The sequence below is a fragment of the Kitasatospora sp. NPDC051170 genome, from assembly GCF_044455705.1.
Lineage (GTDB): Bacteria > Actinomycetota > Actinomycetes > Streptomycetales > Streptomycetaceae > Kitasatospora.
Map to the genome: position 1 here is coordinate 56,667 of NZ_JBITFA010000002.1, position 57,671 is coordinate 114,337.

36 protein-coding genes (2 of these 36 cut by a window edge) are annotated in these 57,671 nt (G+C 71.2%); 18 read left to right on the forward strand and 18 right to left on the reverse strand.

All coding sequences use genetic code 11. From position 1 onward, the window contains the following. A protein-coding gene (locus ACIBCA_RS04255; RefSeq protein ID WP_396281283.1) for a hypothetical protein crosses the window boundary here: on the forward strand, nt 1-981 show its 3' portion. Its footprint begins 471 nt before the window's first position; 981 of the gene's 1,452 nt are visible here — the last part of the coding sequence; its start codon lies beyond the left edge, outside the window; the stop codon is at nt 979-981. A 127-nt stretch (nt 982-1,108) separates the two neighbouring features. On the opposite strand, the gene ACIBCA_RS04260 is transcribed toward ACIBCA_RS04255, so the two are convergent. Further along, nucleotides 1,109-2,344 carry a helix-turn-helix domain-containing protein gene (locus tag ACIBCA_RS04260; protein ID WP_396281284.1) on the reverse strand — a complete coding sequence of 412 codons (1,236 nt, stop codon included), beginning with the start codon at nt 2,342-2,344 and terminating at the stop codon, nt 1,109-1,111. Nucleotides 2,345-2,615: 271 nt separating this feature from the next. Here ACIBCA_RS04260 and ACIBCA_RS04265 point away from each other — a divergent pair, with 271 nt between their 5' ends. After that, nucleotides 2,616-3,146, forward strand: coding sequence for a helix-turn-helix domain-containing protein (locus ACIBCA_RS04265; protein WP_396281792.1), 531 nt, complete (start codon nt 2,616-2,618; stop codon nt 3,144-3,146). On the opposite strand, the gene ACIBCA_RS04270 is transcribed toward ACIBCA_RS04265, so the two are convergent. Beyond that, complete coding sequence (locus ACIBCA_RS04270; RefSeq protein WP_396281285.1) at nt 3,143-3,817, reverse strand: class I adenylate-forming enzyme family protein; 675 nt, start codon at nt 3,815-3,817, stop codon at nt 3,143-3,145. The two genes, ACIBCA_RS04265 and ACIBCA_RS04270, sit on opposite strands and share 4 nt — an antisense overlap. Before the next feature lie 765 nt (nt 3,818-4,582). On the opposite strand from ACIBCA_RS04270, the gene ACIBCA_RS04275 reads away from it, so the two are divergent. The 7 genes from ACIBCA_RS04275 to ACIBCA_RS04305 are packed head-to-tail and all read left to right on the forward strand — an operon-like array spanning nt 4,583 to nt 12,929. Beyond that, nucleotides 4,583-6,118, forward strand: a complete 1,536-nt coding sequence (locus ACIBCA_RS04275; protein WP_396281286.1) for a flavin-containing monooxygenase — start codon at nt 4,583-4,585, stop codon at nt 6,116-6,118. Next, nucleotides 6,111-7,046, forward strand: coding sequence for an alpha/beta fold hydrolase (locus ACIBCA_RS04280; protein WP_396281287.1), 936 nt, complete (start codon nt 6,111-6,113; stop codon nt 7,044-7,046). The genes ACIBCA_RS04275 and ACIBCA_RS04280 overlap by 8 nt, the downstream gene beginning before the upstream one ends. After that, entirely contained in the window at nt 7,030-8,424 is a 1,395-nt protein-coding gene (locus ACIBCA_RS04285) for a flavin monoamine oxidase family protein (RefSeq protein WP_396281288.1), read from the forward strand. The genes ACIBCA_RS04280 and ACIBCA_RS04285 overlap by 17 nt, the downstream gene beginning before the upstream one ends. Then, nucleotides 8,421-9,125: a transporter gene (locus tag ACIBCA_RS04290; RefSeq protein ID WP_396281289.1), complete on the forward strand. Its 705-nt coding sequence runs from the start codon at nt 8,421-8,423 to the stop codon at nt 9,123-9,125. Before ACIBCA_RS04285 ends, ACIBCA_RS04290 begins: the two co-directional genes overlap by 4 nt. Nucleotides 9,126-9,151: 26 nt before the next feature. Then, entirely contained in the window at nt 9,152-10,543 is a 1,392-nt protein-coding gene (locus ACIBCA_RS04295; RefSeq protein ID WP_396281290.1) for an NAD-dependent succinate-semialdehyde dehydrogenase, read from the forward strand. Next, the gene (locus ACIBCA_RS04300; protein WP_396281291.1) at nt 10,540-11,655 is read left to right on the forward strand and encodes a Zn-dependent alcohol dehydrogenase; all 1,116 of its coding nucleotides are present in this window, start codon (nt 10,540-10,542) and stop codon (nt 11,653-11,655) included. Before ACIBCA_RS04295 ends, ACIBCA_RS04300 begins: the two co-directional genes overlap by 4 nt. Before the next feature lie 17 nt (nt 11,656-11,672). Beyond that, nucleotides 11,673-12,929 carry an aspartate aminotransferase family protein gene (locus tag ACIBCA_RS04305; protein ID WP_396281292.1) on the forward strand — a complete coding sequence of 419 codons (1,257 nt, stop codon included), beginning with the start codon at nt 11,673-11,675 and terminating at the stop codon, nt 12,927-12,929. Nucleotides 12,930-13,103: 174 nt separating this feature from the next. Here ACIBCA_RS04305 and ACIBCA_RS04310 read toward each other — a convergent pair whose 3' ends face one another. The 9 genes from ACIBCA_RS04310 to ACIBCA_RS04350 all read right to left on the reverse strand — a co-directional run bounded on the left by ACIBCA_RS04310 (nt 13,104) and on the right by ACIBCA_RS04350 (nt 27,398). Then, entirely contained in the window at nt 13,104-14,873 is a 1,770-nt protein-coding gene (locus ACIBCA_RS04310) for a cellulase family glycosylhydrolase (RefSeq protein WP_396281293.1), read from the reverse strand. A 47-nt stretch (nt 14,874-14,920) separates the two neighbouring features. Further along, entirely contained in the window at nt 14,921-16,432 is a 1,512-nt protein-coding gene (locus ACIBCA_RS04315; RefSeq protein WP_396281294.1) for a glycoside hydrolase family 43 protein, read from the reverse strand. Between the two features lie 75 nt (nt 16,433-16,507). Continuing rightward, nucleotides 16,508-18,298, reverse strand: a complete 1,791-nt coding sequence (locus ACIBCA_RS04320) for a cellulose binding domain-containing protein (protein ID WP_396281295.1) — start codon at nt 18,296-18,298, stop codon at nt 16,508-16,510. 171 nt (nt 18,299-18,469) lie between these two features. Next, the gene (locus ACIBCA_RS04325) at nt 18,470-20,611 is read right to left on the reverse strand and encodes a glycoside hydrolase family 36 protein (protein WP_396281296.1); all 2,142 of its coding nucleotides are present in this window, start codon (nt 20,609-20,611) and stop codon (nt 18,470-18,472) included. Nucleotides 20,612-20,643: 32 nt separating this feature from the next. Then, nucleotides 20,644-22,629: a beta-galactosidase gene (locus ACIBCA_RS04330; RefSeq protein ID WP_396281297.1), complete on the reverse strand. Its 1,986-nt coding sequence runs from the start codon at nt 22,627-22,629 to the stop codon at nt 20,644-20,646. 27 nt (nt 22,630-22,656) lie between these two features. Then, nucleotides 22,657-23,685 (reverse strand): LacI family DNA-binding transcriptional regulator, encoded by a 1,029-nt coding sequence (locus ACIBCA_RS04335; RefSeq protein ID WP_396281298.1) that lies wholly within the window; start codon nt 23,683-23,685, stop codon nt 22,657-22,659. Nucleotides 23,686-23,800: 115 nt separating this feature from the next. Next, on the reverse strand, nt 23,801-24,775 hold the full coding sequence (locus ACIBCA_RS04340) for a carbohydrate ABC transporter permease (RefSeq protein WP_396281299.1): 975 nt from the start codon (nt 24,773-24,775) through the stop codon (nt 23,801-23,803). Beyond that, entirely contained in the window at nt 24,772-25,719 is a 948-nt protein-coding gene (locus tag ACIBCA_RS04345) for an ABC transporter permease (RefSeq protein WP_396281300.1), read from the reverse strand. The genes ACIBCA_RS04340 and ACIBCA_RS04345 overlap by 4 nt, the downstream gene beginning before the upstream one ends. Continuing rightward, the gene (locus ACIBCA_RS04350) at nt 25,716-27,398 is read right to left on the reverse strand and encodes an ABC transporter substrate-binding protein (protein WP_396281301.1); all 1,683 of its coding nucleotides are present in this window, start codon (nt 27,396-27,398) and stop codon (nt 25,716-25,718) included. The genes ACIBCA_RS04345 and ACIBCA_RS04350 overlap by 4 nt, the downstream gene beginning before the upstream one ends. Before the next feature lie 223 nt (nt 27,399-27,621). On the opposite strand from ACIBCA_RS04350, the gene ACIBCA_RS04355 reads away from it, so the two are divergent. From ACIBCA_RS04355 to yicI, 4 genes are all read left to right on the forward strand, one after another. Beyond that, nucleotides 27,622-30,477 (forward strand): glycoside hydrolase family 3 C-terminal domain-containing protein, encoded by a 2,856-nt coding sequence (locus ACIBCA_RS04355; protein WP_396281302.1) that lies wholly within the window; start codon nt 27,622-27,624, stop codon nt 30,475-30,477. 78 nt (nt 30,478-30,555) lie between these two features. Continuing rightward, complete coding sequence (locus ACIBCA_RS04360) at nt 30,556-31,545, forward strand: acetylxylan esterase (protein WP_396281303.1); 990 nt, start codon at nt 30,556-30,558, stop codon at nt 31,543-31,545. After that, on the forward strand, nt 31,542-32,957 hold the full coding sequence (locus ACIBCA_RS04365; protein WP_396281304.1) for a GH1 family beta-glucosidase: 1,416 nt from the start codon (nt 31,542-31,544) through the stop codon (nt 32,955-32,957). The genes ACIBCA_RS04360 and ACIBCA_RS04365 overlap by 4 nt, the downstream gene beginning before the upstream one ends. Next, entirely contained in the window at nt 32,954-35,236 is a 2,283-nt protein-coding gene (yicI, locus tag ACIBCA_RS04370; protein WP_396281305.1) for an alpha-xylosidase, read from the forward strand. The genes ACIBCA_RS04365 and yicI overlap by 4 nt, the downstream gene beginning before the upstream one ends. 104 nt (nt 35,237-35,340) lie before the next feature. Here the strand turns inward: yicI and ACIBCA_RS04375 are convergent, their stop codons facing one another. Further along, on the reverse strand, nt 35,341-36,750 hold the full coding sequence (locus ACIBCA_RS04375) for a non-reducing end alpha-L-arabinofuranosidase family hydrolase (protein WP_396281306.1): 1,410 nt from the start codon (nt 36,748-36,750) through the stop codon (nt 35,341-35,343). Between the two features lie 248 nt (nt 36,751-36,998). On the opposite strand from ACIBCA_RS04375, the gene ACIBCA_RS04380 reads away from it, so the two are divergent. Next, nucleotides 36,999-38,984, forward strand: a complete 1,986-nt coding sequence (locus tag ACIBCA_RS04380) for a TIM-barrel domain-containing protein (RefSeq protein ID WP_396281307.1) — start codon at nt 36,999-37,001, stop codon at nt 38,982-38,984. A gap of 16 nt (nt 38,985-39,000) precedes the next feature. Here ACIBCA_RS04380 and ACIBCA_RS04385 read toward each other — a convergent pair whose 3' ends face one another. The 3 genes from ACIBCA_RS04385 to ACIBCA_RS04395 form a co-directional block, all read right to left on the reverse strand. Beyond that, nucleotides 39,001-39,654 (reverse strand): GPP34 family phosphoprotein, encoded by a 654-nt coding sequence (locus tag ACIBCA_RS04385; RefSeq protein ID WP_396281308.1) that lies wholly within the window; start codon nt 39,652-39,654, stop codon nt 39,001-39,003. Between the two features lie 94 nt (nt 39,655-39,748). Then, nucleotides 39,749-41,893 (reverse strand): alpha-galactosidase, encoded by a 2,145-nt coding sequence (locus tag ACIBCA_RS04390; RefSeq protein WP_396281309.1) that lies wholly within the window; start codon nt 41,891-41,893, stop codon nt 39,749-39,751. 56 nt (nt 41,894-41,949) lie between these two features. After that, complete coding sequence (locus ACIBCA_RS04395; protein ID WP_396281310.1) at nt 41,950-44,979, reverse strand: glycoside hydrolase family 2 TIM barrel-domain containing protein; 3,030 nt, start codon at nt 44,977-44,979, stop codon at nt 41,950-41,952. Between the two features lie 282 nt (nt 44,980-45,261). Between ACIBCA_RS04395 and ACIBCA_RS04400 the strand changes: the two genes are divergently transcribed. From ACIBCA_RS04400 to ACIBCA_RS04415, 4 genes are all read left to right on the forward strand, one after another. After that, a complete protein-coding gene (locus tag ACIBCA_RS04400) occupies nt 45,262-47,901 on the forward strand; it encodes an RICIN domain-containing protein (protein WP_396281311.1) in 2,640 nt (879 codons plus the stop codon). A gap of 437 nt (nt 47,902-48,338) precedes the next feature. Continuing rightward, nucleotides 48,339-50,084, forward strand: a complete 1,746-nt coding sequence (locus tag ACIBCA_RS04405; protein WP_396281312.1) for an N-6 DNA methylase — start codon at nt 48,339-48,341, stop codon at nt 50,082-50,084. Beyond that, nucleotides 50,081-51,370, forward strand: coding sequence for a restriction endonuclease subunit S (locus ACIBCA_RS04410; protein ID WP_396281313.1), 1,290 nt, complete (start codon nt 50,081-50,083; stop codon nt 51,368-51,370). The genes ACIBCA_RS04405 and ACIBCA_RS04410 overlap by 4 nt, the downstream gene beginning before the upstream one ends. Continuing rightward, complete coding sequence (locus ACIBCA_RS04415) at nt 51,370-54,513, forward strand: type I restriction endonuclease subunit R (protein WP_396281314.1); 3,144 nt, start codon at nt 51,370-51,372, stop codon at nt 54,511-54,513. Before ACIBCA_RS04410 ends, ACIBCA_RS04415 begins: the two co-directional genes overlap by 1 nt. Before the next feature lie 311 nt (nt 54,514-54,824). Here the strand turns inward: ACIBCA_RS04415 and ACIBCA_RS04420 are convergent, their stop codons facing one another. The 3 genes in view from ACIBCA_RS04420 to ACIBCA_RS04430 are tightly spaced (at most 4 nt apart) and all read right to left on the reverse strand, a layout consistent with a single transcriptional unit that may run on beyond the window. Further along, nucleotides 54,825-55,511, reverse strand: a complete 687-nt coding sequence (locus tag ACIBCA_RS04420) for an O-methyltransferase (protein WP_396281315.1) — start codon at nt 55,509-55,511, stop codon at nt 54,825-54,827. 4 nt (nt 55,512-55,515) lie between these two features. After that, nucleotides 55,516-56,313, reverse strand: a complete 798-nt coding sequence (locus tag ACIBCA_RS04425; protein ID WP_396281316.1) for a thioesterase II family protein — start codon at nt 56,311-56,313, stop codon at nt 55,516-55,518. Next, nucleotides 56,313-57,671 carry the 3' end of a type I polyketide synthase gene (locus ACIBCA_RS04430; RefSeq protein WP_396281793.1) on the reverse strand. It continues 2,016 nt past the right edge of the window, so only the last 1,359 of its 3,375 coding nucleotides appear in the window; its start codon lies off the right edge, out of view — the gene reads right to left on this strand; its stop codon occupies nt 56,313-56,315. Before ACIBCA_RS04430 ends, ACIBCA_RS04425 begins: the two co-directional genes overlap by 1 nt.

A 57,671-nucleotide genomic window follows, 5' to 3' on the forward strand; every position in this document is an offset into this window, starting at 1 on the left:
GAGGCCAAGTTGGCGCGGCTCATCCACGAGCAGCGCCGCCACGAGGTCACCGTCACCGGCAAGGGGGCGTTCGCCCATACGCTGCCGTACGAATTGTTCGCCGCCGACCAGGACACCGCGGCCTTCGTCGCGTACGTCACGGCACGGGGCTACATGCGCAGCGTCTTCACCAACGGCAGGCAGCGGCGGGTGTACGACGAGGTCGCCGACGCCCTGTACGGGCGACTGCGGGCCCAACCGGAGCAGACCCGTTGGTACGTGGTCGCGCAGGTGCATCCGACGGCGGATGTGCTGGCGAGGCTGTCCGACGATGAGCTCGACCAGCTGCTGACCCGATGGACGCGCTTCCTGCGGGAGGTGGCCGGGCTGCTGGAGGACGCCTGGGATCGCTGTCCGCTGGAGCGCGACACCATGATCGTGCGCCGGGGCAACGACTCGTCGACCTGGAACCAGGCCGCGCAGGCGTGGAACACGGCGCGGGCGCACTGGTTGGCGCTGCTGACCGAGTTGGAGCGGACGGATGTCCTGGACCGGATCTGTCCGGGCAAGGTGCCGCGCCTGATGGCGGCCGACGTGGCGTACTGGCACCGCAGGAGCAAGGGCGGGCTGCATCCGGACACCTATGTGTGGGCGGAGCTGCCGCTGCCCTGGGAAGTGCTGCGTGGGGAAAAGGAGTGCCCGCGCCGCGGCATCCGCACCGGCGGTAGACCCGGCCCGGCCGTCCTGACTTGCGCACTTCTTCTGCCCCTGCGGTGGTTGGTCCTCGATCGGCTCGCGGAGGCTACCGAGGCAACCGCCCATTGGGTCGTCTGCGACCACCATGCGATCACCACCGTGGAATCAGGGCGCTTACCTGCGAATCGCGGTGAGGACCCGCACCGGGCGGGGATTGGACGCGCACCTGCCGCCTGGTGGTGCATCTTCAGTCGACGGCCCAGGGGAGCAGCCCGGCGCGGACGATGGACCATCCTGACGGTCTGACCAACGCGCCAGCGGTGTCGGCCGAAGCGGAGACCGCTTCGGCCGTTGACAGCGGTGGCGGTGCGGGGCGCTCCAATGCCCGTGCGACCGACCGTCGTTGCTCAGTGGTGCACGTCCCACGGCGAGGTCAGGTCGAGGCGGTCGCGAGGATGCCGGGCGCGATGTCCAGCACGAGGAGCGCTGCCGCGAGATGGGCAGGGTTGTCCTCGACCTTGACCGCTGAGAGCTCGTTCGCGCGCGAGACCCGCCGCTCGACGGTGTTGCGGTGCACATAGAGGGCGGCGGCGGCGCGTGTGGTGTTGAAGCCGCACTGTACGTAGGTGAGGAGCGCCTGCCGCAGCGCCGGGTCGGCTTCGGCCAGCCGACCGAGGGTGTTGATGACGAACCGTCGGGCGCCGGCCCGGTCCTTGGTGAGCGCGTCGATCAGCTCGACGTCGGCGTAGGCGGTGAACTGCCGGTCGGATGCGAGCCGGATGACCAGTGCCTGCGCCGCGAGGGCGTCCTGGTGGCTGGACCGGAACCCTTCGAGTCCGTGGCCGGGCCTGCCCACCGCGCCGCGGACCCCGGGTGCCGTCGCCATGGCCTGCTCCACCTGGTACAGGTCCGGGACGTTCGCACCGGAGAGCCAGATCCAACGTGAGGTGGTGCTGGCACGTGCCACCAGGGTGCTGCGGTTCGAGGCCGGGGTGCTCACCGCCGCGACGGCCAGGTCCAGGGCGTCGACGTGCCGGGGGTCGTCGATCCACAGCACGAGACCGGTGTGCCAGCGCCCCATCCGGTAGTGCAGGCGCCCCTCGGCGAGGTCCTGCGCCATCGGTGCTCCGCTGGCGATCAGCTGGATCAACGCGATCGCCTCGGCATCCGCGTTGCCCATCGCCGCGGCGAGACCGGCTTCCCGCAGCGCCAGGACGGAGTCGAGGGCGTACTGAACCAGCGACTTCGCCGACACGTCCAGGACGTCCACCAGGAGGTCGCGATCGGTGAACTTCGCCGTGCACTCCTCCAGCCACCGCCGCCAGCCCATGCCCAAGGCCACGCGCCAGGCACCGACGAAGTCCGGCGCGATGCCGCGGGAGACGAGGACGTTGATGTAGGCCGTGGCACGCGGGCCGACGTACGGCTCCACCCGCCGCCCCGGCTGCTGGACGTTCGCCGTCAACCACTGCACGAGATCGGAGCGGTTGAGCTCGCGGTCCTCCTCCGCCAGGGACGCGTCCGCGAGCAGGGCGGGGTCGTTCTGGGCCACGAGAGTGGGCGGGGTGAGGGCGTCGATCATGGCGTCCGTCTCGCTCATCAGGCGCTGGCACAGGGACCTGATCGCGTCGGCGACTTCGGGGGAAGGCGGGGGCCACAGCTCGTCCATGTCTGAAGTCTGCTCCTGATCTCGAGAAGCCAGTGCACCCGGCGTGCGCCGCGGCACCGGCGGTGGGGGAGGGAGGAGGGGGAGGGAGGAGGGGCGGCGCCCAACGTGACCTAGCCTCGTCCTACGGAGGGGCTCGTCGGAGTCGGCCGGCCACCCGCCGGCCGGGCGGCCTCGGCTCTGGGACAGGCGGTGAACGGACATCGACGGCAGCAGGACGACCGACGGGGCGCCGGAGGGCTCGCCCGCCCCCGAAGGCTCCGCAGGTCCGCGGCTGAGGGAGATCAGGGCCGGTCGAGGGTTGTCGTTGACAGAGGTCGCGCACCGGGCGGGCGTCACCAAGGGCTTTCTGAGTCAGTTGGAGCATGGCCTCACCAGCGTGTCCGTCCCGACGCTGCTGCGAATCTGCGAGGTGCTGCGGATCGGGGTGGGCGAGCTGTTCGACTACCCGGACGAGCCGGTCGTGCAGGGCGGGAGCCGGATCGATATGGGCGGCGAGGGCGTCGTCGAGTACCTGCTGACTCCTGCCGGCACCACGGAGTTCCAGGTCTTCCGCTCGGTGATCGAACCGGGTGGGGGCACCGGTGGCCCCTATCGGCTCGGCCCGGGGACCGTCTTCGCGCTGGGGCTGAGCGGCTCCACCCGCCTGGTCGTCGGTGGCGAGACCCGGATGCTGTCGGCCGGCGCGTCCACCTCGTTCTCCGGCGAGGTGCTGCACCAGTTCGACAACCCGGGGCCGATGGCGAGCGAGGTCCTGTGGGTGGTGTCGCCCCCGCTCCTGCGCGCCGCCCGAGGGCTGTCTTAGCTCCGTTTGCGCAGCTCCTCGCGGCGGATCTTGCCGGTGGCGGTTTTGGGGAGTTCGTCGATGAGGTGGAAGCGGCGCGGTCTCTTGTACGCGGCCAGGCGGCCGCGCACGAAGGCGTGGAGCTCGTCCGCGGTCGTGGTGGCCCCCGGCGTGAGGGACACGTGGGCGACGACGGCTTCGCCGCGGTAGGCGTCCGGTTCCCCGACGACGGCGGCCTCGAAGACCGCGGGGTGTTGGTAGAGGGCGTCCTCGACCTCCCGGGGCCACACCTTGTAGCCGGAGGTGTTGATCTGGTCCTTGAGCCGGCCGACCAGGTAGACCCAGCCGTCCGGGTCGAGGACGGCGACGTCGCCGGTGCGCAGGCGCCCCCGGGGGAGGGCGGCGGCGGAGCTGTCGGGCTTCTCCCAGTAGCCGGAGATCACCTGGGGCGCGGAGATCTCGAGCTCGCCGGCGGTCCCGCAGGGCAGGCTGGTGCCTTCGGCGTCGACGACGCGCACGGCGACACCGGGGGTGGGCACGCCCACCGAGAGGGTGCCGTCGGCCGCGTGGAGGCGCGCGTGCCGTCCCGGGGGCACGGCGATGCCGCCCGCGGTGGTCTCGGTCATCCCCCAGACGTTGTGGAGGTAGTGGCCGAACCGTTCCTGGAACGCCTCCACGGTGGCCGACGGCACCGGCGTAACTCGCGGCGATGACGCCGATCTTGAAGTAGGCCAGGGCGAGGTGGAACTCCCAGTCGCGGAGCGGGACGCCGCTGGGCGCGCCGACGATGAGGTCGAAGACCCGGTCACGGTAGGCGCACATCAGGGCGACGTCGGCCACCGGGTCGCCGATGGTGGACAGCTCCCAGTCGACGACCGCGGCGATCTCGGCCCCGCCGGTCGCGCGGCCGAGGCGGACCAAGGTGTCGACCGCGCTCCCGTGCCAGGCCCTGCAGCCGGGTCCGCAGCGACTCTCCTCCGGCGGCCTGGACGTCGCCGTCGAACGCGTCGTCGACGGGGAGGACCTCCTCGGCGACGAAGTTCCGCACCCGCTCGGCCAGTTCGGCCGTCGTGCCGTGCTCACTCATGGGGGACCTTCGCATCGAGTCGTTGGTAGGCGGTCGGGAGGCACGTCCGCTTCCGCAGGACGAGCGCTTGCGCCGGGCCGGCTGTGGCCGAGAGAGCGACGGAGTCGGCGACCACCGAACGGACCGGCCCCGCCGGGCCGGGGACCGCGAGGCTGTCGTTCACGGCGAACTCGCCGGGAGGGTTTAGTAGCGGTAAACGACGCAAAGCTCTATCACGCCGACGGGGGCGCCACAAGGGTGGCGGCATCGCGCGGCCGGCTTGTGCGTGGTGCACCAGGTCTGGCGCAAGGACGGTGCGCGCTGTCGTTCCCGCTCGTGGCCACGGTTGGCGACAGTGAGGTCACGACCCCGGGAACAGCGAGGAAACGCCATGACAACCAAGGTGCTCGACACCGTCGAGGAGTTCGACGTGGTCATCATCGGAGCGGGCATCTCCGGAATCGGTGCGGCCAGCTACTTCAGCCGGGAACTCCCCGGCAAGTCCCTGCTCGTACTCGAGGGCCGCGACAACATCGGCGGCACCTGGGACCTCTTCCGCTATCCGGGCATCCGCTCGGACTCGGACCTCCACACCTTCGGCTACGAGTTCAAGCCGTGGCGCCACGAAGCAGCGATCGCCGACGCGCCGCTGATCCGCGACTACCTCCGGGAGACGGCCGAGGAGAACCGGCTGGAGCCCCTCATCAGGTTGCGCCACCGGGTCGTCCGGGCCGAATGGTCCTCGCCCGACCGCCGGTGGACCCTCACGGTGGAGGTGGCGGACCCCGCCGGCGGGCCGAGCGCGACGAAGACCGTCCGCGCCGGATGGGTGTTCGCGGCCACCGGCTACTACCGGTACGACGAGGGCTTCTCTCCCCGTTTCCCCGGGCAGGAGGACTTCGAGGGCGCGGTCGTCCATCCCCAGCACTGGCCCGAGGACCTGGACTACAGCGGCAAGAAGGTCGTCGTCATCGGCAGCGGCGCGACCGCGATCACCCTGGTGCCGTCGATGGCCACCGGGCCGGGCGCCGCCCGGCACGTGACGATGCTGCAGCGGACCCCGACGTACGTGCTGGCCCTGCCGCGCGTCGACAAGCTCGCCCTGACGCTCACCAAGGTGCTCGGCGAGGAACGCGGGTACGCCGCGACGCGGTTCAAGAACATCTGGCTCGACCGCGCGGTCGTCAAGGGACTGCGCACGTTCCCGAAGGCCGGGCGACGGCTGATCCGGCACGAGAACCGCAAGCGGCTGCCCAAGGGGTTCGACGTCGACAAGCACTTCAACCCGCCGTACGACCCGTGGGACCAGCGGCTGTGCCTGGCCCCGGACGGCGACTTCTTCGACGCGATCAAGGACGGTCACGCGAGCGTCGTCACCGACACGATCACGCGGTTCAGCAGGCGCGGCATCGTGCTCGGCTCGGGCGAGGAGCTGGAGGCCGACGTCGTCGTCACCGCGACGGGGCTGAACCTGCAGCTCTTCGGCGGCATGCCGATCGTGGTCGACGGCCAGGACGTCGACCTCGCGGACGCGGTCTGTTACCGCGGGATGCTGCTGAGCGGGATCCCCAACTGGGCGATGGCGATCGGCTACACCACGTCGTCGTGGACGCTCAAGGTGAGCCTGATGTGCCGTTACTTCATCGACCTCGTCCGGCACATGGACGCCCACGGGTACGACCGGGTGGTCCCGGTCGCCCAGCCCGGGACGGAACGCAGGCCGGTGATGGACCTGAAGGCCGGCTACGCCAAGCGCGCCGAGAGCGTGCTCCCCAAGCAGGGCCTCGAGAAGCCCTGGCGGATGGCGTTGTCCTACCCCGAGGACGCCAAGGCGCTGCGCGGACCGGTCGCCGACGACAACCTCGTGTTCGGCAGCGCCCGCCGGGTCGCGCAGCCGTCCGACGGGGGGCGAGCGACCCGTGCCTGACTCCAGCGGCGTGGCCGGCGCGGACCAGTACGCGGCCCTGCCCTCCGGGCTGACGATCTGCTTCCGCGACCACGGCGACCGGACCGACCCCGCCATCCTGCTCATCGCCGGCATGGGCGAGGACCTCACCTTCTGGACCGAGCCGTTCTTCGACGCGCTCGTCGCCCGCGGCTTCCGGGTCGTCGCGATCGACAACCGCGACGTCGGCCGGTCGACGTTCGTCGACGCACCCCCTCCCGCGCTCTGGCGGCAGATCGCCGCGTGCCCGCGCGGCGACGCCTATGCGCTGGCCGACATGGCCCAGGACGCCGTCGGCGTCCTCGACCACCTCGGGATCGCCCGGGCCCACGTGGTCGGGCGGTCGATGGGCGGGATGATCGCGCAGACCCTCGCGGCCACGGCGCCCGAGCGCGTGCTGTCGCTGACGTCCCTCTACTCGACGACCGGGGCGAAGAAGGCCGGCCGGCCGGCGCTGTCGACGATCCGGCTGCTCGCCGCCCCGCCGGCCCGGACCAGGACCGAGGCGGTCCGGGCCCACCTGCGGCTCACCGGCCACGTCGCGGGAAGGGGGTACCCCATCGACGACGCGGCCGAGGCGGCCATCGCGGCGCGCGGCTGGGACCGCAGCGCCGGCGACCCGGCGGCCGGCGTGGCGCGCCAGATCCAGGCCATCCAGCGCTCCGGGGACCGGACGGCCCAGCTGAGCACGATCACCGCACCGACGCTGGTCATCAACGGTGACCGGGATCCGCTGGTCGACCCGAGCGGCGGCACCGCGACCGCACGGGCGATCCGCTCGGCGCAGCACGTGGTCGTCCCCGGCATGGGACACCACATCCCCGAGGCCCTCGTCGGCCCCGTCACCCAGTACATCGCGCAGCACGCGGCCCGCGTGGGCGAAGGAGGTAACCATGTCCGGATCTCGTGAAACCCGTTCCGGGGACGCCGCGGTCGACGTCGTGATCGTCGGCGCCGGCTTCGCCGGCCTGAGCGCCGCCGAACGGCTGACGAGCGAGGGCCGCTCGGTCCTGGTCGTGGAGGGCCGTGACCGGGTCGGCGGCCGATCGCTCTCCGGCGAGGTGGCAGGCGTGAAGGTCGACCTCGGAGCGACGTGGGTGTCACGACAGCACACCGCCATCCGGGACCTCGCGAACCGGATGGGGTGTACCACCACCGGCCAGTTCGACCAGGGGCGCAACGTGCTGTGGTTGGCGGGCCGGCGCCGCACCTACAGCGGCACCATTCCCAAGGTCTCCCCCGCGACCCTGGTGGACATGGCCCGCATGCAGACGGCGGTGAGCAAGCTGGTCGCGACCGTCGACGTGAGCGCCCCGTGGGAGACGCCCGGGGCGGGCCGGCTCGACGCCGTCTCGTTCGGCGAGTGGCTCGACCGGAAGAACGCACTGCCCAGCACCCGGGCGCTGATGACCATCGTCAGCAAGGTGCAGTGGGGCTGCACCCCGGGAGACGTCTCCCTGCTGCACGTACTGCGCTACATCCGTGCAGCGGGCGGGCTCAACCACATGCTGGACGTCGAGGGCGGAGCGAACGAGGACCGGTTCGTCGAAACCACCCAGGAGATCGCCAAGCGGGTGGCGGAGCGGCTCGGCGACCGCGTGCGGCTGGAGACGCCGGTGCGCCGCATCACGCAGGACGGCGACGGCGTCACCGTCCACACCGACTCCGGCGAGATCCACGCGGGATACGCGATCGTCACGGCCGCCCCGGCGCACCGCGCCACCATCGCGTACGAACCCGCCCTGCCCGAGCGGGCCGAGGGGCTCACGCGGACCTGGCGCATGGGCGTCCTCAGCAAGGCCTTCGTGGCCTACGACAAGCCCTTCTGGCGGGCCGACGGCTGCTCCGGCGAGGCGGTGACCGACACCGGGACCGTGTTCATCACCTTCGACGTGTCCCCCACCCCTGCCGGACCGGGCGTCCTGATGGCCTTCTGCGATCCCCGCGTCTTCGACGGCTTCAGCCCCGAGACCCGACGCGACCTGGTCGTCCAGCAACTCGTCGACCTCTACGGTCCGCAGGCCCGCACCCCGATCGACTACCTGGACCACCGCTGGGGAGCGGAGCCGTTCGCCCCGGGCGGCCCCCACCCGGTCGCCGGCCCCCACGCGACCGTGAGCTACGGCCGGGCGCTCACCGAGCCCCACGGGCGCATCCACTGGGCGGGCACCGAAACCGCCGGTGAGTGGGCCGGCACCATGAACGGCGCGGTCCTGACGGGCCGGCGCACCGCCGAGAACGTCGCCACCCTCCTGTCCCGCGACGTCCAAGAGGGGGCGTCGAGATGAAGGAGACGCTGTTCCTGCTGGCCGACCTGTGGATGATCTTCTCCGGCTACTTCTACGGTTGGACGTTCATCCGCCGCTACGGCAACTACCTCCTCGGCCTCGAGACGATGGTGGTCGCGACGTCGGGCAGCAACTTCCTGGTCTGGTCGCTGCTGGGCGCCGATCCCGGCAGCGTCCTGTACGACGTGGCCTACTTCTTCGACGCCTTCTCCAGGTCCGTCGGCATCACGGTCATCCTGATCATGGGTCTGATGATGGTCACCCATCGCTACAGACCGAGCCGAGGCGTCGACATCGCCGTGTTCGGAGCCGCGGTCGTGGCCGGCCTGTTCCTCCGGCCGTTCCACGGCGCGGACCTCCACACCGACCGCGCCGCGTTCTACGTCGCCGTGTTCTACGTCGTCGTCAATCTCCTCACGGCGGTCTTCCTCGGGTACTTCGTCAAGCGGCTCTGGCAGGCGGGCGCGAGGTGGCCGGCGGTCGCGACGGCACTGGTCACGGCCGCCGGGACCACCATCGCGATCACCTACGACTTCTTCCCCCTGCCGTTCGACGACGCGAACCGCGCGATCTTCTACACCGCCGCGCTGGCCACGTGGGGCACCCAGATATTCGTCTACTTCCGCGCCTACCGCGTGCTGCACGACCGCAACGTGGCCCCCGACGCGAAGCCGGCCCGCGCGACCGGCGCCCTCGCATGAACCCCGCACACGAAGAAGGAGTCAGGATGGCGAACAGGCACGTGTACGCGGTGGTGGACCCCGCCGACGGCACGGTGGTCAAGGAGTACCCCACCGCGACGGACGAGGCCGTCGACGGGGCGCTCGACGCGGCGGCGAAGGCCTACCCGCACTGGTCGAGGCAGACCTCCCTCACCCAGCGCGCCTGGCTGTTGAGCGCCGTCGCCGACCTGCACGAGGAGCGCAGCGCGCAGCTCGCCGCGATCATCCGGCGGGAGATGGGCAAGCCGCTGGAACAGGCCCTCGCGGAGGTCGAGTTCAGCGCCTCCATCTACCGGTACTACGCCGAGAACGCGCAGGCGTTCCTCGCCGACGAGCCGATCGAGCTCCTGGGAGGAGAGGGCACCGCTCTCATCCGCCGCCAGCCGATCGGCGTGTTGCTGGGGATCATGCCCTGGAACTACCCGTACTACCAGGTGGCCCGGTTCGCCGCGCCCAACCTCGCGCTGGGCAACACCATCGTGCTCAAGCACGCGTCGCAGTGTCCGGAGTCGTCCGCTGCACTCCAGCAGGTGTTCGCGGACGCCGGCGCTCCCGAGGGCTGCTACGTCAACGTCTACGCCACCCGCGAGCAGATCGCCGTCGCCATCGCGGACCCCCGGGTGCAGGGGGTCTCCTTCACCGGTTCGGAGCGGGCCGGCGCGGAGGTCGCCGCGCAGGCCGGGCGCAGCCTCAAGAAGGTGGTGCTCGAACTGGGCGGCTCGGACCCCTTCATCGTGCTGTCGACCGACGACCTCGACGCCACCGTCCGGGCGGCGGTCGAGGCCCGGTTCGAGAACACCGGGCAGGCGTGCAACGGCGCGAAGCGGTTCATCGTCGCCGACGACCTCTACGACGCCTTCCTCGACGCGTTCACCCACAGGGTGCTCGCCATGACCGACGGCTTGGCACCGCTGTCCTCGGTCGCCGCCGCCGAGTACCTCGAGGAACAGGTCGAGCGAGCCATCGACCACGGAGCGACCTTCATCTCCGCACGGCAGCGCGAAGGGGCGCACTTCCCGCCCGGCGTCCTGACGGACGTGTCGCCGACCTCGCCCACGGCCGCCGAGGAGCTCTTCGGCCCCGTCGCGATCCTCCACCGGGCCCGGTCCGAGGACGAGGCGGTCGAACTGGCGAACGCCACACCGTACGGACTGGGCTCCTACCTGTTCACGACCGACGCCGACCAGGCGGCACGCGTCGCCGACCGGATCGACGCGGGCATGGTCTTCGTCAACGGCGTCGGCCTCGAAGGCGCCGAACTGCCCTTCGGCGGGGTCAAGCGGTCCGGCTTCGGCCGGGAACTGGGCCGGGCCGGAATCGACGAGTTCGCCAACCGCAAGCTCATCCGCACCGCCGCGACCCGCCCGGCGCAGCCCACGGGAGGAAACCCGTCATGACCATCGAGTTCGACGCCGCCGTCCTCCGGGCCCCGGGCGCGCCGCTGACCGTCGAGCGGGTCTCCCTCCCCTCGACGCCCCCGCCCGGCGAGGTGCTCGTGCGGCTCGGAGCGAGCGGGCTGTGCCACAGCGACCTCCACGCGCTGGTCGGCGAGTGGGAGGTGCCGTCGCCGATGATCCTCGGCCACGAAGGGGCCGGGACGGTCGAGCGCGTCGGCGAAGGCGTCACGACCCTCGAGCAGGGCGACCACGTGGTGCTGTCGTGGACGCCGTCGTGTCGCCGCTGCCGCCACTGCGTCGGCGGCAGGCCGGTCCTGTGCGACCTGGTCAGCCGGCACTCGGCGAACCACCTGTCGTTCGACGGCCGATCCCGCGTCACGTCCGCGGACGGGGGCGACGTCTACAGTTTCGCCGGCCTGGGAACGTTCGGGCAGTACACCCTGGTGCCCGAGTCGGCGGCGATCGCCGTCCGCCAGGACGCCCCGTTCCCCCAGGCCGCCCTGGTCGGATGCGCCGTCACCACCGGCGTCGGCGCGGCCGTCAACACCGCCAAGGTGCGTCCGAGCGACACCGTGCTGGTCCTCGGCTGCGGCGGCGTCGGCCTGAACGCGATCCAGGGCGCCCGGCTCGTCGGCGCCCGGAGGATCATCGCCGCGGACGTCTCCGACGAGAAGCTCGAGCAGGCCCGCCGCTTCGGCGCCACCCACGTGATCAACAACCGCAGCGAGGACCTCGCCGAGCGGATCTCCCAACTCACCGACGGACGCGGCGTGGAGGTGGCCATCGAGGCCATCGGGCTGCCGCGCACCATCGAGGCCGCCTACGCGGTCCTCGCCCGAGGCGGCACGGCTGTGGTCGCCGGGCAGGTGGCGGACGGTGTGCGGATCTCCATCGACCCGTTCGTCATGTCCGACCAGGAGCTCTCCCTCATCGGGTCGAACTACGGCTCCAGCAAGCCGGATTCGGACTTCCCCCTGCTGATCGACCACTACCTGGACGGCCGGATCGACCTCGACTCCCTCGTGACGCGCGTGATCGACCTGAAGGACATCAACGAAGGCTTCGACCAACTGAAGCGCGGCATCGGCATCCGCTCGGTGATCACGTACTGAAAGGCAGTGGCAATCGCATGGCCCTGGAATCGTCCCGCCTGGCCTTCGAGCGGGCTCGCCGCAGCATCGGCGGCGGTGTGGGGTCCGGCCTGCGCGCCGCGATGCCTCCCCACCCGCTCTTCGTGCGGGAGGCACGCGGCGCCCACGTGTGGGACCTCGACGGCGACCGGTACACCGACTACGTGATGGCCTGGGGCCCGCTCGTCCTCGGGCACGGCGACCCGCGCGTGGTGTCTGCGGTGTCCGACGTCGCGACGAAGATGCAGGTCGTCGGCACCGGCCACCCCTTGGAATACCTCGCGGCGGAGGCGGTCCTGGAGGCCGTCCCGCACGGCGAGCGACTGCTGTGGAGCAACACGGGGACCGAGGCGGTCCAGGTCGCGCTCCGCCTCGCGCGCGCCGCCACCGGGCGGCGCCGCGTCCTCAAGTTCGCCAAGAGCTACCACGGCTGGCACGACACCGTGTACGCCGGGATGTCCGAGGACGACTGCGATCGCCCCGCGACCCCCGGCGGGCCGGGGCAGTCGGCCAGCGTGCTGGACGACCTGGTCGTGGCGCGCTTCAACGACGTACCTCTGGCCGAGCGCCTGCTGAGCGAGGCGGCCGAGCGGGACATCGCGGCCGTGCTCGTCGACCCGGTGATGAGCAACGCCGGCGTCGAAGCACCCGCACCGCAATTCCTGTCGACGCTGCGCACCCTCTGCGACCGGCACGGCGTCGCCCTCGTCTTCGACGAGGTGATCGCCGGATTCCGGATCGCACGGGGCGGGGCGGCCGAGAAGTACGGCGTGCTGCCCGACCTGTCCGTCTTCGGAAAGGCGATGGCCGGAGGCTTCACCCAGAGCGCCGTCGTCGGCCGAGCGGAGCTGATCGACCAGGTGACGGCCGGCGTGGTGCACGCCGGAACCTTCAACGCCAACCCGATCGCCCTGGCAGCCGTCGAGGCGACGATGCGCGTCCTGGCCGATCCGGCGGTCTACGAGCAGCTCGAAAGGGTCTCTTCCGAGTTCGAGGCCCTCGTCGGCGGCGCTCTCGGCGCGTCCCACGACTTCGGCCGCTTCAACCGGGTCGGCTCGCTCCTCCAGTACGTCCCCGCCGGCGGGGCCACCGGGCTCCACGGGACCGGTGGGCTCTGGACCGTGATCCTCGAAGGGATGCTGCGCCGGGGCTTCCTCTTCATGCCGTCCGGCAAGGTCTTCCTCAGCACGGCGCACACGACCGCCGACATCGAGGCGACGGCCGAGGCCCTCGACCGGCTCCTCAGAAGGTTCTGACGACGACTACGAGCCCAACGCCTGGGCGGGGCACTGGACCCCGGCAGGCTCGTCACCGTCGTGATCGCCTTTGCCGCATCGGTGCAGGTCTCCACGGACCGGTCGTGGTGGACGGTGGAGTACACGCCGGTGGCCCCGCCCCGGCCGCAGGAGGGGCCGGGGCGGGGACTGGGGTCAGGAGGCGGTGCCGGTGATCGTGTTGCCGGTCCTGGTCACGGTGTAGGTGACGGTGTCGCCGGTCCAGAAGCGGAAGGTGAACGTCGCCGGGACGCCGTCCTTGAGGGACTTGACGTAGTCGGGCTTGAGGGTGGTGGTGCCGGCGCCGTAGTCGGCGCGGAGGTTGTCGAACGACTGGTAGGTGGTCCAGGACGCGGGACCGGCGGCGGTGCCGTCGGCGTAGGTGGACTGGACGTTGGCCATCAGGGAGCCGTTGAACCGGGTGGGGATGGTGAGCCCGTCGAGCGTTCCGGTGGCGTTGGCCATGGTCGGCTTGTCGTACGAGCGCACGAAGAGCTTCCACGGGACGCCGTCGGAGTAGCGGACCTCGAGGGTGGCGTTGGTCCCGGCGGCGCGGTCGCCGGCGAGGCGGGTGAGGGCGTCGGCGGTCAGGGTGAGCTGGTCGCCGTCGAGGGTGTAGTCGAGGAAGGGGATGAGCGGGCGGTCGCCCTGCCAGAGGCCGGCGAACCACTGGCCGTTGCGGTTGAGGGTGATGGTCTGGGCCGCGATGGGGCCGGACTTCGGCAGGAAGAGGTTGTCGGTGGAGGCGGTGCCCGAGCGGGTCCGCCAGGAGGTCTGGATCAGGTCCTTCATCTCGGGGACCATCCACTGCATGGTGCCGCGGTTCAGGAAGTCGTTGGCGGCGTCCCAGACGGCGGAGGTCATGCCGTTGCGCCGCGCCTCGTAGTTGACGTGCTCGAAGTACTTGAGCATCTCGCCGCGCTCGACCACACCGGAGTAGGGCGAGGTGAGCAGGCCGTACTCGCCGAGGTAGACGGGGACGCCCTTGGCGACGAAGGTGTCGTGCACCCGGGCGAAGCCCTCGGTCAGGTCCGACTGGGCCTTCGCGTCGTAGGTCGGGCCGTTCGCGATGTTCACGCTGAACGGGTACCAGCTGTAGTAGTGCACGGTGGCGACCAGGTTGCGGTCGTTCAGCGAACTCATCGTGGTGGACAGGTCGTCCAGCCAGTGCTGGGTGTTGTTGGTCTCCTCCGAGGGCAGGACGAGCAGGCGGTCCTTGTTCCTGCCGCCGGAGTTGCGGACGATGCTGTGGAACGAGGTGTTGAGCTCGCGCAGGTACTGGGTCTTCTGGGCGTCGGTCGCGTTGGAGAACTGCGGTTCGTTGATGCTCTCCATGAGCAGCGTGCGCGGCTCGTCCTTGAAGGTGGTGGCGATCTGCTGCCAGGTGGAGTTGAACCGCGCCATGACGGTGTCGTGGTCGGTGGACATGGCGGCGATCCACTTCCACGAGTCGTGGTGGACGTTGATCTCCACGTACAGGCCGTCCGCCAGGGCGAGGTCGACCACCTGCTTCACCCGGTTCATCCACACCTGGTCGATGGTGAACGGGGCCGTGTCGGACTGGTGGGGGTACCAGGTGACGGGGATGCGGACGCTGCGGAAGCCCTGGGCCTTGAGGCCGTCGAAGGTGGCCTTGGTGGTGAGGGGGTTGCCCCAGGAGGTCTCGTCGGGGATGGCGTCGAGGGTGTTGCCGAGGTTCCAGCTGGGCTGCATCCGGGCGACGGCGGCCATCGGGTCGTTCGGGACCCTGGCCCCGGCGGCCTCGGCCGCGGACGGGGCCTTGTCGGCGGACGGGGCCCTGTCGGCGGGGGCGGCGATCGCCGTGCCGCCGCAGAGGGCGCCGGTGGTGACCAGGGCCACCACGAGGCCGGCCGTGCGGTGGAGGCGGCGGGCGAGCGGGCGGGAGGTGTGTCGTGCGGTGTTCACGGGTCGTCCCTTCGGGTGAACGGGGTGGGGGAGCCCCTGACGGGTGGTCAGGGGAGCGGGAGGGGCTCGTAGTCGAACCGGTCGAAGTGGACGGTGCCTTCGGCGGCGTACATGCCGATGACCCGGCCGGTGAAGCCGCCGGCCACTTCGGTGGAGAGGTAGCGGCCGTCGAGGGCGGCGAGCACGGTGAAGGTGCCGTCGGGCTCCTCGACGCCGAGGACGACGTCGTCGGGGCCGGTGCGCGGGCCTCGCGTCTCGCGCGGGACGACGTCCACGCCGAGCACCACGGCTCCGGCGGGCACCGGACGGGAGGCGACCTCGGTGCGCAGCGAGCCGATCCGGGCGAGGACCTTCACCTCGCCGTCGGCCGCCTCGATCTCGTAGTGGTGGTCCTCGTCCATGCGGACGGCGAGGCCGCCGCGCCCCTCGGTGGGATCGACCAGGGTGCGGGCGCGGCAGCCGAGGTGCTGCTGGCGGCGGCCGACCAACACCACGTCGGGCTCGTCGAGGGAGGCACCGGCGGCGCGCAGGGTGAGCCAGCCGGAACGTTCCTTCGTGGTGCACAGCTGCTCGGTGCGCCGACGTACCGAGATCCACTGGGGGTGCAGCTCGGCCTGGTCGAAGTCGTCCCGGGCCGGTACGGCGGGCACGGGGTGCAACGGCCAGGCCGGGAGCGGCAGTTCGGTGGTGACCCGGCCGACCACCGGCCAGCCGTCCACCCACTCGACCGGGGCGAGGAAGGTCTCCCGGCCGAGCACGTACCAGGCGGGGGTGCCGCCGCGCGGCCGGACGGCGAGCAGCACCATCCACCAGGAGCCGTCGGGAGCCTGGACGAGGTCGGCGTGCCCGGTGTTCTGGACGGGGCTGTCGATGCCGCGGTGGGTCAGCACCGGGTTGGCCGGGCAGGGCTCGAACGGGCCGGAGGGCGAGGTGCCGCGGGCGATGGAGACGGCGTGGCCGCGCTCGGTGCCGCCCTCGGCGATCAGCAGGTACCAGTACTCGCCGATCCGGTACAGGTGCGGTGCTTCGGGGGCCATGGCGCCGGGCGCGCCGGACCAGATCCGCTGCGGCTCGCCGATGGTCTCGCCGGTGGCCGGGTCGAGGCGGACCTGGGAGACGCCCGCGACGGTGCAGTAGCACGTGCCGTCCTCGTCCCAGGCGAGGTCCGGGTCGATGCCGTGGACGCCGGGCAGCCGGACCGGGTCGGACCAGGGGCCGGCCGGGTCGGTGGCGGTGAAGAGCAGGTTGCCGTCACCGCTGACGTTGGTGACGATAAGCCAGAACCGGCCGTCGTGGTGGCGCAGCGTCGGGGCGTAGATCCCGCCGGAGGACGGCGACTCCAGCGGCAGGCGCAGCTGGCTCGGCCGGTCGAGGGCGTTGCCGAGCTGCGCCCAGTTCACCAGGTCGCGGCTGTGGAAGACCGGGATGCCGGGGAAGTACTCGAAGCTGGAGCAGGCGAGGTAGTAGTCGTCGCCCACGCGGCAGACGCTGGGGTCGGGGTGGAAACCGGGGATCACCGGGTTGGGGACGGTGCCGGTGGGCTCGGGCTGGACGGACACGCGGTCGGTTCCTTTCGGTGGTTCATGGGGCGGGTGGTGCCCCGGGACCGCCCGGGGCACCACCGGCTCGGTGGTTCAGCCGATCGCGCAGGAGGCGCCGTTGAACCGGAAGGCGGTCGGGTTGGCGTTGCTGCTGGACCAGGTGGCCCGGAAGCCCCACTGGACGTTGCCGCCCTGTGGGACGGAGGGGTTGTAGGAGACGTTCTGGGCGGTGACGTTGCGGCCGCTCTGCGACACCGTGGCGTTCCAGGCGCTGGTGATGGTGTCGTCACCGGGGAAGGTGAAGCCGAGGGACCAGCCGTTTACCTGGCCGAGGCCGTTGTTGACGACGGTCAGGTTGGCGACCGCGACGCCCGGGGAGCCCGGCCACTCGCTCTTGGAATAGACGACCCGGCAGGGCGCGTCGGTCGGGTGCATCTGTACGACCGTGATGCCGTAGGCGGGCACGGTCTGGGTGCCTGGGCTGCCGCTCTGGGCGGTGCCGATCCCGTGGGCGTTCTTGAGGTAGGAGTGGACGGTCGGGGTGGCGGAGGAGGGGGTGAACCCGCTGTACGAGAGGTTCACCGCGGCGTCGTTGTTCGGGTCCTTGTTGATCAGCATGACGTCCACGTCGCCGTCGGCGCGGCGGACGGCGTGCGCGGTGAGCAGCGTGGACGAGCTGGCTGTCTTGACCAGGGTGTCCCCGGGCGTGCCCAGCCTGCTGATCATCTGGATGCCGTAGTAGGCGGGGAAGGGCGTGTTGGCGGCCAGCTCGCAGGGGGAGCCGCTGGAGACCATGCCGCCGTCGGCGTAGTCGGTGGCGCCTTCGACGGTGGTGACCTTGGTGCAGTCGGTGCCGTTGCGCAGGTCCCACCAGTCGACGTTGAACGCGCCGTTCTCCAGCCAGGTCAGGTAGTTGTCCGGCGCGAACAGTCCGTTGGGGGAGGTGTCCAGGTACGCCTGGGCGTTCGCCTCGGTGACGGCGATGCCGACGTTGGGGGCGTTGGAGCCGGCGTACTGGTTGATCAGCGAGCGTACGGTGCCGGTGATGTCGGCGTTCTGGGCCTGCGGCTTGGTGAGCAGGTCGGCGGGGCTGGTGCTGGTGGGGTAGGCGTGCACGATGGCGAAATCGATCTTCGAGCCGGCGATCGACAGGACGGTGTGGTTCCAGTCCTGGGTGTCGCCCGGGCCGACGATGCCGTCCGGCCAGTAGCCGGGGGTGGCCAGCACGGCGCCGATCCTCACGCTCGGGTCGGCCGCCTTCATCGCCGAGACGTACTGGAGCACGTTGTTGGCGTAGGTCGTGGCGCTCTTGCTGCTGTGGGTGTCGTACTCCCAGGTGGCGCCGTACTCGCCGTTGCCGTAGACCTCGTTGCCGATCTCCCAGTACTTGATGCCGTAGCCCTTGGTGACGTTGGCGTACCGGACCCAGTCGGCGGCCTCCTGGGGGGTGCCGGAGCCGTAGTTGGCGGTGATGATCGGCTGCGCTCCGGCGGCGCGCACGGTGCCCATGAAGGCGTCGAAGCCGGTGTTCGGGGCGACGTAGGCGCCGCCCTCGGCGGTGCCGGTCTTCCAGTGGTAGACGTCGGAGTGGCTGCCGCCGGGGTAGCGGACGGTGTTGATGCCGGCCGTGCTGAGGAGGCCGGGGGTGGCGCCGGAGTTCATGGCGGCGTCGTAGACCGGGATGTTGACGCCGACGCCGGTGGCGGGGATGTCGGCGAGGTTCAGGGCGGCGTCGACCGACACCGACACGGAGTTCGCGCTGACGGGGGTCGGTGCGGCGGTGGCGTGCGGCGCCACGGCGGCGATCGCGCCGGTGAACGCCAGCGCCAGGGCTGCCGCGGCAGCTATGGCGCGATCATGACACGTACGGGCTGACCATTTCACGTGCGTCCCTCCAGGGGGTGGGGGTGCGAGGGGTTCGAGTGGGGGTACGAACTCCCGCGGACTGGACGGCAGGGGGCCCGTGCGACTCCAGCGGACCGGGCCCGGACGCGAAACTGCTTCCTCGGAACGCGGGTCGGCGCGGAGGGCCGCGCGCGAGCTGCTGACGCATCGTCAACTCCTTTCGTTCGGAGGCACGGTGAGGCGCAGCAGGACGGCGGACGGGGCCGCCGGCAGGGTCAGGGCCAGGGCGGCGGTGTCCGGGTGCCAGGTGGCCGACGCCTTGCTGTCGAACGGGTAGAGCACCTCGGCGCGGACGTCGGCGCCGAGCAGGTGGGGCAGGGCGAGGTCCCTGACGGGCTCCTCGCCCCAGCGCCGCCAGGCGGTGACATAGGTGGTGGCTCGGGTGTGCAGCGCCAGGGCGAGCCACGGGTCTTCCCAGCCCGGGAGCCCGAGCGGCCAGGCGGGCACCGCCTGTGGCAGGTCGGCGCGGATCGCCTTGTGGACGGCCACCGCCTCGTGGACCAGCTCCCGGGAGCGCGGGGGAAGTTCGGTGAGCCGGCCGGAGAGGTGGATGCGGCCCAGCAGCGCGCCGGCCATGGTGAGGGCGACCTCGTCGGGGGTGTCCTCGGGCAGTGGGTAGGCCCAGACGGCGCCCTGCTCCGGGGTGACGGCGGTGGGGGCCGCCGCCGCGATCGGCGGGTAGCGCAGCAGGTCCTGCTGGTCGCTGGTGGACTGGAGCTGGAGGCGGGACAGCAGGGCGTGGTCCATCCGCATGCCGCCGGAGGCGCAGTTCTCGATCACCAGGTCCGGGTGGCGGTCCAGGATGCCGTCGAGCCAGGCGAGTTGGGCGCGGTTGTGGCCGAGCAGACCGGCCGCCGGGGCCTCCCCGGGGCCACTGCTGGTGCCGGAGCCCGGGTCGGTGTTGTGGTCGAGCTTGAGGTAGCCGACACCCCAGTCGCCGACCAGGCGGTCCACCACGGCGTCCAGATGGGCGCGGGCGGCCGGGTGGCGCAGGTCCAGGTGGTAGCGGCCGCCGCCCTCCTCCACCCGCAGGCCGTCGCGGCGGAAGAACGCCTCCTCCGGCAGCGACTCGGCCAGCGGGCTGGACACCCCGACCGCCTCCGGCTCCAGCCACAGGCCGGGGACCATGCCGCGCTCCCGGATGCGGTCCAGGACCTCGTGGATGCCCTTCGGCCCGGGGAAGCGGGAGGCCGACGGCTCCCAGGCCCCGACGGAGCTCCACCAGTTGCCGCCGTCGTCGTACCAGCCGGCGTCGATGACGAAGTACTCCGCCCCCGCCTCGGCGGCGGCGTCCACCAGTGGCAGCAGCTTCGCCGTGGTGGGGTCGCCCATCAGGCAGTTCATATAGTCGTTGAAGATCACCGGCAGTCGCTCGTGGTCGGGGTGCGGGCGCCGGGTGGCCCGGCGGTAGCGGGTGAGGGCGGCGAAGGCCGCGTCCGGGCCGCCGTCGGCGCAGAACGCCAGCGCCACCGGTACGGTACGGAACTCGGCACCGGGCTCCAGCGGGTGCCGCCAGCCGTGGTCGGCGTCCTCGGGCCCGTACAGCGCCGCGTACGCGGTGTCGTCGCGCACGCCGCACTCCCAGCGCCAGCCCCCGCCGTTGTGCTCGATCTGCCACAGCCAGGTGCGGCCGCACGCGCGGTCCGTCAGGCCGCCCATCGGCAGGTGCCCGCAGCTGGACCACACGCCCCGCCCGGCCAGGACCTCGGTGCTGCGCCCGGAGGTTGTGTGGAAGCGGCCGCTGCGCTCGGGCGAGGAGGCCCGCAGCGGCCGGCGCTGCCAGCGGCACTCGGCGAACCACTCGTTCTCCGCCCACAGCAGGTCGGCGGCGTCCAGGGCCTCGGCGCCGCCCCCGGTGAGGCAGCCCGCCACGAGCGAGGAGACCGACTCCAGGTGCAGCGTGCGCGGCCCGTCGTTGCGAAGCAGCACCTCGCTGCGCAGCACCGGCAGGCCGTCCGGGGACCGGTAGCGCGCCACGGCGGTCAGGCCGGTCTCGGGCTCGTGGAGTTCGACGGTGAGCAGGTGCCAGTCGCCGTCCCGGGTCGCGTGGTGGGAGCGGTGGCGCAGCCGCCCGCCGAGGACGGTGTTGACGAGGTGCCGGCCGGACCAGTAACGGCCGAGGTCGGCCGTCGTCACCTCCACCAGTGGAAGGGGTGCGCCGGGGCGCGGGGCCGCCCCCTTCTCACCCAGCGCGCCGAGGTGCACCAGGCGGGCGGCGCCCTGCTCGTCCAGGGCGATCTCCAGCTCCAGGGCGTCGTGGCCCCAGCGGATCGTCTCGTGCGGGTCGGTCATGCTGCTTCCTCGAAGGGGAGACACGGCGGGGGTCAGCGTGCGCGCAGGACCGCGCAGCCGTCGGGCGGCAGTTCGCCGAGGGTCGTACCGGTGAGCAGGTCGTGGCCCGGCTGCGGAAGCGGTACGGCCACGGGCCGGTGGTTGATCAGCAGGTGCCAGGCGCGGCCGTCCGGGGCGTGCCGGGTGACGGCCTCGACGCCGCGCGGCAGGCCGGGCAGGTCGGGGGCGACCCCGGCTTCCGCGAGGAGCCGCTCGACCAGGGCGGCGTAGCCGGGGTCGTCGAGGCGGGTGGAGAGGTACCAGCCGTGGCCGGAGCCGAAGGCGTGGCGGGTCAGGGCCGGGCTGCCGGCGAGCGGGCCGTGGGTGTAGGCGGCGAGCGCCTCGGCGCCTTCGGTGCGCAGGGACTCGCTCCAGGAGGAGGCCGTCGAGCCGTCGGAGAGCGTGATCGCCTCGTCACGGCGCAACGGGCGGTACTCCTCGGACCGGATGCCGAGGGTCTCGCGCAGGGGCGCGGCCGGGTAGCCGCCGAGCCGGGACCGGAGGTTCTCGTCGACCACGCCGCTGAAGTGCTGGACCAGCAGGGTTCCGCCGCCGGCGACGTAGCGGCGAAGGTTGTGAGCGTTCACATCGGAGAGCAGGAAAAGCGCCGGGGCGATGACCAGCCGATAGCGGCTCAGGTCGTGCCCGGGGTGGGCGAAGTCGACCGTCCGGCCGGCGTCCCACAGGGCCCGGTGGGCGCGGCGCAGGGCGGCGTAGTAGTCGAGTTCGGGCGAGGGGAGGCCGTCGGCCCGCAGGGCCCACCAGGCGTCGGAGTCGTGCAGGACGGCGACCTCGGCGCGGACGGTGGAGCCGGCGAGTTCGCCGAGCCGGGCGACGGCCTCCCCGGTGGCCGTGACCTCGCGGAAGATGCGGCTGTCCGGTCCGGCGTGCGGGACCATCGCCGAGTGCCACTGCTCGGCGCCGGCGCGGGACTGGCGCCACTGGAAGAACAGCGCGCCCTCGGAGCCCCGGGCGATGTGGGCGAGGGAGTGGCGCAGGATGTCCCCGGGCTCCTTGGGGAGGACGCGCCCTTCGGCGTAGACGGTGTTGGTGCCCGATTCCATCAGCAGCCAGGGCGCGCCGCCGGCGATCGAGCGGGCCCGGTCGGCGTCGAAGGCGGCGTGGGCGGCGGCGTCGACGCCGGGGGCGCCGGGGTAGTGGTTGACGGTCACCAGGTCGACCTCGCGGCCGAAGGCCCACAGGTCGAGGTTCTGGTAGCCGGGGAGCATGAGGTTGGTGGTCACCGGGCGGTCGCTGTGGGCGCGGATCGCGTCGCGCTGCTCGCGGTAGGCGGCGAGGGTCTCGTCGGACCAGAAGCGGCTGTAGTCCAGGCTCTGGCCGGGGTTGTGGTGCCACTGGGTGGCGCGGGGCGGCAGGATCTGCTCCCACGAGGTGTAGCGCTGGCTCCAGAAGGCCGTTCCCCACGCCTCGTTGAGGGCGTCGAGGGAGCCGTGGCGGGCGCGCAGCCAGACCCGGAAGGCGGCGGCGGTGTGGTCGCAGTGGCAGAGGGTCACGTACTCGTTGTGGACGTGCCACAGGGCGAGCGCGGGGTGGTCGCCGTAGCGTTCGGCGAGGGCGCCGGCGATGCGGCGGGCGGCGCGGCGGTAGGCGGGCGCGGTGAGGCAGTAGGTGTCCCGGCTGCCGTGGGTCAGGCGGGCGCCGTCGGGGCGGACGGTGAGGGCGTCCGGGTGGGCCAGGGTGAACCAGGGCGGTGGGGAGGCGGTGGGGGTGGCCAGGTCGACGGCGACTCCGGCCGCGTGCAGCCGGTCGAGATGGGCGTCGAGCCAGTCGAAGTCGTAGCGGCCCTCCTCGGGTTCCATGAGGGCCCAGGAGAAGACGCCGACGGTGGCGAGGTTGACGCGCGCGTGGCGCATCAGCTCGTCGTCCTCCTTCCAGACCTGGGCGTGCCACTGCTCGGGGTTGTAGTCCCCGCCGAAGGCGAGGCCGCCGAGGCGGTCCGTGAGCCGTTGCAGGTCCATGAGGTGGCCGTCCTTCCGTGAAGGGTGTCAACTGTGGTGCGGGGCAGGGGCGGTGCTTTCGCGGAGCCGCAGTTGCGGTGGCATCAGGAGGAGTTGGTCCTGCGGGTCCTTGCCTGCGGCGCGGGCGGTGATCCTCGCCATGACCTGTTCGACGGCGACGTGTCCGAGGTCTTTTTGGGGGCTGGTGACGGAGGTGAGGCGGGGGGAGTGCTGTTCGGCGAGGGGGTCGGGGCAGATGGCGATGACGGAGGCGTCTTCCGGTACGGTGCGTCCGCTGGCGCGCAGCAGGCTGAGCAGCGGGCCGATCGCGGCCTCGTTCTGCACGACGAACCCGGTGGTGTCGGGGCGGTCGGCGAGGATGCGGGCGAGGGTGCCGGCGGTGCTCTCGTAGGTGCCTTCGCAGGGGCGGTGGAGGAAGCGCAGGCCGCGTGCTTGGGCGCGGGTGCGGAAGCCGTTGAGGGTGCGTTCGGCGTAGCCGGCGTGGCGGCGGTAGGTGGCGGTGCTGTAGCCGATGAAGGCGATGTGGTGGTGGCCGAGGTCGGCGAGGTGGTCGGCGCACAGGGCGCCGGCGGTGGCGAAGTCGTGGTCGACGCAGGAGAGTCCGGTGGGGTCGTCGGGCAGGCCGATGAGGGCGGCGGGGATGTCCTGGGCGTGTAGGACGGGGATGCGGTCGTCGTCGAGGCGGACGTCCATGAGGATGACGCCGTCGGCGAGGCCGGTGGCGGCGACGCGGCGGACCCCCTCGGGCCCTTCGTCGTTGGTGAGGAGCAGGACGTCGTAGCCGTGTTCGCGGGCCGCGACGGTGACGGCGATGGCGATCTCCATCATGGTGGGGACGTGGACCTCGGGGTGGAGCGGTACGACCAGGGCGATGATGTGCGAGCGTTTGCCGGCCAGGGCCCGGGCGCCCGCGTGGGGGTGGTAACCGAGGTGGGTGATGGCCCGTTCGATGCGGGTCCTGGTCTCGTCGGAGATGGGGCGTTTGCCGCTGAGGGCGTAGCTGACCGTGCTGGACGAGACGCCGGCGTGCCTGGCCACATCGGCGAGTGTCACCATCGCTCTGCTTCCTTCTGTCGGTTCCGGTGGGAGCGGTCCCGGTCGTGCGACGAGGAGGTCCGCGGGGGACCACTCCCGGCCGGTGGGGGCCGGCGGGGGCCCGGAGCGGACGGGCTCAGCCCTTGATCGCCCCGGTGAGGACACCGGTACGCAGGTGCTTCTGCACGAACGGGTACACGATCACCAGTGGTACCAGGGTGAGGACCACGACCGCCATCTGCAGCGACAGCGGTGCGGTCTGGGCGTGGGTCTCCCCGAAGCCGGCGTTGACCGAACCGGGCAGGCCGTTGGCCCGGTTGACGTAGGTCAGCAGCACGTACTGCAGCGGCCACTTCTGACTTTCCGTCGGCATGTAGAGCATGACGTTGAAGAAGGAGTTCCAGTACCCGACGGCGTAGAACAGCGCGGTGACGGCGGTGACGGCGCGTGAGGTGGGCAGCACGACGGACCACAGGATGCGCCACTCGCCGGCGCCGTCCATCCGGGCGGCGTCCATGAGTTCGGAGGAGGTGTCCTGGTAGAAGGAGCGCAGCACCAGGATGTTGAAGACGGAGACCGCGCCGGGCAGGATCAGCGCCCACCACTGGCCGTAGCCGCCGAGGCCCGTGACGACCAGGAAGCTGGGGATCAGTCCGCCGCTGATGAACATCGTGATGATCAGCAGCATCAGGATGAAGCGGTGCCCGAGGGAACGCGACCGGGAGAGGCCGTAGGCGCACAGGACGGAGACGACCATGGACACCGCGGTGCCGACCACGGCGATCCCGAGGCTCACCCCCAGCGCGGTGACGATCGTCGAGTCGCCGAGCATCTGGCGGTAGGTCTCGGTGGTGAGGCCGTCCGGCCAGATCACCAGGCCGCCGGCCCGGTTGATCGCCCCGGGGGTGGAGAAGCTGGTCAGCACGATGATGTAGAGCGGGACCAGGATGACGGCGAGCGTCCCGCCGAGCGTGATTCCCTTGGCCGCCTGGCCGACGGCGGTGGGCGGCTCCTCCCAGGGCGGACGGGCGGAGCGGGCCCGGCGGCGGGCGGCCGCTGTCGCGGTGCGGCGCTTCTCGCCCCGGGAGCTGATGGTCAGTGCGTTCGTCATGTGCGGTACAGCCCGTCCTCGCCGAAGGCGTGCGCCAGTTTGTTGGCGCCCCAGATGAGCAGCAGCGAGACCACGCTCTTGAAGAGCCCGGCCGCCGCGCCGTAGCTGTAGCCGCCGGTGGCGATGCCGTAGTAGAAGGAGAAGGTGTCCAGGACGTCCGCGGCGTCGTGGCCGACGGCGTCGCGCTGGATCAGGAACTGCTCGAATCCGACGGACAGGGCGTTGCCCAGGCGCAGGACCAGCATCAGCACGATCACCCCGCGCAGGCCCGGCAGCGTGATGTGCCACATCCGCCGGAGCCGGCCCGCGCCGTCGGCGGCCGCGGCCTCGTACAGCTCGCTGTTGATCGCGCTGAGCGCCGCGAGGAAGACGATGATCCCCCAGCCCGCCTCCTTCCAGACCGCCTGGGAGGTGACCAGCAGCGCGAAGGTGTCCGGGTTGGTCATGATGTCCCAGGTGGCGATGGAGTGCTGGCGCAGGAACTGGTTGAGCACGCCGGCGCCGCCCAGCATCTGCTGGAAGATCGTGACCGCCAGCACCCATGAGAAGAAGTGCGGCAGGTAGACCACGGACTGGAAGAAGTTGCGGATGCGTTCGCTGATCACCGAGTTGAGCAGCAGGGCGAGGGCGATCGGGACCGGGAAGAACAGGACCAGTTGGACGAGGCTCAGGTACAGCGTGTTCTGCAGCGAGGCCCAGAAGGCCGGGTCGCCGAGCAACTGCTGGAACTGGTCGAACCCGACCCACTCGCTCGCCCGGACGCCGACCAGCGGGTCGTACTCCTGGAAGGCGGTGACGATGCCGAACAGCGGGACGTAGTTGAACACCAGGAGCAGGACGACCGCGGGCACCGTCATCAGCAGGAGGGACTTGTCCCGCCGCAGCCTGGTCCGCCAGCTGAGCCGCGCGGGGCCGGCCGGGTGTTTCGGCGCGGCGGTGCTCACTGTCCTGTGCCGTACTTGTTGAGGACGTTGTCGGTCATCCACTGCTTGAGCCGCTCCCCGGGGCCGGAGCGCCAGCTGGAGATGGCGTCCTGCAGCTCGGAGACCTTCCTCTTGCCGTGGTAGCAGTCCTTCAGGGTGTCGTTGACGCTCTGCGCGGCCGATGCCGAGGCGATGGCCTGGGGCATGCTGAAGTTCATGCCCCAGAAGGGCGGCTTGGTGAGGTACTTGACGTTGGCGGCCGACCAGCTCGCGTAGTCCTTGGTGATCTGGTCGCCGCCCGGGCTGCTGATCACGGAGCCGGAAGCGGCCAGGAAGTTGTAGGTCGTCACCTGGACGTCCTTCTTGCCCTCCTCCGTGAAGGTCGGCATGCCGTTGACCCGGGTGTGGTGGACGCCCTCGACGCCGAAGTTGACCATGGTGTACTCGGCCGTTCCGTAGGGCGCGGCGAGGTAGTTCGCGACGGCGAGCAGCTCCTGGATCTGCTCCGGCTTCAGGTCGGCGTTGAGGTAGCTGATCATGCTGGCGGCGGCGCCCATGTAGACCACCGGCGTGCCCTGGCCGCTGGCGGTGATGGCGTTGAAGGCGCCGCGCCGGTAGTTCGGGTCCGCGGCGGTGCCGGACTGGTGGTCGGCCAGGTTCCAGGCGCCGAGTCCGCCGCCTCCGACGAGCGTCTTGCCGCTGTAGAAGCGGGTGGCCCCGTTGGAGACGTCGCCGGCGAGCGCGTCCGGGTGCATGTAGCCCGAGGTGGCCAGGCGGTAGTGCCAGTCGACGGCCTCCAGGAACTCCTGGGTCTCGAACGGGTGGACCAGCTTGCCGTTGTCGACCCTCCACCTCATGGGGACGTTCCAGGAGAACTGGAGGTAGGTCCACACGTCGTCGAAGGCCCACACGCCCCGTTTGGCGTCGGTCAGTTCCTTGCCCAGGTTCATCAGGTCGTTCGCGGACTTGATCTGGTCCGCGGTGATGCCCCGGGCTTCGAGGAGGTCCCGGCGGTAGAACGTGGCGCCGGGGATGCCGAAGCTGGTGGAGAAGCAGGGGATCCCGTAGAGCTTGTCGCCCCAGACGCCGTGCTGCCAGGCGCCGGTGGGCAGGGCGGCGAGGTTGGGGTACTTCTTGATGTTGTCGCCGGACAGGTAGGGGGTCAGGTCCGCGAGCTGGGCGCCGGCGAGCCCGCCGGTGTTGAAGGCGTCGTTCATCCAGGCCGGCAGGTTGATCCAGTCCGGCAGCTTCTTGGCGGCGGTCATCGTCGGGATGATGGTGTTGTAGTTGATGCCGTCCGTCGGCTTGACGGTCAGGTCGACCCCGAGTGCCTTGTTCATCGCCTGGTAGAAGGAGTTGCCGACCGGCGGGGCCGTGCCCCACAGCGGGGTGATCGCCGTGTAGCTGCCGCCCTTGCCGGGAACGCCGGAGACGCTGGTGGGCGGAGAGGCGGGGTAGGCGAGGTAGGCCGGGTCGGTGGCGGCGTCGCCCGAGCCCGCTACGGGGGCGATGTCCGGCTTGACCGCGCTGGCGTTCGGCACGTAGGCCGGCAGGGCCGCCTTCAGGCCCTCCTTGGTGTTCGCCCCCGCCTTCTTGGTCGAGCCGCCCCCACAGGCGGACAGCAGGGGTGCCATCGCGGCGGCCCCCGCGACCGTGGCGGCGGTGGTCAGAAAGCCCCTGCGGTTCAATCCGGATCTCATGGTGGCGTAGCCCCTCTCCGTCGAAGCGCGGTCTGAGCGTCGAAGCGCTTGGATGTTTCGGTGACACTAACGACGCGTTACGGGTTGGGCAAGAGCCTGAACAAAGTCAAAATTAGTTGTTTCCTGGGGAGTTGACACGGTGTTTGGAGCGTGTCAGCGTCGAAGCGCTTCGACCTACGATCTCCGAGCCGAACCCGCCCGAGGGGTGTCCCACGTGAGTTCCGTGCCCGTTTCCGCTACCGGTCTGCCCGGTTTCCGCAACCCCGCGCTTCCCCTGCGGGAGCGCGTCGAAGACCTGCTGAGCCGGCTGACGACCGACGAACGGCTGGCGATGCTGCACCAGTACGCGCCCGCCGTGCGGCGCCTGGGCGTCGGCGCTTTCCGTACCGGCAGCGAGGGCCTGCACGGCGTCTCCTGGCTCGGGGAGGCGACGGTCTTCCCGCAGGCCGTCGGCCTCGGCGCCAGCTGGGACGAGGAGTTGGTGCGCGAGGTCGGGGAGGCGGTCTCCACCGAGCTGCGGGCCTTCCACTACCACCGCCCGACGGCGGTCGGCTCCGACCGCGGGCCCAACTCCCTCCAGGCGTGGGCCCCCGTGCTCAACCTGCTGCGCGACCCCCGGTGGGGGCGCAACGAGGAGGGGTACTCCGAGGACCCGGTGCACACCGCGAAGGTCGGCGAGGCGTTCTGCCGCGGCCTCTCCGGCGACCACCCGGTCTACCTGCGCACCGCCCCGGTGCTCAAGCACTTCCTCGCCTACAACAACGAGGACGACCGCTGCACCACCTCCTCCGCGCTGCGCCCGCGCGTGCTCCAGGAGTACGACCTCGCCGCCTTCCGCCCCGTCGTCGCCGCCGGCGCCGCGACCGGCGCGATGGCCGCCTACAACCTGGTCAACGGCCGCCCCTGCCACGTCAGTCCGCTGATCGAGGCGGAGCTGCGCCGCTGGGCCGGGCCGACCGGCCACGAGCTGTTCGTGGTCAGCGACGCCGAGGCCCCCTCCAACCTGGTCGACCCGGAGCACTACTTCGACGACCACGCGCAGGGCCACGCCGCCGCGCTCAAGGCCGGCATCGACAGCTTCACCGACCACGGCGAGGACACGGAGACGGTCGTCGGCCGGCTGCGCGAGGCCCTGGAACGCGGCCTGATCGACCAGGAGGACGTGGACCGCGCCGTCCGCCGCCAGCTCGAAGTGCGGTTCCGCCTCGGCGAGTTCGACCCCGAGCTGGACCCGTACGCCGGCACCGGCCCGGAGGTGATCGACAGCCCCGAGCACCGCGCGCTGGCCCGCCGCGCCGCCGCCGAGTCGACGGTGCTGCTCAAGAACAACGGCCTGCTGCCGCTCGATCCGGCCCGCACACCGCGCATCGCCGTCATCGGCCCGCTCGCCGACACCCTCTTCGAGGACTGGTACAGCGGCACCCTGCCGTACCGGGTCAGCGCCGCCGCCGGTCTGGGCGCGGCCCTCGGCGCCCACGGCGGCGAGGTCGTCCACGTGGAGGGCTCCGACCGGATCACCCTGCGCTCGCGCACCACCGGTGAGCTGCTCGGCAAGTCCGCCTTCGAGGTGACCGACTGGGGCGGCGGCGCCTCCACCCTGCGCGACGCCGACACCGGCCGCTACCTCAGCCTCCAGGACGACGACACCCTGGCCCCCGGCCAGGAGATCATCAAGAGCTGGTTCGTCAAGGAGACCTTCCGGATCGAACCGGCCGGCCCGGACACCGTGCTGCTGCGCAGCGTGTTCACCGGGCGCTACGCCACCGTCGACCCGACCGACGGCCGGGTCGGCGTCACCGCCGAGACGGCGCAGGAGGCCGAGCACTGGCAGCGCGAGGTGGTGCGCGACGGCGTCGCCGAGGCCAGGGCGGCCGCCGCTGCCGCCGATGTCGCCGTCGTCGTCCTCGGCAACCACCCGCTGATCAACGGCCGCGAGACGGAGGACCGCGCGGACATCGCCCTGCCCGAGGGGCAGGAGAAGCTGCTGCGCGCCGTCGCCGGGGTGCGCCCGGACACCGCGCTGGTCGTGATGAGCAGCTACCCGTACGCCCTCGACTGGGCCGACGAGCACTTGCCCGCCGTGGTGTGGACCTCCCACGGCGGGCAGGAGACAGGTCACGCGCTGGCCGCCGTCCTGCTCGGCGGGGCCGAGCCCTCCGGGCGGCTGGCGCAGACCTGGTACCGGGGCGACGACCCGCTGCCCGCGCCGCTCGACTACGACGTCATCAAGGCCGGCTGGACGTACCAGTACCACCGCTCCACCCCGCTCTACCCCTTCGGCCACGGGCTCTCGTACACCCAGTTCACCCACCGCGACCTGCGGCTGTCGCAGCCCTCGATCGCCCAGGACGGATCGGTCGGGCTCGCAGTGACGCTGGAGAACACCGGTGCGCGGCCCGGCAGCGAGGTGGTCCAGGTCTACGTCCGCGCCCTGGAGGCCCGGTACGAGGCGCCCCGGCTGCGCCTGGCCGACTTCCGCAAGGTCCGGCTGGAGCCGGGGGAGAGCCGCGAGCTGACGTTCACGCTGCCGGCCGAGCGGTTCGCCCACTGGTCCGTCGCCACCGGCGAGTTCACCGTCGACCCCGGCGGCTACGAGGTGATCGTCGCCCGCAGCGCCGACCACGCCGTGCTCACCGCCCCGCTGACCGTGACCGGGGAGCCCGCCGGCCCCCGCGCGGGTACCGGGCACCGGATCCTGGCCGTCGACTTCGACGACTACGAGGACGCGGCCATCGTCGACGCCACCCGCACCGACGGCGACGCCGTCACGCCCGCCGACCCCGCGCGGCCCGCCACGCTCCACTTCCGCGAGGTCGACCTCACCGGCGCCGCCGCGATCGAGGTCGAGACCGCCCGCGAGGGCGACGGCGAGCGCGACGGCGAGGGCGGGGCGCGGCTCGAAGTCCGGGCCGACGGCCGGCTGCTGGCCGAGATCGACGTGCCCGTGACCGGGGACCGCTACGCCTGGACGAGCACCACCGCCGGCCTCGCCGCCCCGCTCGGCGGCGTCCACGACCTGAGCCTGACCCTGCGCGGCGGCTTCCGGCTCGCCGCCTTCCGCTTCGGCGCGGCCGGCTGACGTCCGCACCGCACAGACCGGCGGCCCGTTCGTGGGGACGGGCCGCCCCTCCCCATCTCTTCGACCGATGGAATCCCGATGCCGCTCACAGACTTCGGTCAGGCCGAACTTGGCGCCTACAAACCAGAGTTGACAACACCACCGGACTTCGACGAGTTCTGGCGGCGCACCCTCGCCGAGGCCCGCTCGCACGGCGGGGCGGTCAAGGCCGAACGCGTCACCGCGCGGACCGGCCTGCGCACCGTCGAGGTCGACGACGTACGTTTCCCCGGCTGGAACGGCGAGCCGGTGGCGGCCTGGCTGCTGCGCCCGCGCGGCGCGGCGGGCCCGCTGCCGGTCGTCGTCACCTACATCGGCTACAGCGGCGGCCGGGGACTGCCCACCGAGCACCTGTTCTGGTCCGCCGCCGGCTACGCCCAGCTCGTCGTGGACAGCCGCGGCCAGGGCCACGACACCCCCGACCGGACCGTGGGCGAGGGCACCCAGTGGGCCGAGGGCTTCATGACCCGCGGCATCGACTCCCCGGAGAACCACTACTACCGGCGGCTGATGACCGACTGCGTGCGCGCCGTCGACGCCGTCGCGGAGCTGCCCGGCCTCGACACCGACCGGATCGTCCTGACCGGCGGCAGCCAGGGCGGCGGCCTGGCGCTCGCCGTCGCCGGGCTCACCGGGGACCGGGTGGCCGCGGTGATGCCCGACGTCCCGTTCCTGTGCCACTACCGCGAGGGCGCGCAGACCTCCCTGGACGGGCCGTACCAGGAGCTGGTCAAGTACCTGCGCTGGCACAGCCGGGAGCGGGTGCGGCCGACCTTCGCCACCCTCGCCTACTTCGACGGCGTCAACTTCGCGCAGCGGGCCACCGCCCCGGCCCTGTTCAGCGTCGGCCTGATGGACCCGGTCTGCCCGCCCCGGACGGTCTACGCCGCCTTCAACCACTACGCGGCCGAGGACCGGAGCATGACGGTGTGGCCCTTCGCCGACCACGCGGGCGGCTGCGGCTCCAACCCGCCCGTCCAGCTGGCCTGGCTGCGCGAGCGCGGGCTCGCACCGGAGGCCCACGTATGAGTACCCCAGCCATGAGCGCCCCGGCCTTCCCCCACCTTCCCCCCGGCTTCCGCTTCGGCGCCGCCACCGCCGCCTACCAGATCGAGGGCGCCCACGAGGAGGACGGGCGCGGCCCGTCCATCTGGGACACCTTCAGCCACACCCCGGGCCGCACCCACGGCGGCGCCACCGGCGACACCGCCTGCGACCACTACCACCGCTACCCGCAGGACGTCGCCCTGCTGCGGGAGCTCGGCGTCGACACGTACCGCTTCTCGCTCTCCTGGCCGCGCCTGCTGCCGGAGGGCACCGGTGCGATCAACCAGAAGGGCCTGGACTTCTACGACCGGCTGATCGACGAACTGCTCGACGCGGGCATCGAGCCCGCCGCGACCCTCTACCACTGGGACCTTCCCCAGGCCCTCGAGGACCGAGGCGGCTGGCGGGTACGGGAGACGGCCGAGGCGTTCGCCGAGTTCGCGGCCGTCGCCGCCGACCGCTACGGGGACCGGGTCGAGCGGTGGATCACCCTCAACGAGCCCTTCTGCTCCGCCTTCGTCGGCTACGCCGAGGGCCGCCACGCCCCCGGCGCCCGGGAGGGCCGCGGGGCGCTCGCGGCCGCCCACCACCTGCTGCTCGCGCACGGCCTGGCCGTCCGGGAGCTGCGCGCCGCCGGGGCCCGCGAAGTCGGCATCACACTCAACCTCGACCGCCTGCACCCCGCCTCCGGCCGCTCCGAGGACCTGGCCGCGCTGCGCCGGGCCGAGGTCCTGCACAACGAGGTGTGGACGGAACCGCTGTTCGCCGGGCGCTACCCCGAGCACGAGGCCGAGACCTGGCAGGGCCTGGCAGACGGCCCCTGGCGGCGGCCGGGCGACCTCGAACTCATCGGCGCCCCACTGGACTTCGTGGGCGTCAACTTCTACCGGCCGGCCACCGTCGCGGCCGCCCCGCACCGCGAGCCGGACCGGGAGCTGCGCACCGCCGTGGACATCGGCGTCGCCGAGAGCGACCCGTACGGCACCCGGCAGACCACCATGGGCTGGCCCGTCGTCCCGTCCGCGTTCACCGAGCTGCTGTGCAACCTCGACGCCCGCTACCCGCAGCTCCCGCCGATCTGGATCACCGAGAACGGCTCCGCCGAGGCCGACAGCCTCACCCCCGACGGCCACGTCCACGACGCCGAGCGCATCGACTACCTGGCCTCCCACCTCACCGCCGTCGCCGACGCCGTCACCGCCGGTGTCGACGTACGCGGCTACTACGTCTGGTCCCTGCTGGACAACTTCGAGTGGGCCCGCGGCTACGACCAGCGCTTCGGCCTCGTCCGCGTCGACTACGACACCCTGACCCGCACCCCCAAGGACAGCTACCACTGGTACCGGGGCCTGATCACCGCGCACCACGCGCGGACGGAGGAACCTGCACGATGAAGTTCACCGACGGCTACTGGCTGATGCGTCCGGGCGTCACCGCGCGCTACGCCACCGAGGTCGCCGACGTACGCGCCGAGGACCACCGGCTGACCCTCTACGCGCCCGTCCGGCACGTGCGCGGCCGCGGTGACACGCTCAACAGCCCGCTGCTGACCGTCGAGTGCTGGTCCCCGGCGGAGGGCGTGATCGGGGTGCGCGCCACCCACCACGCCGGATCGGTGCAACGAGGTCCGGAGTTCGCGCTGCCCGGCGCCGCACCGGGCAGCGGCAAGGTGCACCGGGACGGCGACGTGGTCGAACTGAGCTCCGGCGAACTGACGCTGAGGGTGGACACGGCCGGGCCCTGGCAGCTGGAGTTCTCCGCCGGCGGCCGGGTGCTGACCACCGTGGGCGAGCGCGGCACCGGCTTCGTCACCGACGCGGACGGCCGCCACCACATGCTCGGGCAGCTCTCCCTCGGCGTCGGCGAACTGGTCTACGGACTGGGGGAGCGGTTCACCCCGTTCGTCCGCAACGGCCAGGTGGTGGACATCTGGCAGGCGGACGGCGGCACCAGCAGCGAACAGGCGTACAAGAACGTCCCGTTCCACCTGACCAACCGGGGCTACGGGGTGTTCGTCAACCACCCCGGCAAGGTCGGCTACGAGATCGGCTCCGAAGCCGTCGGCCAGGTGCAGTTCAGCGTCGAGGACCAGTCGCTGGAGTACTTCGTCGTCCACGGCCCCACCCCCAAGCGGATCCTGGAGCGCTACACCGCCCTGACCGGGCGCCCCGCGCTGCCCCCGGCCTGGGCGCTGGGGCTTTGGCTGACCACCTCCTTCACCACCGACTACGACGAGGCCACCGTCAACCGCTTCGTCGGCGGGATGGCCGAACGCGGCATCCCGCTGAGCGTGTTCCACTTCGACTGCTTCTGGATGCGCGGGTACCAGTGGAGCGACTTCCGCTGGGACCAGGACACCTTCCCGGACCCGGCGGGCATGCTCGCCAGGCTCAAGGAACAGGGGCTGCGCGTCAGCCTGTGGATCAACCCGTACATCGCGCAGAAGTCGGAGCTGTTCGCCGAGGGCGTGCGCGGGGGCTATCTGGTGCGCCGCCCGGACGGCACCGTCTGGCAGTGGGACCTGTGGCAACCCGGTATGGCCCTGGTCGACTTCACCAACCCGGCCGCCCGCGCGTGGTACACGGGCAAGCTGCGCACGCTGCTGGACGTCGGCGTGGACTGCTTCAAGACCGACTTCGGCGAACGCATCCCCACCGATGTGGTCTGGCACGACGGCTCCGACCCGGAACGGATGCACAACTACTACACCCAGCTGTACAACGAGGCCGTGTTCGAGCTGCTCCGCGAGGTGCGCGGGGAGGGCGAGGCGCTGCTCTTCGCCCGCTCCGCCACCGCGGGCGGCCAGCAGTACCCCGTGCACTGGGGCGGCGACTGCGAATCGCACTTCAACGCCATGGCGGAGTCGCTGCGCGGGGGCCTGTCCCTCGGCCTGTCCGGCTTCGGCTTCTGGAGCCACGACATCGGCGGCTTCGAGGGCACCCCGACCCCCGCGGTCTTCAAACGCTGGGCCCAGTTCGGCCTGCTCTCCTCGCACAGCCGGCTGCACGGCAGCAAGTCCTACCGCGTGCCGTGGGAGTTCGGCGAGGAGGCCGTCGAGGTCACCCGTGCGTTCACCCTGCTCAAGCACCGCCTCGCGCCCTACCTCCAGCGCGCCGCCCAGCAGGCCCACGCCACGGGCCTGCCGGTGATGCGCGCCATGGTGCTGGAGTTCCCGGACGACCCGGCCGCCGCCACCCTCGACCGGCAGTACATGCTCGGCGACGACCTGCTCGTCGCCCCGGTGTTCACCGAGGACGGCACGGTCGAGTACTACGTGCCCGAGGGCACCTGGACCAACCTCCTGACCGGCGATCAGGTCACCGGCCCGCGCTGGGTGCGCGAGCAGCACGGCTTCCACACCCTGCCGCTGCTCGCCCGCCCGGACTCCGTCCTCCCGCTCGGCGCTGATGACCAACGCCCGGTCTCCGCCTGGGCCGAGGGCGTGGAACTGCGCGTCCACGCCTTCGCGGACGGCGCCGAGCGCACCGTCGTCATCCCCGGCACCGAAGGCACCGGCGAGACGGCCCGCTTCCACCTGCGCCGCACCGGCGACCGGCTGACGGTCACCACCGACAGCCCGCACCCGTGGCAGCTGAGGACCGGCGGCCCGGACGGCGCCCTGCACGTCCACCCGGCCGGCACCCATGAGGCCGAGCTGCCCCACCCGGCCTGACCGCACCGAAGGCGGGGCTCCGGCTCGGAGCCCCGCCTTCGGCACCCGTGCCCGTGCCCGTACTCAGGACCGCGCCACGTCGCGATCACCGCGGGTCGGGCGGGTCAGCGTTGCAGGGTGAGGAGGCCCGGCCGGTACGGCAGTTGCAGGTACGGGCTGCCGTCGCTCCTGGGGTCCCTGCCCTGGTAGAGGAACTGCAGGTGGCAGGCGTCGACGGTCATGGTCTGGTCGGGGTTGTCGCGGACGAGGTCGCCGTGGCTGATGTCGTTGGTCCAGGTGGCGCCGCTGTTGGCCTTGCCGGCGAAGGGGTTGCTCTCGGTGGCGGCCTGCGGGGTCCACGGACCGTCGAGGCCGGAGGCCGTGAAGGAACGGAAGTAGCGCCCGTTCGCCCCCCTCGCCTCCACGAACATGAGGTACTGGTTCTGGCCCTGGACCTTGTAGACCTGCGGCGCCTCGAACAGGTTGGCCTCCGTGTCGCTCATGACCGTGGTGAAGGAGCCGAAGCTGCCGGGGAAGTTCCCGATCGGCATGCCGGCCCGGTAGATGCTGCCGTTGTCGCCGGCGAAGAACAGGTACATGTTCTGGTCGTCGGCGATCAGGGTCGGGTCGATCGGGCCGCCGGTCGGGAGGCTGCCGGTGAACAGGTTCTGTGGCGCGGACCAGCCGTTGGGGTTGGTGGGGTCGCTGGACGTGCGGTAGGTGAAGGACCAGGAGGTACCCCATCCCAGGGACGCCAGCACCCAGATGTTCTTGGGCGCGAAGTAGAACAGCTGGGGCGCCACCGCGGACTGGGGCAGGCCGGTCTGGGCGGTCGAGGCCAGGTCCGACCAGTTCGTGAAGGGAGCGAACGCCATCGTCCTCCATGACGAGCCGTCAGAGGTGGTGGCGTAGACGAGGTGCTTGCCGTTGTACGTCGTGGTGGTGAAGTCCTTCAGCGCGACCCATCCGTTCGCGGGCTGCGCCAGCGGACCCGTCGACGTCCAGTGGTACGTCGACGGAAGGGCGCACGAGGTCGTGGAGAGGCCGGTCCACTGCTGGTTGGCGGCGCCGGTGCAGTTCCAGAGCTGCACGGCCGTGCCGTTGGCGGTCCCGCCGCCCGAGACGTCCAGGCACAGCCCGGACTCCACGCCGACGATCGTGCCGTCGGCGTTCACCCGCCACTGCTGGTTCGCACCGCCGGTGCAGGCCCAGATCGCCACCCTGGTCCCGGCCGAGGTGGCGTGGCCCGGGACGTCCAGGCACTTGTCGCCGTACACGGTCAGCTGACTGCTGTCCGTCGACGTCCACTGCTGGTTGGCCCCACCCCAGCAGTCGTAGATCTGGAGGTTCGTGCCGTCGGTCCGGGCGGCGCCCGGTACGTCGAGACACCGGCCGGAACCCGTGCCGCGCACGGCGCCGGTGGCGGCGGCGTGCACCGGGCCGATGGTGAGCATCGCTGCCAGTGCGGCCAGGACGGCGACGGCGGAGGTGAGCACCGCGAACGGGCGTGTTCGGTGGGGAGTTGGTCTGCGCATGGGGTCTCGTCATCCTTGAGCAAGCGGCTCTGGTGGGGGAGGATGGTGCAGATTGTTAGCGCTAACAAATCATTGCCGGAAAGGACTGGCGGGAGTGAGCGCTGATCCCACGTTTATAGACCTGGATCCTCGACCGTGTCCAGGGATGTGCGAGCGCGGTGGGCACTCGCCGTCGGGTCCGGTCACCGTGGCCGTAGTACCCGCCCGGCATGCGTCCGGGCGGTTGGGACGAACAGAGGAGCCGACCCTTGTCCTACAGCATTCGCGCGGGCGGTCTGGAACGGCACACGGCCGCGGAGATCCTCCGCATCGAGCCCTGGGGACCGGACTCCGTCCGGGTACGGGCGTCCTCCGGGACCATCGACCCCACCGCCCCCGGCGCGTTGGAGAGCCCCCCGCCCTGCCCGGACGCCGAGGTGTCCGTGTCGGACGACGGCAGTGCCCGCCTGGTCAACGGCAGCATGGCCGTGGAGGCGTCGCCGGACGGCCGGCTGACGTTCCGCCACGCCGTGTCGGGCCGTGAACTCCTCGCCGAGAGGAACCCGCGCCCGCATCCCGCCGGCCCCCGCGTCCACGCGGCGGGCGGCCGGACGGAGCAGCACTTCGAGGCGTACGACGGCGAACGGCTGCACGGCCTGGGGCAGCATCCGCACGGCCGCCTGGACCAGAAGGGCTGCGTGATCGACCTCGTCCAGAGCAACACCGTCGCCGCCGTCCCGTTCCTGCACTCCTCGCGCGGGTACGGACTGTTGTGGAACAACCCCGCCACGGGCCGTGCCGAACTGGGCGCCGACACCACCCGGTGGACCGCCGACGCCGGCGGGCGCATCGACTACTGGATCACCGCCGGCGACACCCCGGCCCGGATCCTCGACGCCTACACCGGGGCGACCGGCCGCCCGCCCCTCCTGCCCGAGTGGGCCTCCGGCTTCTGGCAGTCGAAGCTGCGCTACCGCACCCAGGACGAACTCCTGGCGGTGGCACGGCAGTACAAGGAACGCGGACTGCCGCTGTCCGTCATCGTCTGCGACTTCTTCCACTGGCCGAGGATGGGCGACTGGCGCTTCGAGGAGAGCGAGTGGCCCGACCCCGCCGCCATGGTCGAGGAACTGGACGATCTCGGGGTCAAGCTCGCCGTCTCGGTGTGGCCGACCGTCGAGCCCGGCAGCGACACCTACGACGAACTGCGTGCGAACGGGCACCTCCTCCGGGACGCGAACGGCGGTCTGCTGACCTTCCCGTGGCCGTCCCGGTACGCCGGGGAGGCGTTGATCCGCCCGATGGCGTACTACGACGCCACCCACCCCGGCGCCCGCGCCGCGCTCTGGCAGCGGCTGAACGACAACTACCGTTCGCTGGGCGTGGCCTGCTTCTGGCTGGACGCCTGCGAACCCGACCTGCTGTCCCGGGAGACCGCCGGGCGAGCCGTCTACGCTGCCGGGCCGGCCGCCGAGGCCGCGAACCTCTACCCGCTGGAGCACGCCCGCGCCGTGGCCGACGGCCTGCGCGCCGACGGCGAGGACCGGCCGCTGTCGCTGATCCGCTCCGCCTGGGCGGGCAGCCAGGCCCACGGGGCCCTGCTCTGGTCCGGGGACATCCCCACCACCTTCGACTCCCTCGGACGCCAGATCAGGGCCGGGCTGAACGTCGCGATGAGCGGCATCCCCTGGTGGAACACCGACATCGGCGGCTTCTTCGGCGGTGACCCGGACGACCCCGCGTACCGCGAGCTGCTGATCCGGTGGTTCCAGTACGGCACCTTCAGCCCCGTCATGCGGCTCCACGGGGACCGCGCGCCCAACTTCCCCGCCTTCTCGGCGGACATGACCGGCGGCCCCAACGAGGTCTGGTCGTACGGGGAACAGGCGTACGGCATCCTGCGCGAGCACCTGTCGCTGCGCGAGCGCCTGCGCCCGTACCTGACCGGGCTGTCGGAGGACGCCCACCGCACCGGCGCCCCGCCGATGCGCCCGCTGTTCTTCGACTTCCCCGAGGACGAGCACGCGTGGGAGGTGGACGACCAGTTCCTGCTCGGCCCCGACCTCCTGGTGGCACCGGTGTATGAGCCGGGCGCCCGGACCCGCCGGGTGTACCTGCCCTCCGGCACCCGCTGGGTCGACCCGGTCACCGGCCGCGTCCTGGACGGTGGGACGACGCTCGACGCGGACGCCCCGCTGGAACGCCTCCCGGTCTTCGCCCGGGAAGGCGCGGAGGTCGCGGGCCTGCTCCGCTGACCCGGGCGGGAGCCGCTCAGCTCCCGCCCATGCCGCCCTGAGCGGCGACCATGGTCAGGTTCAGCCCGTTCACCGCCCGGGCCAGGCCCGGGGTGCCGTCGGCGAGCCGGGCGGTGAGCGCGGCGATCCGCCCGCCGTGGGCCCGGCGCTCGTGCGCGGAGAGCACCAGCCGCAGGTGCCCGTGGGCGGCCAGCGCCGCGAGGACCGCGTCGCCGAACGGCACCGCGGCGACCGGTGCGTCGCCGCGGACGGCCTCGGCCACCCGCGCCTGGAGGTCCAGGGCCTCGCGCGGATCGTCCATCGCCACCGTCCGGTGCGGAGCGACCGGGCCGTAGGGGTCGCGGTCGGCCATGGTCACCGCGCCGAGCACCGCGAGACGCTCCTCGACGGCCTCCAGGGTGTCCTCGCGGCCGCGCCTGATCCACGCCTTCCAGGAGCGGGGCCGCTCGGCCACCTCCGCGAGCAGCGCGTCCAGGACCGGATCCCCGGTGGCCGCGGCGGAGACGACCCGGACCCGGCCCGCCCCGTCCTCGTCGACGGCGTCCCGGTGGGCGAGCTCGGCCAGGGCGGCGGCCCGCACCAGGAAGCCGGCCCGGGCGCGGTCCTGCAGCGACTGCGCCCGGGTGTCGAAGGCCAGCAGGTAGGCGTCCAGATGAAGTCCTCGGCTCATGCCACCGACCATACGGCGAGCCGCCCCGCCCGCCGTCGCCCTTCGGGACGACCCGCCCTCCGCCTGCGGGAGCACACCCGCACCGGGGCGGAGATCACCCCTGTGGGGCGGGCGCCTCCGCCCTCGCCTCGATCACCAGGGCGTGACCGGGGCGGTTGGTCAGGCTCGGGGCGGCGAGGCCGACTTGGGCGAGGTACCGGCCGGTCAGGGTGAGCGGGGTCGTACGCCGTGCCCAGGCGGGCCAGGTGTGCTCGGGGGACGACAGCTCGGGGCGCACCCGCAGGGTGTAGCGGGATGCGGGCTCCAGCCCCGGGAGGCGTACGGGCGCGCCGTTCTCGGAGGCGGAGGTCTCCAGCTGGACGTAGGCGAAGAGGGCGTGGGCCCGGTCCCGCGAGACGACGCCGTGGACCCAGGCGGCCGGGTCGGGGTGGTCGGTGCGCACGACGTCGCCGCCGTGGAGCAGCGGCCGCAGCCGCTTGTAGGCGTCGATCCACGCGGCGAGCGCGGTCAGGTCCTCCTGCGGCCAGCCGGAGATGTCGGACTCGATGCCGGCGTGGCCGAACAGGGCGGTGGCGCAGCGGAAGGCGAGCGTCGTGGCGCGGTGGCTGATGTGGGCGGGGGAGGAGCCGACGTGGGAGCCGATCAGCTCGTAGGGCAGGAGCAGGCTGGTCCAGCGCTGGATGGCCTGGCGTTCGATCGGGTCGATGTTGTCCGATCCCCAGATCCGGTCCGTGCGTTCGAGGATGCCGAGGTCGGCGCGGGCCCCGCCGGAGGAGCAGGACTCGATCTCCAGGCCGGGGTGACGGCCGCGCAGGTCGTCCAGGAGCCGGTAGACCGCCGTCGTCTGGGCGTGGACGCCGGGGCGGCCGTCGTGGACGGCGTCGGCGAGGTCGCGGTTGTGGTCCCACTTGACGTAGTCGACGCCCACCTCGCCGACGAGGGTGCTGATCCGTTCCAGCAGGTAGGCGTAGGCGTCGGGGTTCGCGACGTCCAGGACGTGCTGGTTGCGCTGCTCGGACGGGAGGCGCTCGGGGTCGGCGAGGAACCAGTCGGGGTGGGCGCGGGCCAGGTCGGAGTCGGGGTTGACCATCTCGGGTTCGAACCAGAGGCCGAACTGCATGCCGAGGCCGTGGACGTGGTCGGCGAGCGGGCGCAGTCCGTCGGGCCACACCTTCTCGTCCACGTACCAGTCGCCGAGTCCGGCCCGGTCGTGGCGGCGGTGCAGGAACCAGCCGTCGTCCACGACGAACCGTTCCACGCCGACCTCCGCCGCGGTCCGGGCGAAGGCGTGCAGTCGCTCGGGGTCGTGGTCGAAGTAGACCGCCTCCCAGATGTTCAGGGTGACGGGCCGGGCGGTGGCCGGGTGCTGCGGCCGGGCCCGGAGCATGGCGTGGAATCCTCGGCTGATCCCGTCCAGACCCGTGCCGGAGGCCGCGAAGTACACCCACGGGGTCCGGTAGGACTCGCCCTGCGCCAGCCGGATCTCGCCCGCGTCCAGCAGCTCGCCGCCGCCGAGGACGGTCGTGCCGTCGGCCAGCCGCTCCGCGTACTGGACGTGGTTGCCGCTCCAGGCGGGGTGCACGCCCCAGACCTCGCCGTGCCGGAAGCCGAAGCCCTCGGTGCCGGCGAGCAGGAGCCCGGCGTCGAAGCCGGTGCGGCCACGGCGGCTCTCCCTCGACCGGACGCCCTGCCGCAGCGGGGAGCGCTGCGGGGAGCGCTCACGGGCCCAGCGGCCGGCGAAGTCCAGCAGCTCCGCGGCGTGGGCGGGGAGCGGCAGCACGCAGGTCAGTGCCTCCAGGGTGTAGGTGTCCGTCGCCGTGTTGGTCAGGGTGTGGCGCAGCCGCACCACGCCGTGCTCCGTCATCCGCAGCTCGGTGTCCAGCGCGAGCCCGGCGCCGGAGTCCAGGGCCCGCACGCGGACGGTGCCACCCCGGCCGTCCTGGGCGCGTACGGCGACCGGTTCGGCGAGTGCGAAGCGCGGAGGGCGGACCCGGCCGTCGCGGTGCCCGGCCAGGGCCGGGCGGCCGAACCAGCCCCAGCCCCGGCCCTGGGAGGGCATCAGGCTCCCGGCCTGGTGCCGGGAGGTCAGGCCCATGGCGTCGAGCACCTGTACGGCGTCACCGGCGCTGAAGCCGGGATCGGGGCCCCAGTGCAGCACTCGGGGCAGCTCGGGTCCGGTGGTGTCGAGCGCGAGGGCCGTGTCACCGGCCGACAGCACGACGAGGTTCGCCTCAGTCATTTCGTCCTCGTTCGGGGGGGTTCTGGTACGGGCCTCTGCACGGGTCGTTCCCGGGGTCACGGGCGGTGGAACGGCGTGATGGCGAGGGTGAAGTCCGCGGCGCCGAGTTCCAGCCGGTGCCGGGGCAGGACGCCGGGGCCGCACGAGGCGCTGCCCAGGCCGTGGACGGCGTGGTCGGTGTGCAGGTGGACCACCGGGCCGGGTGTCAGCTCGGTCGGGTGCCGGGCGTCGGCGAGTTGGCGGTCGCTCCAGCGGCGGGCGGAGAGGTGGAAGAACTCCTCGCCGTGGACGCGGACTCCCTCGCCCGCCCCGTTACTGATCTCGGCCCACCGTACGTCCGCCCGGTTGCCGTTCTCCTGCGGGTGTACGTAGGGCGTCTGCAACTGGTCGACGGTGGCGCGGAAGCGGCCCACCCGGGCCGCCTGCCGGGAGTCGGGGTAGGACTCGCCGGGGCCCGCGCCGAACCACTCGACCGAGGACAGGTCGGCGGGCAGCTGCCAGTCGAGGCCGATCCGGGCCACGGAGCGGGAAGCGCTGCGGCGGACCAGTTCCCGGTACTCCTGCGGCGGCAGGGCTTCGTCCACCAGGCTCGCGGAGGCGGCGTCCTCTCGCTCGGGCCAGTGGCCGGCCGGTTCGGTGTGAACGTGGAGCCGCAGGCCCGTCCCGTAGCTGCTCCATCGGTACGTCGTCAGGTAGCCGCAGCCGACCGAGGCGGCGCCGCTGCGGACCATGACGGTCAGCCCGTGGGCGCCGGGGGTGACGGAGACGGTGCGGTGGCGCAGCCGGTTCAGGCCGCGGTCCTTCCAGTAGGCGGCGTCGGGCTGGGGCCAGCCGCCGCGGTCGTTGTCGGTGGGTGCCCGCCAGAGGTTCAGTCGCGGTCCCTGGAGGGGCAGTTCGCCGAGGCCCAGCAGGAGTCCGGTGTCGGGGTCGAAGCGGCCGGGGCCGAGCCGGATGCACCCGTCCTCGATGTGAGCGTTAACAGTAATGCCGTCCGGGCGGCTGCGGTCCGGTGCGGAGAGCGGGAGCTGACCCCAGGCGACGAGGTGGCCCTCGGGGGCCCAGCCGGTGGCCTCGGCCAGCTCCGCCCGTACGGTGAGCCAGAGTTCGCCCTCCTCGTGCCCGGCCGGGGGCAGGTCCGGCGCGGGCAGCGGCAGCGGGCCGCGTTCACCGGCGGCCAGGCGCGGTGCGGGCAGTTCGCCCCGGGCCAGCTCGGTGCCCTCGCGCTCCAGCGACCAGGTGAACCGCAGGTGCGACAGGTCCAGGACCTCGTAGCGGTTCTCCACGGTCAGTGTCCCGGGTTCCGGGCCGGGGCCGATGCGGACCGGGGCGATGACCTCGGCGTACTCCAGCAGACCGGGCGAGGGGGTGCGGTCGGGGAAGAGCAGTCCGTCGCAGACGAAGGTGCCGTCGTGCAGGTCCTCGCCGAAGTCGCCGCCGTAGCCGAAGAATTCGCGCCCCTCGGCGTCGCGCGTCCGCAGCCCTTGGTCGATCCACTCCCACACCCAGCCGCCCTGCACTCGCGGGTACGCGTCGGACAGCCGCTCGTACTCGGCCAGGCCGCCCGGGCCGTTGCCCATCGCGTGGGCGAACTCGGTGAGCAGGTACGGCTTGCGGTTGCGCGGATCGTCCGCCGGGTCGCCCGAGCCGGCTCGCGCGGGGTACGACATCTCACCCGGAAGCAGTTCCCCCCGGCCGATGCGGGCCACGGCCGCGGGCGGGCGGTACATCTCGCCGAACACGTCGGTGTACTCGGCGAGCCGGTCGCCCTCGTAGTGGATCGGGCGGGAGGGGTCGCGCTGGCGTACCCGGTCGGCCATCTCCCGCAGGTTCCGGCCGTCGCCCGCCTCGTTGCCCAGCGACCAGAGGACGACGCTCGGGTGGTTCTTGTCCCGCTCGACCGTGCGCTCCGCGCGGTCCAGGAAGGCGTCGCGCCAGCGGGGGTCGTCGGAGGGGTTGCGCTGCCATCGCTCCTGGTCGGCGTACTCGAACCCGTGGGTCTCCAGGTCGCATTCGAGCGCGACGTACAGCCCGAGTTCGTCGCACAGGTCGAGGAAGGCGGGGTGCGGCGGGTAGTGGGAGGTGCGGACGGCGTTGATGTTGTGCCGCTTCATCAGCTCCACGTCCCGGCGCATGGTCTCCGGAGAGAGGGTGCGTCCGTGGTCGGGGTCGAACTCGTGCCGGTTGACCCCGCGCAGCACGACCCGGCGCCCGTTGACCCGCAACACCCCGTCCTCGCCCACGGCGACGGTGCGGAACCCCAACCTGACCCGGACGCGTTCGGTCGCCGTGCTCAGCTCGGCCTCGTACAGGTGCGGGTCCTCCGCGCTCCAGGGCCGTACCGCGGGCAGCCGGAACCCGTCGCCGGCCGGCCCGTCGATCCCGAGGGCCGGCACGGTGATCCGCACGGGCGCGTCCGCGTCCACGCCCACCCGCAGACGGCCCGCCCCCGTGGCGGCGTCGTAGTCGGCCCGCACGAAGACGTCCCGGATGCCGCCGGCCGGGCGGGCCAGCAACCGGACGTCGCGGAAGATGCCCGACAGCCGCCAGGTGTCCTGGTCCTCCAGGTACGTGCCGGCGGAGAACTGGTGCACCCGCACCGCCAGCAGGTTGCGGCCCGGGCGCAGCACGGCCGACACGTCGAACTCGACGGGCAGGCGGCTGCCGTAGGTGACGCCCAGTTCCGTCCCGTTGAGCCAGACCCGGGCGCAGGAGTCCACACCCTCGAAGCGCACCACGGCCGGCACGCCGTCCCAGGACTCGGGCAGGTCGAAGGCCCTGCGGTAGTCCCCGGTCTCGTTCTCGTCCGGAACGAAGGGCGGGTCCAGGGGGATGGGGTAGGCGACGTTGACGTAGATCGGGCGGCCGTGGCCGTGCAACTGCCAGTGCGAGGGGACGGGCAGGGTGCCCCAGGAGCCGTCGTCGAACTCCAGGCTCTGGAAATCGTCCGATGTGCTGCGCAGGGTGGGCGAGAAGCGGAACGCCCACGATCCATTGAGATCGAGCACGGGAGCGTCCGTGTCCAGTGCCGCGCGCGGCGCAAGGCCCCCACGGCCGATCGCGAAGTCCTCGAAGTAGCGTGCCGACATGCGGAAGTCCTCCGATGATCTCGGGTGATGCGCGTGACCGTACTATCGAAGGCTCCTTGCGGGAAGTGCCGCCCAGGCCGCCGGCCGGCACCACTGCCGGACGGCGCCACCACCACCGGACGGCACCACCACCGCCGGCCGGTCAGGAGGCCGGGGGAGAAATCCTCGGATCCGCGGCAACCCTTTGCGGAGCCTGCGGCAACAAGAGGTCGGATCCCGGCCCGTTCCGGTGCCGGGATCGGCTCCCACCTCGTGCACGGCTCGCAAGGAGAACGTCAAACCATGAGCGAATCCCCCCGCAGTGGCCGCCGCGGGCGCCACCGCCGTCGCCTGAGCGCCACGGCCCTGCTGCTCGCCGTGCCCCTCGGCGTCGGGTCGTACTTCGTGTTCGTCCACGCGGACTCGCAGGCGGCGGTGGTCGACGGCGACGGGTACTACCGGCTGGTCTCGGTGCGCAGCGGCCAGGTGCTGGACGTCAACGGGTTCTCCACCGCTGACGGCACCCGTGTCCAGCAGTGGACCGACCAGAACACCGCCAACCAGCAGTGGCGGCTGAAGCCGACCGGGGACGGCTACTACGAGCTGGTGAACCGCAACAGCGGCAAGGTGCTGGGCATCGCGGGCGACTCCACGAACCAGGGCGCCGTCGCCGAGCAGCAGACGGACCGGTCGGCGCCCTTCCAGCAGTGGCGGATCGGCGACGTGAGCGGGGGCGACGTGGTCACCTTCACCTCCCGCGGGAGCGGTCAGGTCCTGGACGTGACGGGCGGCTCCACGAACCAGGGTGCCCAGGTCATCCAGTGGGCCGGCTGGGGCGGTGCCAACCAGCAGTGGAAGCTGGTGAAGGTCCCCGGCGCGTCGGCGGGCGGGGCCGGCGGCTCGAAGGGCTCCGGCTCGTACGTGTGGAGGAACGCCCCGGTGGCGGGCGGCGGTTACGTCACCGGCCTGGTGTTCAACCAGAAGGAGAAGGGCCTGCTGTACGCGCGCACCGACATGGGTGGCGCCTACCGCTGGGACACCGGCGCCGAGCAGTGGGTACCGCTCACCGACTGGGTCGGGCAGAAGGACTGGAACCTGCTGGGCATCGAGTCGCTGGCCACCGACCCGGTCGACCCGGACCGGCTCTACCTCGCGGCCGGCACCTACACCAACGACTGGGCCGGCAACGGCGCGATCCTGCGCTCCACCGACCGCGGCCGCACCTTCCAGCGCACCGAGCTGCCGTTCAAGCTGGGCGGCAACGAGGACGGCCGCGGGGCGGGCGAGCGCCTGGTGATCGACCCCGCGAACCACGACACCCTGCTGCTGGGCACCCGCAAGAACGGCCTGTGGCGCAGCACCGACGCCGGTAGGACCTGGAACCAGGTCTCCTCGTTCCCGGTCAGGGACGGGGCGAGCTTCGGCACCGGCATCTCCTTCGTGACGTACGGCCCGGCCGGCGGCAACACGGTCTACGTCGGCGTCGCCGACAAGTCCACCAACCTGTACCGCTCCACCGACGGCGGCAACTCCTGGCAGGCCGTCCCCGGGCAGCCCACCGGCCAGGTGCCGCAGCACGGCGTGCTCTCCGGTGACGGCTCGCTGTACCTGACGTACACCAACGCCCCCGGGCCCAACGGCGTGACGGCGGGTTCGGTGTGGAAGTACAGCACCTCCGGCGGGGCGTGGAAGAACGTCTCGCCGTCCCAGGGCGGCTACGGGTTCGCCGGTCTGGCCGTCGACCCGCAGAAGCCGTCCACGGTGATGGTCACCACGCTGGACCGCTGGTGGCCGCAGGACGAGGTCTACCGCAGCACCGACGGCGGTGCGACCTGGAAGACCCAGGCCGACAAGTCCGTGCGGGACCCCTCCCTCGCCCCGTACCTCGGTACCGGCATCGGGCACTGGATGACCGCGCTGAGCATCGACCCGTTCGACTCCGGGCACGTGATGTACGGCACCGGCAACGGCATCTGGGCCAGCAAGGACGCCAACTCGACCGACAACGGCGGCACCAGCCACTGGTTCATCGGGGCCCGCGGGCTGGAGGAGACCGCGCTGTACGACGCGGTCTCCCCGCCCGGCGCCGCCGCGCTCATCACCTCGATGGGCGACCAGGGCGGCTTCGTGTACGACGACCTGACGAAGGAGCCGACCGGGCGGCTGGTCAACCCGACGATCTACAACAGCACCTCCCTCGACTACGCCCAGTCCAACCCCTCCCTGGTGGTCCGGGTCGGCCGGGGCGGCGAGCAGGACGGCGCCCTCTCCACCGACGGCGGCCACACCTGGAACGGCTTCAAGGGCGAGCCGGTGCCCGGCGCGGACAGCGGCCACATCGCCGTCGCGGCGGACGGCTCCAGCTTCGTCTGGACCGAGGCCGGCCAGGCCCCGTACCGCTCCACCGACCGGGGCGCGAGCTGGTCGAAGGTCAACGGCCTGGGCAAGGACGCCGTGGTGATCGCCGACCGGTCCTCGGCCACCACCTTCTACTCGCTGTCCGGCGGCACGCTCTACGCCAGCACCGACGGCGGCGCGAGCTTCACCGCCCGCGCCGGCAACCTGCCCTCCGGCAAGCTCACCGCCGTCCCCGGCCTCGCGGGCGACCTGTGGCTCGCCGGCGGCCAGGGCGTGCTGCACTCCACCGACGGCGGGCGCAGCTTCACCAGGCTCTCCTCGGTGCAGTCCGGCACCGCCGTCGGCTTCGGCAAGGCCGCACCGGGCACCTCCTACCAGGCGCTGTACCTGATCGGCACGGTCAAGGACGTCGCCGGCGTCTTCCGCTCCACCGACCAGGGCGCCACCTGGGTCCGCATCAACGACGACGCCCACCAGTGGGGCAACTTCGCCGGCCAGGGCATCATCACCGGCGACCCGGACCTCTACGGCCGGGTCTACATCGGCACCAACGGCCGCGGCCTCCAGTACGGCGACCCGTCCTGACACCACCACTCCCAGCTCGTGCGGCAGGGCTACCAGGAAGGCGGCACCACCGATCGATGCGGTGGCGCCGCCTTCCCGTCCATCGCGGTACCCGACCGCTCCAGGACGATGACCCGCTCCACGAGGTCACCCCGCTGGTTGATCGCTGCCCGCTCCTGAGCCAGCGCCTCACATTCCGGCCCCACGCCGCAGGTGTCCTGGGGCCAGTTGGACGGTCGCGGGCCGGGGTGGCCGCGGCCCGGAGCGCCACCCTGGGCGGGGCCACCAGTGCTGACGTGCGGCTGTCACCGGGGTGGCCAGGCCGGTGTCCGTGACGGCGGTCCAGTGTGCGAGATGCCAGGCTTGGAAGGGCGTCCCATGACTGAACCATGCGGGCGCTGGCTGCTGCCCTCTGGCAGAGTGGCCGTCTCTGCTAGACGATTTTCGTGAGGAACCTTGTGAGCGCGCTCGGTAGCTTCATCTGGTCAATCGCTGACCGGCTTCGAGGCCCTTACCGTCCCAACCAGTATGGGACGGTGATCCTTCCGTTCACGATCCTGAGGCGGCTTGACTGCGTACTCGACGCGGATCGTGCGGCGGTACGGCAGCTGGCTGCGAGGTACGAGAACCCGAACCGGCTCAAGGTCGAGGTGAAGAAGGTCACAGGGCGGACGTTCTACAACACCTCCAACTACGAGTTCGCGAACCTGCTGACCGATGCGGACGGGCTGGCGGACAACCTCACTGACTACATCGACCGGTTCTCGGCCGACGTGGACGTGTTCGAGTACTTCGACTTCAAGAAGGAGGTCCTGGCCCTGGAGAAGGCCGGGCTCCTGCGCGAGATCGTCAAGTCCTTCGGCGCCGTCGACCTGCATCCCGAGGTGGTGTCCAACGCAGACATGGGGGATGCGTTCGAGTACATCATCCGCAAGTTCAACGAGGCCGCGAACGAGACCTCCGGAGACCACTACACGCCACGCGACGCGATCCGGCTGCTGGTCGACCTGCTGTTCGCGGAGAAGGATGCCGACCTTTCCGAGGGCAGCATCATCCGGACGCTGTACGACCCCACAGCCGGCACCGGCGGCATGCTCTCTCTGGCCGAGGAGCACCTGCTCGACCAGAACCCCGACGCGAAGCTGAGCCTGTACGGCCAGGAGTACAACCCGCAGTCGTACGCCATCTGCAAGTCCGACCTGCTCGCAAAGGGCCACGACGCGACCAACATCGCGTTCGGCAACACGCTCACCGACGACGCCTTCAAGGGCCGCCAGTTCGACTACTGCATGTCCAACCCGCCCTATGGGGTGGACTGGAAGCAGTACTCCAAGGCGATCAAGGACGAGCGCGACTCCGCCGGCCCCCACGGCCGCTTCGCACCGGGACTCCCCGCGACCTCGGACGGCCAGATGCTCTTCCTTCTTCACCTGGCCCACAAGATGCGCGCACCTGGGGACGGCGGCGGCCGCGTCGGCATCGTCATGAACGGCTCGCCGCTCTTCACCGGCGCCGCCGAATCCGGCCCCTCCAACATCCGCAAGTGGCTGCTGGAGAGCGATCGGGTCGAGGCGATCGTTGCGCTTCCTACCAATATGTACTTCAACACCGGTATCGCCACATACATCTGGATTCTCGACAACACCAAGCACCCCGACCGCCGGGGCAAGGTCCAGCTCATCGACGGCACGTCGTTCTGGACCAAGATGCGCAAGAACCTCGGGTCCAAGGGACGCAGGATCGGCGACGGTGACCGCGCCAAGGTCGTGCGGTTGTACGCCGACTTCGAGGACGCCGACCCCGAATTCTCCAAGGTCCTGCGCAACGATGAGTTCGGCTACTGGGCCATCACCGTCGAGCGTCCCTTGCTCGATGAGGAAGGGAACCCTGTCGTCGACCGCAAGGGCAACCCGAAGCCTGATTCGAAGAGGCGCGACACGGAGAACGTGCCCTTCGCCTATGGTGGTTCGGCCGTCGGAAGGGCGGGGGAGCGCGAGGTCATCCAGACGTACTTCGACGTGGAGGTGAAGCCGCACGTCCCTGACGCCTGGATTGACTGGTCCAAGACCAAGATCGGCTACGAGATCCCCTTCACCCGCCAGTTCTACAAGTACGTTCCGCCTCGCCCGCTCGCCGAGATCGATGCCGACCTGGAGAAGCAGGTCGCGAAGATCCTCGGGCTGCTGCGGGAGGTCGAAGGATGACCACGACTGTTCCGCTCAGGCGGCTCGTCGATGTCATTGATTGTGCCCATGTCACGGCCCCGTTCGTTGACGATGACCGCCGATTCCCGGTCGCGAGCATTCGAGAGTGCCAGGGTGCATTTGTCGACCTCTCTGATTGCAAATACACGACAAAGGAATTCTTTGACCACCTGCGTGCGTCCGACCGCGCGCCGCGTGCCGGTGACCTGTTGTTCATCCGCAATGTCTCAGTGGGTCTGGTGTCAGCTGTGGCCCCGAGTACCCCCGAGTTCGCTGTTGGCCAGGAAACGGTCCTACTTCGAAGGACCTCGGAGGTCGATCCGACGTTCCTGCGGTATGCACTCGTGGGGGCAGAAGCGAACTACGCCATCGAGTCGGCGATGATCGGCTCCACGTTTCGTCGCATCAACGTGTCGGCGATCCGCGCTCTCCCCATCGCATTGCCGCCGCCTGAAGAACAGCGCCTCATCGCTGACTACCTCGACCGCGAGACGACCCGTATCGACACGCTCGTCGAGGAGCAGCAGCACTTGGTCGAGATGCTGCATCTGCGCCGACGTGCGGTCGTCGACGCGGTTCTCTCGCAGGGTCTTGACCCGGAGACCGCGCGCTTTGGAACCGGTAGCCCGTGGCTGCCGGAGCTTCCCGTCGGCTGGAAGGCCGTTCGCGCGAAGCATGTACTGGCGTTCGGTCCTGCGAGCGGTGTGTCTCCCGCGGCCGGCGGCACCGACGACTTGAAGTCGCTGTCTCTCGGAGCGATCAGGAACGGTCGGGTCATCATGGGGCCCGAGGTAACCAAGTTCGTCGACCGTTCCAGTCTCGAGAGCACAGAATCGCTCAGGCTTCACCCTGGAGACATCCTGCTTGTCCGGGGAAACGGGAACGTGGACCTCGTGGCGCGTGCAGGCCTCGTCGGCCCTGAGTTTGCCGCAGAAAAATACATCTATCCTGACTTGCTCATCCGAATTCGCGTGAACTCGTCCATGCTTCCCGAGTTCTTCGTGTGGGCGTGCAACGCGAGCCCGACGCGCGCGCAGGTTCGGGCCCGAGCCCGAACGGCAGTCGGCACCTTCAAGGTGGCGGGGGGAGACATCCGCTCGTTGGTCCTTCCTGTGCCTCCCATGGACGAGCAACGAGCCATCGTGGCGTTCCTCGACAAGCAGACGTCGAAGATCGACCAGCTGATCGCTGAGACTGAGCGGTTCATCGAGCTCTCCAGGGAGCGACGGTCGGCGTTGATCACGGCGGCAGTGACGGGGCAGATCGATGTACGAGAGGTGGCGTGATGGCCGACCACAATGAGGAGGTCTTCGAGACGGAGATCTGTGAGCACCTCGAGGCTCACGGTTGGCTGTACTCCGCGAACGACCGTGACGGTGGCGAGTACGACCGGGAGCGGGCGCTGTTTCCGGCAGACCTGTTTGCGTGGCTGGACGCGACACAGAAGTCGGCGTACGAGAAGGCGTTGAAGGCGGCAGGGTCGCAGGCGAAGTTCCTCGACGTGCTGACCGCGGCGCTCGATCGGCCGCTCGAGCACGGCGGTGGGACGCTGAACATCCTGCGTAACGGGGTGCAGTACATCGGTGGTGGTCGGTTGAAGATGGCGCAGTTCCGTCCGGACACGTCGCTCAACGAGACCACGGCGGCGCACTACAAGGTCATGCGGGTGCGGGTGGTGCGGCAGGTGCACTTCTCGACCGCTGACCAGCGCAGCATCGACCTGGTGTTCTTCGTCAACGGGCTCCCGGTGGCCACGGTGGAGCTGAAGACCGACTTCACCCAGTCGCTGGACGAGGCCGTCAACCAGTACAGGCAGAAACGCAACCCGTTGACGAACGGTCGTCCTGAGCCGTTGCTGTCGTTCGGTCACCGGGCGCTGGTGCACTTCGCGGTCTCGAACGATCTGGCGGCGATGACCACGAGGCTGGAGGGGGAGAACACCCACTTCCTGCCGTTCAACGTCGGCTTCGACAGTGGTGCCGGCAACCCGCCCGGCGCGGACGGACGGTCCGCGACGGCGTACCTGTGGGAACGGGTCTGGGAGAAGCACGCCTGGCTGAACATCATCGGGCGGCTGATGATCGTACAGACCAAGGAGGAGTGGGACGTCAGTACCGGCACCTCGGTGCGGCGTACGAGCATGCTCTTCCCGCGCTTCCACCAGTGGGAGGCCGTCACGAACATTGTGGACGCGGTGACGGAGGAGGGTATCGGGCAGCGGTACCTGATCGAGCACTCGGCCGGATCGGGGAAGACGAACACCATCGCGTGGACGGCCCACCGGCTGGCACGACTGCATGTCGGTGATCGGAAGGTCTTCGACTCGGTCCTCGTGGTCGTGGACCGCACCGTGCTCGACTCTCAGTTGCAGGATGCGATCCGGCAGATCGACGGCACCGGCAAGATCGTCGCCACCATCAGCCCCGAGGACGTCCGCAAGGCTGGCGCGAGGTCGAAGTCGGGCCTGCTGGCGCAGGCGCTGAAGAACGGTGAGCTCATCATCGTGGTGACACTGCAGACGTTCCCGCACGCTCTGGACGAGATCCGTACCGACGCCGGTCTGAAGGGCAAGCGGTTCGCCGTCATCGCCGATGAGGCGCACTCCTCCCAGTCGGGTCAGATTTCCGCGAAACTGAAGCAGGTGCTGACTGCTGAGGAGATCAAGGAGATCGAGGACGGCGGCGAGGTCGATGTGGAGTCGATCCTCGCGTCGGAGATGACGGAGCGGGCCGAGTCGGAGAACATCTCCTATTTCGCCTTCACTGCGACGCCGAAGAGCAAGACCCTCGAACTGTTCGGCCGCAAGGGTGCCGACGGGAAGCCGCGCGAGTTCCACCTGTACTCGATGAAGCAGGCGATCGAAGAGGGCTACATTCTCGACGTGCTCAAGGGCTATCAGCCCTACGACATGGCACTGAAAATCGCGGGCAAGGCCGGAAGCGGCGATGGGGGCGAGGTCGAGGAGGCCACCGCTCGTAAGGGTCTGATGCGGTGGGTGCAGCTCCATCCGACGAACATCAGCCAGAAGGTGCAGATCATCGTCGAGCACTTCCACACCAACGTCGCCTATCTCCTCGAAGGCAAGGCGAAGGCGATGGTAGTGACCGGCTCGCGCAGGTCCGCGGTGAAGTACAAGCTGGCCATAGACGCCTACATCGCCAAGCGTCGTGCCGAGGACGCCTCGTACAACTACCGCACGCTGGTCGCCTTCTCCGGCGGGGTGACGATGGCCGAGGACGAGACCTGGCACAACGACTGGGGGTCGCAGCCGTCGAAGGACGACGAGTACACCGAGGCCAGCATGAACCCCGGCGCCGGGGCTGACCTGGCAGCCGCATTCAAGGGCGATACGTACAAGATCATGCTGGTCGCCAACAAGTTCCAGACCGGCTTCGATCAGCCACTGCTCTCGGCGATGTACGTCGACAAGAAGTTGCCGGGGATCACCGCGGTGCAAACACTCTCACGACTCAACCGCACCCATCGCACCGCAGGTGGTGAGCAGAAGCGCAAGACGTTCGTCATCGACTTCGTCAACAAGCCCGAGGACATCAGGGCAGCCTTCGAGCCGTACTTCAAGAACGCCACCCTGGAGACCGAGACCGACCCGTACATCGTCGTCCATCTGGCTAACAAGCTCGCCCAGGCCGGGATCTACACCGAGGACGACGTCCGAAAGGTCGCCACGCTGTGGGTGACCCGGAAGGGCAACAATGCGCTCTCGGCGGCGATCAGTCCGGCGCAGCACGACTTCCGGCGCCGCTACGCGAGAGCGATCGAAGACGAGGACAAGGTCACGCTCAACGCGCTCGACCTGTTCCGTAAGGACGTCTCCACCTACACACACCTCTATGACTTCATGTCCCAGATCGTCGACTACGGCGACCCCTACATGGAGATGCTCGCAATTTTCCTTCGCCTGCTGGAAAGGGTCATCGCCGAGTCGGCCTGGGCCGCCGAGGTTGACCTCTCCGACGTGGTGCTGGTCGGGGTGAGGTACGACAAGGCGATCCCGGTCGACATCTCGCTCGTGGGCGACGGGCAGTTGAAGGGCATCAGCGCCGCGGGCACGGGTGCGAAGAAGGATCCGAAGTACGTCGCGCTCCAGGTCGTCATAGACAAGATGAACGACCTCTTCGGTGCTGAATCGTTCGCCGAGTCCCAGATCCGGGAGTTCGTCCAGGGGCTCGTCCAGCGATTGCTCGCTGATCGGAACCTGGTCGACCAGACCAAGGTGAACTCCAAGAAGCAGTTCATGGAGTCACAGGACTTCCAAGCAGCCGTTACGGAGGCGGTCGCAGACAATCAGGACGCCCACAACACGATGGCTGACTACTTCTTCACCGACGGGCCGGCTATCAACGTGATCATCCTCGCCCTCGCCGATGCCTTCTACGAAGCAGCGGTCACTCAGGGTCAACCTGAGTAGGACCGGCGCGGGGCTCAGGCGGCGTCGGCGGCGCCCATCACCCGGGCGATGGGGCACGGTCCGGTGCACTGTTCGGGCGGGGTGCCCAGTGGACGCCGCCGTCCCCGGTGACGTCCTCACCCCCGGCCCCGGCGCCCGCCTGGCCTCCACCCGCTACCGGGACTGGCTCGCGAGGGCCCGCTGATCGCCGCCCGAAAGACGGCCGCCGAGGGCCGGGTCACCCGCGCGGAGTGGGGCCGGCCCTCGATCGGGGGTGTGGATGGCGGAGCGGCCGCTCGGCGAGATCCGAAAGAGATCCGAAAGAGAGGGGCCTAGCGGGGGGTTCCGGGGTGCTGGCGGCGCTTGCGGGCCAGGGTGATGCCGTCTGCCATGACGAGGAGGCTGAGGTCGATGCGGTCGTCGGTTCGGAGGCTGGTGTTCAGGGTGCGGATGGCCTGGGTGTCGTTGTCCTGGGCGGATCGGTCGATCACTCGGCCGAAGAAGAGGGTGTTGTCGAGCACGATCAGTCCGCCGGGGCGGACGAGGTGCAGGGCGCTTTCGTAGTAGGACGGGTAGCCGGCCTTGTCGCCGTCGATGAAGACGAGGTCGAAGGTCTCCTCGCCGCGGTCGGTGCGCAGTCGTTCCAGGGTCGCGGTCGCGTCGCCGACGATGGGTTCGATGCGGTCGGCCACTCCGGCTCGCTGCCAGTACGGGGTGGCCACTTCGATCCACTTGGGGTTGATGTCCAGGGTGACGAGGTGTCCGTCGGCGGGGAGTGCCCGGGCCATGCAGAGGGCGCTGTAGCCGGTGTAGGTGCCGATCTCCAGTACGGTGGTCGCGTTGGTCAACTGCACCAGGAGGGCGAGTAGTTGTGCCTCCTCTGCCATGACCTGGAGTGAGGTTCCGCCGGGGAGGGCGTTGGTCAGTTCGCGGAGTTCGGCCAGGATCGGGTCGTCGCGGAGGGACACCTTCGTGACGTAGTCGAGGAGTTCGGCGGTGAATTCGGTCTGGTGGGCCATCGTCTCACTTCACGGGTCGGGGGGCGGTGGAGGCAGGGGGCGGGGAGTGCTGCTTCAGCAGGTCGGCCAGGGTGTCGAGGAATTCGAGGCGGCGGTCCTCCAGGTAGAAGTGGCCGCCTCGGAAGACCCGCAGTTCGAAGGAGTCGTCCGTGGTGGCGGCCCACTCGCCGGCTTCCTCGATGCTCACGCGCGGGTCGCGGTCGCCGGTGAGTGCCACGACCGGGCAGCGCAGCCGGGGGCCGGGGTGGTGGCGGTAGGCGCGCAGCGCCGCGTAGTCCTCGCGCAGGGGCGGCAGGAACATCGACAGCAGGTCGGGGTCGGTCAGCAACCGGGTGTCCGTGCCGCCGAGTTCGACCAGTTCCTCGACGAACTCGTGGTCCGCGTGGAGGTCGCGCACCGGACGGTGGCTCTGCCGTTCGGGTGCGCGCTGGCCGGAGGCGATCAGCACGTCCGGGGAGGCGCCCGGGTGTTGCTGGAGGCGGCGGGCCACTTCGTAGCCGACCGTCGCGCCCATGCTGTGGCCGAAGAGGGCCGTCGGCCGGTCGCGGAACGCGGCCAGCTCGTCGACGATCCGGTCGGCCATCGCGTGGATGCCGTCGTGCCGGACCCGGCGCCGGTCCTGGCGGCCCGGGTACTGCACGACGAGTACGTCGACGTCCGCTGCCGAGGACAGCGCCTCCGACAGCGGGAAGTAGGCGCTGGCGGAGCCACCGGCGTGCGGGAAGCACACCAGCGTCCGGGGGGCGTCGGGCCTGGCGTGGAACCGCCGGAGCCAGTCCGTCCCGAGGTGGGGGTCGTTCATCAGGTCCTCGCACCCCGCAGTTCCTCGTCCAGGTGCCGGGCGATGTCGTCGACGGTCGGGTGGTCGTACGCCAGGGTCGGCTCCAGCTCCAGACCGAGCTGCTCGCCGAGCCGGCCGCGCAGTTCCACGGCCATCAGGGAGGTGATCCCGAGGTCGAGCAGCTCCGCCGCGGTGTCGATGTCGCCGGGCGATTCGTGGCCCAGTACCTCGGCCACGGTCGCCGAGGTCAGCTCCCGGAGCGCGGCGTACCGCTCCTCGCCGGACAGCGCGGTGAGATCCGGGGACGCCGGGGACTGCGGCGCGGCGGGCTCCTCCTCGCCCGGGGCGTACAGGGCCAGTGCGCCGAGGACCTCCTTGAGCGGGGCCTCCGGGCTCAGGCCGAGCAGCTCCGCCGCGGCTTCGGGCCCCTGCTCGGAGGCGGTCCGCCAGAAGCGCAGGACCGGGTCGGACGGCGGGCTTCCGCCGCCGGCCGTCGCGGGGGCGACCGGGTCGAGCCAGTAGCGCCGCCGCTGGAACGGGTAGGTCGGCAGGTCCACGGGGGCGCCCGCCGGGCCGGCGCCCAGGGCCGCCCAGTCGACCGGGGTGCCGCGGACGTGCAGCCGGGCCAGGGCGGTGAGCGCGGTGGCCGGTTCGGGCCGGTCGCGCCGCAGGGCCGGTACGGCGGCCACCGGGCCGGCGGACGGGAGGCCGGCCAGGCAGTCCGGCACCATCGAGGCCAGGAGGCCGTCCGGGCCGAGCTCCAGGAACGTACGGGTGCCCTCGGCGGCCAGGCTGCGGACGCCGGGGTGGAAGCGGACGGGCTCGCGGACCTGACGCACCCAGTACGCCGGATCGGTGAGTTCCCCCTCGCGGGCCGGCCGGCCGGTCACGTTGGACACCACGGTGATCCGCGGCGGGCGGTAGGACAGCCGGCCGGCCACGGCCCGGAAGTCGTCCAGCATGGCGTCCATGTGGGGGGAGTGGAACGCGTGGCTGACGCGCAGCCGCCGCATCCGGCGGCCCTGCTGTCCGCCCCACGACTCGGCCTCCCGTACGGCGTCGAGGTCACCCGAGACCACCGTGGAGGTGGGGCCGTTGACGGCGGCGAGGGCCAGCCGGCCGGCGGTGCGGGCCAGCAGCGGCCGCAGCTCGTCCTCGGTCGCCTGCACGGCCAGCATGGCGCTGGCGCCTGACCGTAGGCCCTGCATCAGGCGTCCGCGCGCGGCGACGAGTTCCGCGGCGTCCTCCAGCGACCACAGGCCGGCGACGTGGGCGGCGGCCAGTTCGCCGATCGAGTGGCCGAGGACGAAGTCCGGCTCCGGTACGAACCGGTGGAACCAGCGGTAGAGGGCGACTTCCACGGCGAACAGGGCGGGCTG

Bases quoted from the DNA above. Each gene is read 5' to 3' on its own strand.
- ACIBCA_RS04375 (WP_396281306.1), bottom strand. From the start codon at position 36,750: ATGCGCAGACCAACTCCCCACCGAACACGCCCGTTCGCGGTGCTCACC.
- ACIBCA_RS04350 (WP_396281301.1), bottom strand. From the start codon at position 27,398: ATGAGATCCGGATTGAACCGCAGGGGCTTTCTGACCACCGCCGCCACG.
- ACIBCA_RS04425 (WP_396281316.1), bottom strand. From the start codon at position 56,313: ATGAACGACCCCCACCTCGGGACGGACTGGCTCCGGCGGTTCCACGCC.
- ACIBCA_RS04415 (WP_396281314.1), top strand. From the start codon at position 51,370: ATGGCCGACCACAATGAGGAGGTCTTCGAGACGGAGATCTGTGAGCAC.
- ACIBCA_RS04420 (WP_396281315.1), bottom strand. From the start codon at position 55,511: ATGGCCCACCAGACCGAATTCACCGCCGAACTCCTCGACTACGTCACG.
- ACIBCA_RS04330 (WP_396281297.1), bottom strand. From the start codon at position 22,629: ATGGACCTGCAACGGCTCACGGACCGCCTCGGCGGCCTCGCCTTCGGC.
- yicI (WP_396281305.1), top strand. From the start codon at position 32,954: ATGAAGTTCACCGACGGCTACTGGCTGATGCGTCCGGGCGTCACCGCG.
- ACIBCA_RS04275 (WP_396281286.1), top strand. From the start codon at position 4,583: ATGACAACCAAGGTGCTCGACACCGTCGAGGAGTTCGACGTGGTCATC.
- ACIBCA_RS04325 (WP_396281296.1), bottom strand. From the start codon at position 20,611: ATGACCGACCCGCACGAGACGATCCGCTGGGGCCACGACGCCCTGGAG.
- ACIBCA_RS04260 (WP_396281284.1), bottom strand. From the start codon at position 2,344: ATGGACGAGCTGTGGCCCCCGCCTTCCCCCGAAGTCGCCGACGCGATC.
- ACIBCA_RS04300 (WP_396281291.1), top strand. From the start codon at position 10,540: ATGACCATCGAGTTCGACGCCGCCGTCCTCCGGGCCCCGGGCGCGCCG.
- ACIBCA_RS04295 (WP_396281290.1), top strand. From the start codon at position 9,152: ATGGCGAACAGGCACGTGTACGCGGTGGTGGACCCCGCCGACGGCACG.
- ACIBCA_RS04385 (WP_396281308.1), bottom strand. From the start codon at position 39,654: ATGAGCCGAGGACTTCATCTGGACGCCTACCTGCTGGCCTTCGACACC.
- ACIBCA_RS04390 (WP_396281309.1), bottom strand. From the start codon at position 41,893: ATGACTGAGGCGAACCTCGTCGTGCTGTCGGCCGGTGACACGGCCCTC.
- ACIBCA_RS04365 (WP_396281304.1), top strand. From the start codon at position 31,542: ATGAGTACCCCAGCCATGAGCGCCCCGGCCTTCCCCCACCTTCCCCCC.
- ACIBCA_RS04360 (WP_396281303.1), top strand. From the start codon at position 30,556: ATGCCGCTCACAGACTTCGGTCAGGCCGAACTTGGCGCCTACAAACCA.
- ACIBCA_RS04395 (WP_396281310.1), bottom strand. From the start codon at position 44,979: ATGTCGGCACGCTACTTCGAGGACTTCGCGATCGGCCGTGGGGGCCTT.
- ACIBCA_RS04335 (WP_396281298.1), bottom strand. From the start codon at position 23,685: ATGGTGACACTCGCCGATGTGGCCAGGCACGCCGGCGTCTCGTCCAGC.
- ACIBCA_RS04305 (WP_396281292.1), top strand. From the start codon at position 11,673: ATGGCCCTGGAATCGTCCCGCCTGGCCTTCGAGCGGGCTCGCCGCAGC.
- ACIBCA_RS04285 (WP_396281288.1), top strand. From the start codon at position 7,030: ATGTCCGGATCTCGTGAAACCCGTTCCGGGGACGCCGCGGTCGACGTC.
- ACIBCA_RS04410 (WP_396281313.1), top strand. From the start codon at position 50,081: ATGACCACGACTGTTCCGCTCAGGCGGCTCGTCGATGTCATTGATTGT.
- ACIBCA_RS04400 (WP_396281311.1), top strand. From the start codon at position 45,262: ATGAGCGAATCCCCCCGCAGTGGCCGCCGCGGGCGCCACCGCCGTCGC.
- ACIBCA_RS04340 (WP_396281299.1), bottom strand. From the start codon at position 24,775: ATGACGAACGCACTGACCATCAGCTCCCGGGGCGAGAAGCGCCGCACC.
- ACIBCA_RS04290 (WP_396281289.1), top strand. From the start codon at position 8,421: ATGAAGGAGACGCTGTTCCTGCTGGCCGACCTGTGGATGATCTTCTCC.